The organism is Limnohabitans sp. DM1, assembly GCF_001269385.1.
GTDB lineage: Bacteria > Pseudomonadota > Gammaproteobacteria > Burkholderiales > Burkholderiaceae_C > Limnohabitans_A.
Window position 1 is genome coordinate 171,328 of the sequence record NZ_CXOO01000011.1, and the last position, 57,265, is coordinate 228,592.

Below are 57,265 nucleotides of genomic sequence, written 5' to 3' on the forward strand. Positions count from 1 at the left end.
ATCCAGGCCGCCCGTGACTTCTTTGCGGTAACGGGCGATGAAAGGGACGGTGGCGCCACCGTCCAGCAATTCCACGGCGGTTTTGACTTGGTCAGGGCGGATTCGGATTTCTGCGGCCAGTTGGGCCAGGATTTTTTGCATGCTTTGTGATCGTGTACAGGGCGAAACTGGCGAGTTTGCCACAAGGCTGAAAGGCATGACCTCTCAGGCATGGCCGATCTGCTCCAGGCTGTTTCTTAAATTTATTTTAAAAAATGATTCTATAAATTATAAATAATTCACTTGAAACCTTAATTTTTCTAAAAAGAGAAAATCTACAATATTGACAATGAATTTGAATTAACAAATAATGGCAACTGTTAGCGATTTTGGTGGAAATCGCAATAAGGGTCACTAAAAATGAAAATTCAAAGCAATGCGAAGACAAAATTTCTAAAGGCTATCCGGGGAGGTTCTCTTCTGCTGTCTGTTGTTGCACTGAGCGCTTGTCAAACCATGACCGTGGAACAAAGCGACCAAGCCAGTCATCCCACATTCACCCCGCTGTCCGTAGAGCAGCGGATCATGAACACCGTCTCGATCAAATGGGATGTCCGCGCAGACGCAGCAGAGTTCTGCGCCAAAAGCATGCGGATTCGCTCTTTGCAACCAGGCCGTGAACTAGCGTTCATCACACCGCCCATGGCTTGTGCCATTTGGTATGTGCCTGGCAAGGAATGCACGGTGATCACCAGCAACAAGGTGTCACATGCGGTGCTGGGTCATGAAGTACGCCACTGCTTTGAGGGGCACTTTCACCGCTGACTGAACGTTCAGGGCTTTCGCCCCTGCACTCAGGCGCTGGCTTGGCGCAAGGCCTTGCGCAGCCCCTCGCCCACTTCGGGGCGTGCCGCAAAGGGGTCGGGCGGATTGATGCCTTGAACAATCGCCACCATGCGGCTTTGCACGTTGCCCAGCGCCTGCGGGTGACTGTAGATGTAGAACTGGTCTTTGGCGACCGCATCAAACACCTTTTGCGCCACATCGGCAGCCGACACTTTGCCGCTTCCAACCGCTTTATCGCTTTGCGCTTGGCCGATCAACTGGCTGGCTGTCGGCTTGTCAGCGGCGAGGTCCGCAGGACGGTTGCGGTGGCTCTGGCTGATGCCCGTAGGGACAAAGTAAGGACACAAAACGCTGGCGCTGACCTGGTCAGACACCAGCTGCAAGTCTTGGTAGAGGGTTTCCGTCAAAGACACGACAGCGTGTTTGCTCACGTTGTAAATGCCCATGTTGGGGGGGGTGAGCAAACCGGCCATGCTGGCGGTGTTGACGATGTGGCCTTGGTAGGCCGGATCGGCCTTGGCGGCTTCGAGCATCATGGGGGTGAACAGGCGCACGCCGTGCACCACGCCCCAGAGGTTGACGCCCAGCACCCATTCCCAGTCGGCTACCGAGTTTTCCCAAACCAGGCCCCCTGCCCCCACGCCCGCGTTGTTGAACACGAAATGTGGTGCGCCAAAACGAGCCTTCACGTCGGCAGCCAACTGCTCCATGGCCGCCGCATTCGACACATCCACCTTGCGCGCCAGCACCTGAGCGCCTTGGGCGGTCATCTCGGCTTCGGCTTTGTCCAGTGCGTCTTGCTGCACGTCCACCAGCACCAGGTTCATGCCCAGCTTGGCGCCGATGCGGGCGCACTCCAGCCCGAAGCCCGAACCCGCTCCGGTCAGCACAGCGGTTTTGCCTTGGAAGTTCTCGATCATGGGGAAACCTTTTTGAGTGTGAACCCGACACGCGGGAAATGGACATGGACGGTGCCCGCACGGTCATCGGTGCGGCGCAGGGTGTAACGGGTGCGGGTGGCCGCGATCAGCTCGCCCTCGGTGGGCTCCAGGCCAAAGTTGTCGGCCGCGATCACCACCGCACTGCCCAGCGCGATGCCGTGATCGTCCTGAAACACCTCAGTGGGCACAGGCGCAGGCGTGGCGCTGCGGGCCACATGCAAAGCTTCCTCGGCGCTGCATTTGCCGGGCTTGCCGTGCCCGATAGCCTGCATGCGGGCCATCCAGGCTGGGATATCGGGCGTGGCGTCAAAAATGCTGGCCAATACTGGCGTGCGTTCTTGCGTGAACCACAGCGGGTGGTAGACCGCAAAATCGGCCACACAAGGCTGGTCGCCGAACAAAAAGTCTTGCCCGTGCAGCATGTTGGCGATGCGCCGCAGATAACTTTTGTACGTGCCAGTGGCGTCGGCAGACGCCATGCGGGCCGCGCCGCCGCGCATGGCGGTGCGGTCGGCCACAAAGGCCTGCACGCCCTCAGCAGGCGCACCTGCAAAGACTTGCGCCACGCCAGCAGGCTGAAAATTGTAGGCCATGGCGGCGGTGAACAAGGCGCTGTCGGCCCACTGCGCCACGATCCTGGCAGCACCCTTCACGGCGTCTGGATAGATCGTTGGCGTGGGGGCCAGCTGCTCCAGCACATCGCAAATGAGTGCCGTGTCGCAGTAAATGTCCGCACCGATCTGCAGCACCGGCGTTTTGCGGTAACCGCCCGTGAGCGCCGTCAGGTCGGGCTTGGGCATGATCATCGGGATGAACACGCTCTTCCAGGCCAGTTGCTTGAGGCCCAGAATCAGGCGGACCTTTTCTGCAAACGGCGACGTGGGGTAATGGTGCAGGATCAGATCGGACATGGGGCCTGGCCTCAGATCAGTTTGACCAGCTGCTTGCCAAAGTTCTTGCCTTTGAGCAGACCCAAGAAGGCCTCGGGCGCAGCGGCCAGGCCTTGCGCCACGGATTCGCGAGGGCGCAAGGTGCCCGTGCCGACCAGGGTGCCGAGTTCTTGCAGGGCTTCGGGCCAGACTTCCATGTGCTCGCTGACGATGAAGCCTTCGATCTTCATGCGGTTGACCAGAATGAGCGCCGGGTTGGCCATGGGCAGGGGCGCGCCATCGTAGCCGGCGATCATGCCGCACACCGCAATGCGGGCGAACGCGTTGGTGCGCAGCATCACCGCGTCAAGCACCATGCCACCCACGTTTTCAAAGTGACCGTCGATGCCGTTCGGGCAGGCTTCGCGCAGCGCCTTGGACAGGCTCAGGTAATCCTTGTGCTCCTTGTAGTCGATGCAGGCGTCAAAGCCCAGCTCCTTGACCACGTAGTCACACTTGTCTTTGCCGCCTGCAATGCCGACCACGCGGCAGCCGCGGGCCTTGGCCAATGCGCCATAAGCACTGCCCACCGCACCGCTGGCGGCGCTCACGGTCACGGTCTCGCCTGCTTTGGGGTTGATGATCTTGACCAGGCCGTACCAGGCGGTCACGCCGGGCATGCCCACAGCGCCCAGGTAGTGCGACAGCGGCACATGGGTGGTGTCGACCTTGCGCAGCGCGCCGATCACATTGGCATCCACCACGCTGTATTCCTGCCAGCCACCCATACCCACCACTTGGTCACCGGCTTTGAACTTGGGGTGCAGGCTTTCGACCACCTCACCGACAGTGCCGCCAATCATGACTTGACCCAGGGGCTGGGGCACAGCGTAGCTCTTGCTCTCGTTCATGCGGCCACGCATGTAGGGGTCCAGGCTCATGTAGTGGTGTTTGACCAGCACTTGACCTTCTTGCAAGGCAGGAATGGGAGCTTCGACCAGTTTGAAGTTGGCCACAGTGGCTTCGCCTTGAGGACGGTTGTCGAGCACGATTTGGTGATTGAGTGTCATCTGTTTTCCGTTCTTTGTGGGTTGGTCGTAAAAATGAACAAAAAGATTCAGTCTGTGTGAAGGGCATCGGTGCCCCGACGGGGCACATATTTGAACGTTCCGGTGGCATGTGCACACAAACGCCCCTCGGGGTCGTAAACACCACCTTCCGTGAAGGCGAGTTTGCGCGTGCGGTGCAACAAGCGGCCGCGACCAATCAGCCGGCCGCCTAAGGGGGCTGAAGCTGCTTGCATGAAACTGGTCTTCATTTCAATTGTGAAAACACCGTTGCTGGGCTCCACGCTGCGTGCGGCTGCCGCCAGCACGATGTCCAAAAAGGTCATGATCGCGCCCCCATGGACGACATCAAAAGAGTTGAATATTTCCGGACGCATCGGAAACCACAGTTCGGATTGGCCGTCTTCAAATTTTTCCAATGTGATGCCCAAGTGGTCCACAAACGGAATCGGAACGCCAAAAGGAATGCTCATTTCAAACCTTAGGGCTCAGCCGCCGATGATGGCGCTCACGCCGCCGTCCACCGCCAGCCATTGGCCCGTGATGTGTTTGCCTGCGTCGGACGCGAACAACACCGCCAAACCCTTGAGGTCTTCGTCGTCGCCCAAGCGGCGCAGCGGAGCGGCTTGTGCCATGTTGTCGGCCCCGATGGTGTCCAAAAGGCCTTGGCTCATCTTGCTGGGGAAAAACCCTGGGCAGATCGCATTGACGGTGATGCCATGCTCGCCCCACTCGCCAGCCAGGGCTCGGGTGAAATTGATGACCGCACCCTTGGAGGTGTTGTAAGCGATGGTTTCCATCGGGGAAGGGTTGCCCGCCAGACCCGCGATGGACGCCACGTTCAGAATGCGGCCTTTCCCGCGTGGGATAAAGCTCTGCTTGGCCACTTCTTGAGAGAGGATGAAATAACCGCGCACGTTCAGGTTCATGACCTTGTCCCAGGCCGAGACCGGGTGGTCTTCGGCGGGCGCCCCCCAGGTCGCGCCTGCGTTGTTGACCAGGATGTCGATGGGGCCCATGCGCTCCATGGTTTCCGTGGCCAGGCGTCGAATGTCTTCTTCCTTGCCGCAGTCGGCAGCGATCCAGCGGGCATCGATGCCCGCGGCCTGCAGCTCAGCAGCGGCTTCTTCCAGGTCGGCTGCTTTGCGCGAGCTGAGCATGATCTTGGCGCCGGCTTCGCCCAAGGCATGGGCCATTTGCAGGCCCAGGCCTCGCGAGCCACCCGTGACCAAGGCCACTTGCCCGGTCAGGTCAAAAAGTTGCTGAATGCTGCGTGCCATGTGGTGCTCCTGTTGTGTAGGTCTTATTCGACGATGAAATCCATGCAACGGCGCTCTTGGACGACCGCTTTCATGAAGGGTTTGATGGCCAGATGATCGGGGTGATTTTGGTAAGCCGCTAGCACCTGCGCGTCATCGATCAGCATGTGGAGGACCAAATCGTTGGTGCAGTCCATGCCGGGCGTGGCGGTGGCGACTTCGAAAGCGCGGATGCCGGGGACCACCTGGGCACATGAGAGCAATAGCGATTTCGCTTTTTCAAGGTTGCTCGCTTTGTCTGCCCCATCGGCGTGGTCTTTCAAATTCCACATGACGATGTGGCGGATCATCAGAAGGCCTCTTCGGGCAAGTCGGCGCAAGTCGCGTCGCGGCTGCGCACCACATTCAGCCAAGCCCCGATCTTGGGCAGCTCGTAGCGGAAGAAGTAGCGGCAAGCGGCGCGTCGGCCTTGGGCTGCTGGGCTGTTGTCGTTGCCGAGGCTGTTGGCCACGTCGAGCCAGATCCAGGCGATCACGGTGTGGCCAAAGGCCTGCAAATACGGCACGGCGTTGGCCAGGGCTTGCGCAGGCTCGGCACCCGCCCAGGCTTGTTGGGTGGCTTGGCTCACTTGCTGGAGGGCATCGCGCAAGGCTCCCGCTTCCGGGGCCCAATTCGATTCGGCTTTGGCGGCCGTGGCCAGCATGCGCTCGGCCAGCAGCTGCAGGCCCCGGCCGTTTTCCATCAAGACCTTGCGGCCCAACAGGTCCATGGCCTGGATGCCGTGCGTACCTTCATGGATCATGTTCAGACGGTTGTCGCGCCAGTACTGCTCCACCGGGAAATCACGGGTGTAGCCGTAGCCGCCGTGAATCTGGATGGCCAGGCTGTTGGCCTCCAGACACCATTCGCTGGGGAAGCTCTTGACGATGGGCGTCAGCACTTCCAGCAGCAGGCGCGCCACATCGGCGTCTTCTGCAGTGCCCGTGTGTTGCTCGTCCACCAGACGGGCGCTGTACAGGGCCAAAGCCAGAGCGCCTTCGCTGTAAGCCTTTTGCGCCAGCAACATGCGCTTGATGTCGGCGTGTTCGATGATGCGCACTTGGGGCTGGCTCGCGTCCTTGCCCCCTGCCCCGGTGGGTCGGCCTTGCGGGCGGTTTTTGGCGTAGTCGAGGCTGGCGTAATAACCGGCCATGCCGAGCATGGTGGCGGCCATGCCCACGCCGATGCGGGCCTCGTTCATCATGTGGAACATGCAGCGCAGGCCTTCGCCGGGCTTGCCGACGAGGTAGCCTACGGCTCCAGCATTGCCGCGCACGGGGTACTTGCCCTCGCCAAAGTTCAGCAGCGTGTTGGTCGTGCCGCGCCAGCCGCATTTGTGGTTCAAGCCCGCCAGGGCCACGTCGTTGCGCTCGCCGGTCAGCTGTCCATTCGTGTCCACCATCTTTTTGGGCACGATGAAGAGCGAAATGCCTTTGACACCCGGCACCAGCTGGCCGTTCGCGTCAGGGATCTTGGCCAGCACCAAATGGATGATGTTCTCGGAGAGTTCGTGCTCGCCCGAGGAAATCCACATCTTGTTGCCTTTGAGGCGGTAGCGTGCGCCCAAAGCGTCGTCTTCAAAACCTTCACCATCGGGCGTGGCGCGTGTGGTCACGTCGCTCAGCGACGAACCCGCTTGTGGCTCACTCAGACACATGGTGCCTGAGAAGCGCCCCGAAAATTCGTTGGCCGCAAACACATGCTTTTGCAGATCGGTGCCGTGCACCATGAGCAAATTGGCGTTGCCGCTGGTGAGCATGCCCGAGCCGATGCTGACGGAGGCCATGGCAAAAAAGGCGTTGGCTGCGGCTTCGACTGTGTAGGGCAGCTGCATGCCGCCGATCTCGTAGTCTTGCGCAGCGCTGAGCATGCCCGACTCGGCGTAGGCCTTGTACGCGTCGTGTGTGGCCTGGGGCAGGATGACTTTTTCGCCATCAAAGTGGGGTTCTTGTGTGTCCACCAGGCGGTTGAAAGGGGCGTATTTTTCCCGCGCAATGCGCTCGCAGGTGTCGAGCACCGCGTCAAAGGTTTCACGCGAGTGATCGGTAAATCGCTCGCGGCTTTGCAGGTTTTCGACCTTCAGCCAGTCGTGCAGCAAAAAATCAATGGTAGGACGAAGTGACATATTGGGTTGAACGTTGAGGTTAAGTTATCAATTTGAGCATTTGGCGTTGAGCGTTCAGCGTGAATGCTGTGCCTTGGGCACAAGGCAGACCATCAAACGCCCAACGCTTATCGCTCAACGCCTAACGCAACACGCTCAACGCTCAACGCCCCATCACATCACTTCAAAAATGCCGCATGCGCCCATGCCGCCGCCGATGCACATGGTCACCGCCACACGCTTGGCACCACGGCGTTTGCCTTCGATCAGGGCGTGGCCCGTCAGGCGCTGGCCCGACACACCGTAGGGGTGACCCACGGCAATCGCGCCACCGTTCACATTCAAACGGTCAGCCGGAATGCCCAGCTTGTCGCGGCAGTACAGCACCTGCACGGCAAAGGCTTCGTTCAGTTCCCACAGGTCAATGTCTTGCACGGTGAGGCCCAAACGCGCCAAGGCTTTGGGCACGGCATACACGGGGCCAATGCCCATTTCGTCAGGCTCGCAACCGGCCACAGCAAAACCGAGGAATCGGCCCAGGGGCTTCAAACCGCGTTGCTCAGCCAGCTTTTCGTCCATCAACACGCAAGCGCCTGCACCGTCCGAGAACTGGCTGGCATTGCCTGCCGTGACCAAGCCACCGGGCAAAGCTGAGCGCAAGCCACTGATGGCCTCGACAGTGGTGCCTTCGCGCAGACCTTCGTCCACGCTCACGGTCACTTGCTTGGTGGTCATGCCCATGACCTTGTCGATCACGCCTTGAGTGACGGTGATGGGGGCGATTTCGTCGTTGAACAAACCAGCGGCTTGGGCAGCGCAGGCTTTTTGCTGGCTGGCCGCACCATACGCGTCCATCACATCGCGACCGATTTTGTAGCGCTTGGCCACTTGCTCGGCGGTTTGCAGCATGTTCCAGTAGATCTCGGGCTTCATCTTGGCCAGCGCCAAGTCTTGCAACATGTGGGTGTTCATCTCTTGCTGCACACAAGAGATGCTTTCCACGCCACCGGCCACATAGACCTGGCCTTCGCCCGCGATGATGCGTTGTGCAGCCAAAGCGATGGTTTGCAGGCCGGACGAGCAAAAGCGGTTGACCGTCATGCCCGACACAGAAATCGGCAAACCGGCCTTGAGGGCAATCTGGCGAGCGATGTTGGCACCGGTGGCGCCCTCGGGTGTGGCGCAGCCCATGATCACGTCTTCGACTTCGGCGGCATCAATGCCTGCGCGGGCCACGGCGTGTTGCACCGCGTGGCCGCCCAAAGTGGCACCGTGGGTCATGTTGAAAGCGCCCTTCCAGCTCTTGGCCAGAGGGGTGCGTGCGGTAGATACGATAACGGCATTGGTCATTTTGAATCCTTGTATTGGCTCGTTGAGCGTTGAGCGTTAGGCGTTGAGCGAGCAGCTAACTGGTCTTTTGACGCTCAACGCTGAACGCTGAACTCTCAACCTGCAAACTGAACGCTCAACCCCAAGTCAGTTGAATGTCTTGCCTTCGGCCACCAAGCGCGCCAGCAGGGGCGCGGGTTGCCAGAATTGGGCGTCGTCGTGCGGGTTCTTGGCAAAGCGCTTCATGGCTTCGGCCACATTGAACAGGCCCACGGTGTCGGCGTAGTTCATGGGGCCACCGCGCCAGAACGGGAAGCCGTAGCCGGTGATGTAGACCATGTCGATATCGCTGGCCTTGCTGGCAATGCCTTCTTCCAGAATGTGCGCCGCCTCGTTGACCAAGGAGTACACCAGGCGCTGCACGATTTCTTCGTCCGAAATCTTGCGGGGCGTGATGCCCATGGCCGCGCGGTGCTTCTCGATCATCTCGACCACCACGGCGCTGGGGATCGCGTCGCGCTTGCCAGCTTGGTAGTCGTACCAGCCTGCGCCGGTTTTTTGGCCATAACGGCCCATCTCGCACAGCAGGTCAGCGGTTTTGCTGTACTTCATGCCCGGCTTTTCCTGGTAGCGGCGCTTGCGGATCGCCCAACCAATGTCGTTGCCAGCCAAGTCGCCCATGCGGAACGGGCCCATGGCGAAGCCGAACTTCTCGACAGCCTTGTCGACCTGCGCGGGAGTGCAGCCTTCTTCGATCAGGAAACCAGCCTGGCGGCTGTACTGCTCGATCATGCGGTTGCCGATGAAACCATCACACACGCCTGAGACCACCGAGGTCTTTTTGATCTTCTTGCCAATGGCCATCACGGTGGCCAGCACGTCTTTGCCGGTCTGGGCGCCACGCACCACTTCGAGCAGCTTCATCACGTTGGCCGGGCTGAAGAAGTGCATGCCGATCACGTCTTGTGGACGCTTGGTGAAGCTGGCGATCTTGTTCACATCCAGGGTGGAGGTGTTGGAGGCCAAAATTGCGCCGGGCTTCATCACTTCGTCGAGCTTCTTGAAGACGGCTTCTTTCACGCCCATTTCTTCGAACACGGCTTCGATCACCAGGTCGGCCTGGCCGATCTCGTCGTAGCTCAGCGTGGTGGACAACAGCGCCATGCGCTCGTCGTACTTCTCTTGTTTGAGCTTGCCTTTTTTGACCTGGGCTTCGTAGTTTTTGCGGATGGTGGCCACGCCACGGTCCAGGGCTTCTTGCTTCATCTCCAGCATCTTGACGGGGATGCCCGCGTTCAAGAAGTTCATGGAGATGCCGCCGCCCATAGTGCCCGCACCAATGACGGCCACGGACTTGATCTCGCGCTTGGGCGTGTCTTCGGGCACGTCGGCAATTTTGCTGGCGGCGCGGTCGGCCATGAAGATGTGGCGCAAAGCCCGGCTTTCGGGCGTGAGCATCAGGTTCATGAAGATGTCGCGCTCGATGACCATGCCCTCTTCAAACTTCTTCTTGGTGGCGGCTTCAACCGCGTCCACGCACTTGACGGGTGCGGGCAGGTTTTTCGCCATGCCCTTGACCATGTTGCGGGTAAATTGGAAGTAAGCATCACCTTGGGGGTGCTTGCAAGGCAAGTTGCGCACCATGGGCATGGGCGAACCGTCTGCGTGTGCTGCGGCCACTTTGCGGGCCATGGCCAGTGCTTCTTCAGGCAGGCTTTCGGCCGACTGGGCCATGGCATCAAACAGCTTTTGGCCGGGCAACATGGCCAGCATTTCGCTCTTGATGGCTTCGCCGCTGACAATCATGTTGAGCGCGGGCTCGACACCGATCACGCGGGGCAGGCGCTGCGTGCCGCCCGCGCCAGGAATCAGACCCAGCTTGACTTCGGGCAGGGCCACGCTGGTGCCGGGTGATGCGATGCGGTAGTGGCAGCCGAGCGCCAACTCCAGACCGCCGCCCATGACCACCGAGTGGATGGCTGCCACAACGGGCTTGGCCGAATTTTCGCAAGCGCGGATGACGCTGAGCAAATTGGGTTCCTGGATCGCCTTGGGCGAACCAAATTCACGGATGTCTGCACCGCCCGAGAAGGCTTTGCCCGCGCCCGTGATGACGATGGCTTTGACCGATGCGTCGTTGTTGGCCTTCTCCAGACCATCGGTGATGCCGATGCGGGTGGACAGGCCCAAACCGTTGACGGGCGGGTTCATCATCGTGATGACCGCGACATCACCGTGGACTTTGTATTCAGCTGTCATGCTGGACTTCCTTTGCGTGAAAAGTTAAAAAAGAACGACCGTTCGTTTTTGTGCATTGTAGACACAAAAACCGCCCGGAAGGCAAAAATCTTGTCGCAACAGGGACGGTGACATGGACGGTTGGTGAAGGGGCAAGTGGACAGGCCCCAAGTCCGAATCAGACCTCCAGCCATTCCTTGCGGATGTAGGCGTTGGCCCGCAATTCGTCGGGCGTGCCCTCGAAGACGATGGCCCCATGACCCATGACCAGCGCCCTGTCGGAGATGCTCATGGCAATGGTGAGTTTTTGCTCGATCAACAAAACCGAGACCCCTTTGGCTTTGAGGCTGTGCAGGAATTGGCCCACCAGCTCCACAATTTTAGGGGCCAGGCCCTCGGTGGGCTCGTCGATGATGATCAGATCAGGGTCGCCCATCAGGGTGCGGCACAGCGTGAGCATTTGCTGCTCTCCGCCAGACAACACGCCAGCTTCAGTGTGCTCGCGCTCTTTGAGGCGGGGGAACATGGCGAACATGTCCTCAAAGGACCAGCGGCCGTTTTGTCCGCTGCGTTTTTGACCCAGTTGCAAGTTTTGGCTCACCGTGAGCTTGGGGAAAATTTCGCGGTTTTCGGGCACATAGCCCAGCCCCAAGTGGGCGATTTCATAGGCCTTTTTGCCCTGGATAGGCTGGCCTTTCCAGTCGATGCGCCCCTCGCACTCCACCAAACCCATGATGGCCTTGGCGGTGGTGGAGCGGCCCGAGCCGTTGCGGCCGAGCAAGGCCACGATCTCGCCCTGCCCCACCTCAAAATTGACGCCATGCAGCACATGGCTTTTGCCGTAAAAGGCATGAAGGTTGTCGATTTGCAGCATCAGTGGCCTCCTGCTTGGCTGTCTGCGACCGGAGAGCCCAAATAAGCCTCCTGCACTTTGGCGTTGGCGCGCACGGCTTCGGGGGTGTCGAAGGCGATGACCTCGCCATACACCACCACCGCGATCTTGTCGGCCAGGCCAAACACCACGCCCATGTCGTGCTCCACCGTGAGCAGCGTTTTGCCCACGGTGACGTCTTTGATGAGCTGGATGAAACGCGAGGTTTCGCTCTTGCTCATGCCGGCCGTGGGTTCGTCCAGCAAGATCACGTCTGAGCCGCCCGCAATGGTCACGCCGATTTCCAGCGCACGCTGCTCGGCATAGGTCAGGTTGACCGCCAGCACGTCGCGTTTTTTGTCCAGATGGATCATGTCCAGCAGCTCGTCGGTGCGATCGTTGGCGTCTTTCAAGTTGGATAAAAACTTGAAGAAGCTGTACTTGTAGCCGAGGCTCCAGAGCACAGCGCAGCGCAGGTTCTCGAACACACTCAACTTGGGAAAGATGTTGGTGATCTGGAAGCTGCGCGACAGTCCCATGCGGTTGATCTCGTAAGGCGTCTTGTTCTGGATGGCCTGGCCACCCAGCAAAATCTCGCCGCTGGTGGGGCCAAAGCGGCCGCTGATCAGGTTGAACAAAGTGGACTTGCCTGCGCCGTTGGGGCCAATCACGGCCACGCGCTCACCGGCTTGCACGGCCAGGTTCACGCCGCGGATGATTTCGGTCTTGCCGAAGTTCTTGCGCACGTCCTGGAGTTCGAGGGCGTAACTCATAAGGCCGCTTCCCTTCGCTTGATTTCTTTTTCGATGTCGGTCTGGATTTCACCCCAATCGCGGGCAAACTGCCGGCGGGCCAGCTCAAACAAACCCAAGCCGGTGAGCATGACAAAAGCCGAGCCGAACCAGCTGTCCAGGCTCTTGGCGTTGAGCGTAGCGCCCATGAACTTGACGGTGTCACCCAAGGCCGAATTGAGCTGCAGGTGGTAGACCATCTCGATCATGGCCCCGGCCCCCGCGAGCATGACGATGCCCGTGAGGCCCAGTGCCAGGTAACTGGTCCAGATCTGGCGCAGTTTGCCGAACTTGGCCACCCGCAGGTTCATCATGATCAGGCTGGCAATACCGCCCGGCGCATACATGACCATGAACAGGAACACCAAGCCCAAGTAGAGCAGCCAGGCTTTGGTCAGCTCGGACAACATCACAAAGGCGATGATCATGAGAACCGCGCCGATGATGGGGCCAAAGAAGAAGGTCGCACCGCCCAAAAAGGTGAACAACAAGTAGGCACCCGAGCGGGCTGCCCCCACCACTTCGGCGGTCACGATCTCGAAGTTCAGAGATGCTAGCCCGCCCGCGATGCCCGCAAAAAAGCCCGAGATGATGAACGCCATGTAGCGCACACGCTGCGTGTTGTAGCCAATGAATTCGACGCGCTCAGGGTTGTCGCGCACGGCGTTCAAAATCCGGCCCAGCGGCGTTTGCGTGAAGGCGTACATGAGCGCCACACACACAAAGGTGTAGGCCGCGATCAGGTAATACACTTGGATTTGCGGGCCGTAGGTGATGCCAAAAAATGGCTGCCCCGCCACCCGGTTGCCCGAGACGCCCGCCTCACCCCCGAAGAACTCCGAAAACATGAGCGACATGGCGAACACCAACTCGGCCACGCCCAAGGTGATCATGGCGAACGTTGTGCCCGATTTGCGGGTGGTGACCCAGCCGAGCAGAACAGCAAAGCCCATGCCGGTCAAGCCACCGATGATGGGCAGCAAACTGACCGGTATGTTGAGCTTGCCCGCGCTCACTGCGTTGAGCGCGTGAATCGCCATGTAAGAGCCCAGCCCCGTGTAGACCGCGTGGCCAAAGCTGAGCATGCCGCCTTGTCCCAACAAAATGTTGTAGGACAGGCAAGCGATGATGGCGATGCCCATTTGCGCAAGCATCGTGGTCGACAAGTTGCTGGTGAACACCAAGGGTGAAGCCACCAGAACCAGCGCAAACAGGCTCCAGATGACCCAGCGGCCAACGTTGTAGGGTTTGAATTTGTAAACAGCAGCCATGATTTCAAGTCTCGCGTGTACCCAACAGACCCTTGGGCCGGAAGATCAGGATCAGCACCAAAAACAGGTAGGGCAAGATGGGCGCGACCTGCGACAGCGTGAGCTTGGCAAAGGAGTTTTCCTGGGTTGCTGCCGACAAGGCCCAGCCCATGTCCTTGGCCAGCGTCAGGAAGGAGTAGTCAATGGCCACGGCGAAGGTCTGGATCACGCCAATCAGGATAGACGCCAAAAACGCCCCCGACAGCGAGCCCATGCCGCCCACCACCACAACCACGAAGATGACCGAGCCCACGGTGGCGGCCATGGCAGGTTCTGTCACGAAGGTGCTGCCACCAATCACGCCCGCCAGGCCGGCCAGGCCCGTACCCGCACCAAACACCAGCATGAACACACGCGGCACGTTGTGGCCCAGCGACTCCACCATTTCGGGGTGGGTCAAAGCGGCCTGAATGACCAGACCGATGCGGGTGCGGGTGAGCAAAAGCCACAAAGACATCAGCATGAGCAGCGCCACCAGCATCATGAAGCCGCGTGTGGCCGGAAACGGCGAGCACACCACACGAATGGCGGCATCCGCTGCACTGCACATCTCGGCAGGCGCCGCGCCCCAGACCACACCCAGGCCGTTGACCGAGTGGTTGATCAGGGTAAAGGCTGAGCTGCGCAAAATTTCAGGCGGGGGAAACTCCACCGCTGTGCGGCCCCACACCAGTTGCACCAATTCCAGCACCACATAGGACAGGCCAAACGTGACCAGCAGTTCGGGCACATGGCCGAAGGGGTGGACTTTGCGCAAGGTGACACGTTCAAAAACGGCACCGCAAGCCCCGACGAGCAGGGGCGCCACGACCAGTGAAGGCCAAAAGCCGATCCACCCGGTGAGTGTGTAACCGAAATAGGCCCCGATCATGTAAAAACTGGCGTGCGCAAAGTTGAGCACACCCATCATGCTGAAAATCAGCGTCAGCCCGGAGCTGAGCATGAAGAGCAACAGTCCGTAACTGAGACCGTTGAGCATGGAGATGATGAAAAACTCCATAAAAACTTTCCAGACCCTCTGGGGTCTAACTGCGTTACCGAAAGTGGGTTTGAACACTCAAACCCCAACCACACCCAAGGCACAAGCCCATGAAAAAGCCCGATGAACATCGCGTTGATCGGGCCTGAACCCTCTCGACTTGTGCAGCACAGAACCACAGGCTCTGCGCTGCGCAAGACTGGCCGCCAAACCCTGAGCGCCCCAGACGGGACGCTCACAGGTCGGTAGCGGCAGGGGTGTCGCCTCAGCCTGGACGCTTCATCTGGCAGCTGGTGGGCGTGCTGGAGACGTAAGACGGGAATTCCTTGACCGGGGCCAAGGTCATGCCTGTGTTTTCGGGGCTGTATGGGAACTTCTTGTCGGCCTTTTGCCAGACTGTCATCCACAGCGGCTGCTGCAGCTGGTGGTCGGCTTTGCGGATTTCCACGTCACCGTGGTAGCTCTTGAACTTCAGGCCCGACAGGGCGGCGGCCACTTTGACCGGATCGGTCGACTTGGCCTTGGCCATGGCTTCACCCAAGGCGCTGTAGATCGAGATCACAGAGCCGGTGTAGAAGTCGTCGTTGAACTTTGTTTTGAACTCGGCCATCCACTTGCCCATGTCGCCCCCCATGTTGTAGTGGTTGTACGAAATCTGGAATACGCGGCCCGCCCCCCCCTGACCCAAGGCCGTGGGCGTGCCCGTGACGCCTGTGTAGTAGGTGTAGAACTTGCCGTTGTAGCCGCCTTCGTTGGCCGCCTTGACCAGCAGCGCCAAGTCAGACCCCCAGTTGCCGGTGATCACGGTGTCGGCACCCGAGGCCTTGATCTTGGCAATGTAGGGCGAGAAGTCGCGGACTTGGGCCAGTGGGTGCAGGTCTTCACCCACGATTTGCACACCCGGCATCTTGCGTGCGATGTTTTCCTTGGCGAACTTGACGACCTGGTGACCGTGTGAATAGTTCTGATTGAACAAGTACACCTTCTTGATGTCCTTGTCGTCCTTCATGAAGGTGGTCATGGCCTCGATCTTCATCGAGGTGTCGGCGTCAAAGCGGAAGTGCCAGAAACTGCACTTGCTGTTGGTGAAGTCCGGGTCCACCGCGGAGTGGTTCAGGAAAATGATTTCCTTGCCGGGGTTGCGCTCGTTGTGCTTGTTCACGGCCTCAATCAGGGCGCCAGCCACGGAGGAGCCGTTGCCTTGGGTGATGTAACGCACGCCTTGGTCCATGGCGGCTTTGAGGGCGTTCAGGCTTTCAGCGGGGCTCAATTTGTTGTCAATGCCAATCACCTCGAATTTGACGCCAGCGGGGTTGGTTTTGCTGAATTTTTCAGCGAAGAACTGAAAGCTCTTGAGCTGGTTGCTGCCCACAGGCGCCATCAGGCCGGACAGCGGATCGATCCAGGCGATTTTGACGGTCTCGCCCTTTTGCGCATAGGCGCCCAAGGAGCAAGCGGCCAAAGCGGCTGCGGCGATCAAACGGTGTGTGGTTTTCATTCAAGGTCTCCTGCGTTGTGAATCTGAACAAGGTCAGCGTAACCGCTGATGAAACAAATGCGCTCGGGGTTTGCACCTAAGGCATATCACCCGCGCGACTTGCGCGGACCACTCGTGGGGTGTGAGGGCATGACGCGCATCAAACGCCAGGCAGCACGTAGTCGGCCAATTGCTCGCGCAAACGGGTCTTGAGCATCTTGCCGGTGCCACCCAATGGAATGGCGTCGACAAAGACCACGTCGTCCGGAATCTGCCACTTCGCAGTCTTGCCTTCGTAAAAAGCGATCAGCTCTTCACGGCTGACTTCGGCGCCGGGTTTCTTGACCACGCACACAATCGGCCGCTCGTCCCACTTGGGGTGGCGCATGCCAATGCAAGCGGCCATGGCCACTGCCGGGTGGGCCATGGCGATGTTTTCCACGTCGATCGAGCTGATCCACTCGCCGCCGGACTTGATCACGTCCTTGCTGCGGTCGGTGATCTGCATGAAGCCATCGGCGTCGATCGTGGCCACATCGCCGGTGGGGAACCAGCCGTCCACCAAGGGGTTGCCGCCTTCTTGCTTGTAATAGGACGCGATGACCCACGGGCCTTTGACCAGCAGGTCACCCGCCGCCTTGCCGTCGTGCGGCAAGGTTTGGCCTTGCGGGTCCACGATCTTCATGTCGATGCCAAAAATGCAGCGGCCTTGCTTCATGCGCAGCTTCATTTGGGCATCGGCGGGCAAGCTCAGGTGCTTGTTTTTCAGGGTGCACACCGTGCCCAGGGGGCTGAGCTCGGTCATGCCCCAAGCGTGCAGCACGTCCACGTTGTAGTTTTGACGGAAGGCGTCGATCATGGCCGGTGGGCAGGCCGAGCCGCCAATGACGGTGCGGTTCAGCGTGCTGAACTTCAGGCCCGCTGGGGCCATGTGGCCCAGGAGCATTTGCCACACGGTAGGTACACCCGCCGCAAAAGTCACGCCTTCGGCTTCGATCAGTTCGTAAACCGATTTGCCGTCGAGCGCGGGGCCTGGAAAGACCAACTTGGCCCCGGCCATGGCCGCGCTGTAAGGGATGCCCCAGGCGTTGACGTGGAACATGGGCACCACGGGCAAGATCGAATCCCGTGCCGAGATGCACATCGAGTCGGGCAAGGCGGCAGCGTAGGCGTGCAGCACGGTGGAGCGGTGGCTGTACAAAGCGCCTTTGGGGTTGCCGGTGGTGCCGCTGGTGTAGCACAGGCTGCAGGCGGTGTTTTCATCGAGCTGCGGCCAAGCGTAGGTGCTGGGCTGCTGGCCCATCCACGCCTCGTAGCTCACCAGGTTCGGGATGCCGGTATCGGCGGGCAGTTTGTCCGCGTCGCACAAAGCCACATAGTGCGTGATGGTTTTGCAGTGTTTGTGGACGGCCTGCACCAGCGGCAAAAACGTCATGTCGAAGCACAGCACTTGGTCTTCGGCATGGTTGGCGATCCAGGCCAGCTGCTCGGGGTGCAGGCGCGGGTTCATGGTGTGCAGCACGCGGCCCGAGCCGCTCACACCAAAGTACAGCTCCAGGTGGCGGTACCCGTTCCAGGCCAGGGTCGCGATGCGTGCGCCTTGCGGTACCTGCTGGGCATCGAGTGCGTTGGCCACTTGGCGCGAGCGGCGGGCCACATCGGCCCAGGCGTAACGGTGGATGTCTCCCTCCACGCGGCGCGAGACGATCTCGCTGTCGCCGTGGTGTTTTTCAGCAAAGTCGATCAAAGAAGAAATCAGCAATGATTGCTGTTGCATCAATCCCAGCATGGGGTGGTCTCCTGTCAAGGGGGTTGTTCTCAAACGGATCATTGTGCACCCGCATACCGGCGGGTTCGGGCCTAAAACCCGCCAAACCCAGGGTGCTTGTCAAGGGCGTGACAATCAGCAACTATGTCATCTGCCCCTTTGGAAACCCACGCCAGCTCCCCCCACGACTTGCCCGTGCTGAACTGGACCCACCGCCTGACCCAACTGGGCCCCCGTTTTTTCACCCCCCTGCAGCCCTCGCCCGTGGCCGCGCCGCGTTGGGCCGCCCGCAACGACGCCTTGCGCAACGAACTGGGCTGGCCTGGCGAGCTGTTTGACGACAACCACCTGCAAGCCTTCGCGGGCAACGCACTCATGGTCGGCTCCCAGCCGCTGGCCACGGTCTACAGCGGCCACCAGTTTGGCCAATGGGCCGGGCAGCTGGGGGACGGGCGGGCCATTTGGCTGGGCGAAGCCCAATCAGCGCAAGGGCCGCAAGAGATTCAGCTCAAAGGCGCGGGCCGTACGCCCTACTCGCGCGGCGGCGATGGCCGGGCCGTGCTGCGCTCCAGCATCCGTGAGTATTTGTGCAGCGAAGCCATGCACGGCCTGGGCATCCCCACCACCCGGGCGCTGTGCCTGGTGGCATCGCCCGAACCGGTGCGGCGCGAAACCCTCGAAAGCGCCGCCGTGGTGGCGCGGGTGGCGCCCAGCTTTTTGCGCTTTGGGCACTTCGAGCATTTTTCTGCCCAGGGCGACACCGACAGCCTGAGAACGCTGGCCGACCACGCGATACGCCACCACCTGCCCGAATGCAAGGAGCGCGCCGCGCTGTGGCAAGGCAATGTGTACGCGGCCTTGCTGGACGAGGTTCAGGAGCGCACCGCCCGGCTGCTGGCGCAATGGCAAGCGGTGGGCTTTTGCCACGGCGTGATGAACACCGACAACATGAGCCTCTTGGGCCTGACGATCGACTACGGCCCCTTCCAGTTCATGGACGGCTTTGACCCCGGTCACATTTGCAACCACTCGGACCACCAAGGCCGCTACGCCTACGGACGCCAACCGAACGTGGCCTATTGGAATTTGTATTGCCTGGCGCAGGCGCTGACCCCCTTGATCGATGACCACGACATGACACTGCAGGTGCTGGAAGGCTACAAGAGCCAGTTTCCGCGCTTTCTGGGCGATGCGATGCGGGCCAAACTGGGCCTGGTCGGCGACTTGGCCCCCGAGTCCGAACGCGAAGCCGACTGGACTTTGGTCGAAGACGTGATGCAGCTCATGGCGACCGAAAAAGTGGACTTCACCTTGTTTTGGCGGCAACTGAGTCAGGCGGTGGTGCAGCAGTCGCAGGCCAGCACCTTGACCGATGCGGGCTGGAGCGCTGTGACCGACTTGGTTCTGGACCGCCCTCGCCTGCTGGCTTGGTTGACGCGGTACACGGCTCGGACGGGTCAGGCCCATTTTTCGGCCATGGGCGATCAGATGCTGCGCACCAACCCCAAGTTTGTGCTGCGCAACCACCTGGCCGAGATCGCCATCCGCCAGGCCCAAGCGGGCGACTTCTCGGAAGTCGAGACCCTCTACAACTTGTTAAAGTCCCCCTTCGACGAGCATCCGGGCATGCAAGCCTATGCCGACCTGCCGCCCGACTGGGCGGGTCAACTGGAAATCAGCTGTTCATCATGAGCCAAATCACCAAAACCGACCAAGAGTGGCGCGAGCTGCTGGCCGCCAAGGGCGCCGAGCCCGTGGCCTACGCTGTCACGCGCCAAGCCGCCACCGAGCGCCCGTTCACTGGAAAATACGAGGGCCACTGGGCCAACGGCATTTACCGCTGCATCTGCTGCGACGCCGAATTGTTCAAATCTGACACCAAATTCGACGCCGGCTGCGGCTGGCCCAGTTTCTCGCAGGCCTCGTCTGACGGGGCCATTGAAGAGCGCGTGGACACCAGCCACGGCATGCGCCGCGTAGAAACCGTGTGTGCCAAATGCGGCGCCCACCTGGGTCATGTGTTTGAAGACGGCCCCGCCCCCACGGGTCTGCGCTACTGCATGAACTCCGCTTCGTTAGACTTCGAAGCTTTGTGAACCCTTTCGCCTGTTGATTTAGGCGCTTGACACGTCCATTGCTCCCTTTTGCCAAAATCATGACCCCATGAAATTTCTGCTCGACTTTTTTCCCATTGCACTGTTCTTCGGGGCCTACAAACTCGCCGACATCTACACCGCCACGGCCGTGCTGATGGCGGCCACGGTGCTGCAAACGGCCATCATTTACAAGATGGACAGCAAGCTGCAAACCATGCACAAGATCACGCTGGTGCTGGTGCTCGGCTTTGGCGCGTTGACACTGGGACTGCACGACGAGCGCTTCATCAAATGGAAGCCCACCTTGCTCTACACCGGTCTGGCTGTGGCTTTGGCTGTGGCCCACTTGTTTTTGAAAAAGAATTTCCTGCTCATGCTGCTGGGCCAGCAGTTGCAGTTGCCACCCCGGGTCTGGCACCGCATGAACGTGTCGTGGATGCTGTATTGCCTTTTCATGGCTGCCATCAACGCTTACGTGGCCCATTACTTCAGCACCGAAGACTGGGTCAATTTCAAGCTGTGGGGTTACGTTTTCCCGCTGGTCTTCATCATCGGACAGGGCATTTACGTGGCCCGTCACTTGCCCAAGGACGATGCCTCATCATGACAAGTCCAAGCCCTGCCAGCGTGCGTGAACGCATCCACGCCAGATTGACCGAGCGGCTGCAACCCACCTCCTTGAATGTGATCGACGAAAGTGCCGCCCATGCGGGCCACGCGGGTGCCAGCACCAGTGGCGAAGGCAGCCATATCCGTGTGTGCATTGCTTCACCTTTGTTTACGTCCATCAGTCGCGTTCAGAGGCATCGGCTTGTGTATGATGCGCTGCAAGATTTCATCGACCAAGGCCTGCATGCCTTGGCCATCGAGCTGATCTGAAACCGGGCAGCCACCTGAAGTGGCCGCCCTTTTTTGTACCCTTGTTTCATACCTGACAACAGAGTCCTTGAGGAAAAGACAATGAAAAAGCAAATGCTCAGCGCCGCCGTTGTGGCCCTGATGGCTGTTCCCGCCCTGGCACAAAATATCGCTGTGGTGAACGGCAAGCCGGTGCCCTCTTCCCGCGTGGAAGTGCTCAAGCAGCAAGTGGAAGCCTCTGGCCGCCCCGTCACGCCTGAAGTGCTGGCACAGATCAAGGAAGAACTGATCGCCCGCGAAGTCTTCATGCAAGAAGCCAAAAAGCGCGGTCTGGACGGCTCGGAGGAATTCAAAAACCAGATCGAGCTGGCACGTCAAACCATTCTGATCCGCCAGTTGTTTGCCGATTTCCAGAAGAAAAACCCGGTCACTGACGCAGACGTCAAGGCTGAATACGACAAATTTGCCGCAGCCAACGGCGGCAAGGAATACCGTGCTCGCCACATCCTGGTGGAAAAAGAAGACGAAGCCAAAGCCCTGATTGCCGAGATCAAAAAAGGTGCCAAGTTTGAAGACCTGGCCAAAAAAGCCTCCAAAGACCCAGGCTCTGGTGCCAACGGTGGCGATCTGGACTGGGCAGCAGCAGGCAGCTACGTGCCCGAGTTTTCCGGCGCCATGACCAAGCTGGAAAAAGGCCAGATGACCGAATCGCCCGTGAAGAGCCAGTTTGGCTTTCACATCATCCGCGTGGACGATGTGCGCGAAGCCCAATTGCCCAAGTTGGAAGAAGTCAAGCCCCAGATTTCGCAGCAGCTGCAGCAGCAAAAATTGGCCAAGTTCCAGGAAGAATTGCGCAGCAAAGCCAAAATCCAGTGATCAGCGACTGGCGTCACTTTTGAAAGCCTCTTCGGAGGCTTTTTTTATTTATTTAACAGTTTTGGTCATGTAAAATTAATAAATATCACCAAAAGATCGCCATGAACTTCGCTTTCAAACCCACATTTCAAACTCTCGCACTGGGCGGTCTGCTCGTTTTGGGTGCAGGTGTGACGCTGGCGCAAACACCCGCGCCCAAGAATACCGAGACCCCCATGCATGTTTTCGGTGCATCCAAACCGATTCAAAACCGCTACATCGTGGTGTTCACCAGCGATGTGGCTGATCCTGCTCAGGAAGCACAAAGCATGGTCAGAGGCGGCAAAGGCACCTTGCACCATACGTTCAAGAACGCCATCAAAGGTTTTGCTGCGTCCATTCCGGCGGCTGCACTCCCGGGTTTACTGAACAACCCCCGCGTGGATTACATCGAGCAAGACCAGTCGGTGAGCCTGAACCAGGCCACGTCCCCTCAAAGCAGCGCCACCTGGGGTCTGGACCGCATTGACCAGGCCAGCTTGCCTCTGAACTCCCAATACAAGTTCAATGGCACAGGCGCCGCAACGACGGCCTTCATCATTGACTCAGGCCTTCGCGCAGACCATGTCGATTTCACAGGCCGTGTACTGCCCGGCTACAACGTGGTGGCCGACGCCAATGGCACCAACGACTGCAATGGCCACGGGACTCACGTCGCCGGCACAGTCGGAGGCAGCACCTGGGGTGTAGCCAAGTCGGTGAATCTGGTGCCTGTGCGTGTCCTTGACTGCGCAGGATCGGGCACTTTGAGCGGCGTGGTGGCCGGCATTGACTGGGTCGCAGGCTCAACTTTGCGCCCCGCTGTCGCCAACATGTCCTTGGGCAGCGCCAAGTCCAGCACCGTCAACGCGGCTGTGGCTGGCGCCTACAACAAGGGCGTCACCATGGTCGTTGCTGCAGGCAACAACAACGCAGACGCTTGCAGCTACTCCCCATCCAGTGAACCCATGGCCATCACCGTGGGCGCCACCACCAACACCGATGCCCGTGCGTCCTATTCCAACTACGGCACTTGCCTCGATGTTTTTGCTCCCGGCACCAACATCACATCCGCCTGGCACACCGGCAGCACGGCCAGCAACACCATCAGCGGCACCTCCATGGCCAGCCCACACGTCACAGGTGTGGCGGCGCTGGCCTTGCAAGCCAATCCCCTGGCGAGTCCGGCTCAGATAAGCAGCTTCATCACCAGCTATGCGACCCTGAACAAAGTCAGCACTGCAGGCACGGGTTCGCCAAATCGCCTGTTGTACTCACTGGCCAGCATCGTGCCCGCCCCTGCGCAAACCATCGCCATTCGTGGCTTGACGGGCAAGTCCAGCAAGTCTGGCACCAACTGGAAAGCGCAAGTCACGGCCACCGTGCGTGATGTCAACTCCAGCGTCAACGTGGCCAACGCCACCGTGACGGGCAACTTTGCGCCCGGCGGCACACTCAGCTGCGTGACCGCCAGCACAGGCAGCTGCACATTGACCAGCGGCAGCATCAGCAAACTCAGCGTCAGCACCACCTTCACGGTGAGCAATGTGAGCGGCACCAACATGGTTTATGACGCCTCGCAAAATACGGCGACACAACTCACCTTCAGCAAACCCTGATATTCAGCGGGCTGAGATCTTCGTGAACGCGGCTCCCGCTGCGTTTTTTTGGGGTAGGCGGTCGAAGACGCTGCCCACAAGACAAGGCCGTCAGGCAAGCCAAGGATAATCAAGGCATGCTGCCTCACCAACTTGAACTCTTAGCCCCCGCCCGCAACCTGGACATCGGCATCGAAGCCATCAACCACGGCGCCGATGCGGTCTACATTGGCGGCCCCTCGTTCGGGGCGCGGTCCACGGCCGACAACTCGGTGCAAGACATTGCCAAGCTGGTGCAATACGCGCACCGTTTTCACAGCCGCATCTTTGTCACGCTCAATACCATCTTGCGCGACGACGAGCTCGAAGGGGCACGCAAGCTGGCTTGGCAGCTGTACGACGCAGGGGTCGATGCGCTGATCATTCAGGACATGGGCCTTCTCGAAATCGACATGCCGCCGATCCAGCTGCACGCCAGCACCCAGACCGACATCCGCACGCCCGAGAAAGCCAAGTTCTTGCAGGACGCAGGCCTCAGCCAAATCGTGCTGGCTCGCGAGTTGACACTGCCGCAAATCGCCGCCATCCGGGACGCGGTGGACACCGAGCACACGGTGATCGAATTTTTTGTGCACGGCGCTTTGTGCGTGGCCTACAGCGGCCAGTGTTTCATCAGCCACGCCCACACCGGGCGCAGCGCCAACCGGGGCGACTGCTCACAAGCCTGCCGCTTGCCCTACGAAGTCAAGGACGCACAAGGCCGCATCGTGGCGCACGACAAGCATGTGCTGAGCATGAAGGACAACAACCAGAGCGAGAACTTGCGCGATTTGGTGGACGCGGGCATTCGCAGTTTCAAGATCGAAGGCCGCTACAAGGACATGGCCTACGTGAAAAACATCACGGCGCATTACCGCAAGCTGTTCGATGAGGTGTTAGCCGAGCGCCCCGAGCTTGCGGCTTCGTCACATGGCCGCACCACCTTCAGTTTTGAGCCCGACCCGAACCAGAACTTCAACCGCGAGTTCACCGATTACTTTGTGCAAGGCCGCAAGGAAGACATCGGTGCTTTCGACACCCCCAAAAACCCTGGTCAACCCATCGGCTGGGTCAGCAAGGTCACGGCTGAGCACGTCGAAATCACCACCGACGACCCCGCCACCGAGCTGCACAACGGCGACGGCCTGTGCTACTACGACCTGCAAAAAGAGCTGGTGGGCCTGCAGATCAACCGCGCCGAAGCGGCCAAAGCCAAAGGCGTCTGGCGCTTGTTCCCCAAAGACCCGATGGACGGGTTCAAGGACTTGCGCCAAGGCGTTCAGGTCAACCGCAACCGCGACATGAGCTGGGTGCGGACACTGGACAAAAAGTCCGCCGAGCGCCGCATGGGCGTGTGGATGCAGCTGGCCGAAAATAACGGTGGTCTGCAACTGACCCTGACCGACGAAGTGGGCCACAGCGCTACGGCCCACATGGCCATCGCCTGGCAAGCCCCCAAAGACGCCGCGTTGGCAGAGGACAAGCTCAAAAGCGCTTTAGGCAAATTGGGCGACACCCTGTTCGAGCCGCTGGACGTGCAGCTCGCCCTGCCCCGCCCCTGGTTTGTGCCGCCTTCCCAACTCAACGCCTTGCGCCGTGATGCCGTACAAGCCCTGGAAGCCGCCCGTGCCCAAGGCCTGCACCACCTACCGCGTGCCGTGCCCGTGGAGCCGCCAGCGCCCTACCCCGAAGACACGCTGACTTATCTGGCCAATGTGTTCAACCAAAAGGCCCGCGATTTTTACGCCAAGCACGGTGTGAAGGTGATCGCTGCTGCTTACGAGTCACAAGAAGAGTTGGGCGAAGTCAGTTTGATGATCACCAAGCACTGCGTGCGTTTTAGCCTCAGCCTGTGCCCCAAGCAGGCCAAAGGCGTGACGGGCGTGCAAGGCACGGTGAAGGCCGAACCCATGCAGCTGATCAATGGCAAGGAAAAACTCACCCTCCGTTTTGACTGCAAACCTTGCGAAATGCATGTGGTGGGCAAGATCAAGAAGTCGGTCTTGAATGCCGTGCCGGAGAGTCCGGTGCAGTTTTACAAGACACGGCCCGTGGTCGGCATGCACTGAAACACTACAGCACCATGGCAGCCTACAACGTCCAAAGCCTCTTCGTCTTCTATTCCATCGTCTCGATACTGGGTGGTTTGGTCGCCTGCTTTTACTTCAAGCGGCTGGACACTTCGGCCCGTTACTGGGCTGTGGCTGCGCTGATTGCCGGGGTGACCAACCTGGCCACGGTGTTTCGCGCCGAGTTACCCCTGCTGTGGTCTTACAGCATCCCGATCGGCTTGAACGGCATGGTTTTTGTACTGATGGGCCTGGGCATCGTGCGACTGCACAAACACAGTAATCCATGGCGCAGTTTGTTGAGTCTGGGCATCGGCACCGTATTTTTCATTGCGGTCATGGAGTGGTGCCGCATCCACTACGGCCTTCGGGTCACCGTTGTGCTGTCTGGTGGCCTGTTTGCCGTGACGTCTTTTTGGGGCAGCCATGCCGCCCATGTGTACTACAAGTTGTCGGGCAACCAGTTTGCGATGCACATGCGCTCAGCGATGATGGGCATTGGCGTGGTCAACGTCCTGCGCACACAAAGCGCCTTCACAGGCTGGGGCTTGCAGACTTTTGGCGAAGATGCATGGACACTGACCATTTGGTCCATCATGTTTTTATTGGGCATGATGCGCTATTTCAGCTATCTGGGCATGCGCGTCCAGCAGCAAGCTGACGAAAAGCTCAAGGTGGCGGCTGCACTGGCGAGAGAAGAGGAAGGTCGACGCCTAGGTGGACAACTGGCACGGCTGGAACGCCAACAAAGCCTGGGGGTCATGTCGGCGTCCTTTGCACACGAGTTGAACCAGCCGCTGACGGCCATCCTCAACTACGCCGAATTGCTGCAACACCAGTTGCGCTCGGGTCAACTCGTCGAGACGAAGGCCCAGCAGGTGCTGGCCGACATTGTGGCCAGCAGCGCCCGGGCGGGCGACATCATTCGGCGCATCCGGACTTTCATTCAAACCGATGTCCTGAACAAAGAACGGGTCGACATCCGAGCGACCATCGCAGAGGTCTGTGCTCTGGTTGAGCCCGAGGTCAGGCGACAAGAAATACGCATCCTCCAGGACCCCATGCCATCGCCCGTGTGGGTGATGGCAGATGCCGTTCAGCTGTCTCAAGTGCTGTTCAATGTCATGCGCAACAGCATGGAGTCGATGGTTGGAGCGCCTGTTCGCGACATCCACCTGACCGTCAATCAAGCAGGCCAGGAGATCCGCCTGTCGGTGTCTGACACCGGCCGGGGGCTGACCGACGAGCAGGCGCGCCAAGCTGGGGATCCCTTTTACACCACCAAGATTTCAGGGCTGGGCATGGGCTTGTCCATTTCTAAAACGATCCTCGCGCAGTTCAATGGCCATTTGAGCCTGAGAAACACAGGTCAGGGCGTTTGTGCACTGATCATCTTGCCGGTGGCAGATGCCGTCTGAGCGCCTGCGGCGATGGACATGGGGGGTCAAACCCGCGATGCTCTTGAAGCCCCCCCTGATGCCGTTACAAACTTTCACGTCCTGGCGCTGGATTGGTCATGGCAGCTGCTAGGATGCATTTTCCATTTTTGACCAGCCTACATCGTGAAGCCTAACCCTGTGCACATCACCTCACGGCATTTGATCACCGGCGCAGTCTTGCTTTCGGCCTTGCTGCTTGCAGGCTGTGCGAGCACTGGCGGCAAGCAGAGCGGCATGCCGGTGCTCTATCCGAACGCAGCCTACAAAGCCATGGGCGAACTGGCTGTAAAACAACATCTGAGCCAATGCATGTCAACAGCGCAGTCAAACGGCCTGAATCCCTACGATGACCACAACGCAGTGGCTTCTGGCGCCAAGACAGGTGCTGCCATAGCCGGGGTCACGGGGGCTGTCAGTGGTTTGGTGTTTGGCCGTGGCAATTTGAACGATGCCGTCAAATATGGCGCACAAAGCGCTGTGGTCGGTGCCGCAGCAGGGGGCACACGCGGCGCCTTGAGTCCGCAACGCCCCAACAACATTTACCGCCAGTTTGTTCACCGTTGCGCCAGCGAAAAAGGCCTCGACATCATCGGCTGGCAATGAAATCGCCTGCTTGAGACGGGATGGTTCAAGCGGAAAGAAGCCATCGCTTCAGCAGTGTCCCAAGCGGTTGCAGCGCCAAAGCAGGCACTGAAAATGCTCAAGCCCTGAGCCGGTTGACCCCTTGCATGACGCCTACCAGCACCGCACCGGCCACAAAACCGGTCACACCGCCTGCCAGGTTGCTCATCAGCGCACCCCCAAAGGTCAGTCCTTGAGCCCAATGCTCAACGGCATGGCCGAGCGCGGGCACGCCATGCAGCAAGATGCCACCGCCCACCAAAAACATGGCCGCCGTGCCCAGCACCGACAGAGCCTTCATGAGCCACGGGGCAAAAGCCAGCAGGCCACGGCCCAGCATCTGCTGAAACGCGCTTGTTTTTTGGGTGAGGTAAATACCGGCGTCGTCGAGTTTGACGATGCCGCCCACCAGGCCGTACACACCAATGGTCATGACAATCGAGATGCCCACCAGCACCCCCACTTGTTGCGCAAAACTGGCCGTGGCCACGGTGCCCAAGCTGATGACAATGATTTCAGCAGACAAAATGAAATCGGTACGCATCGCCCCCTTGATCTTGTCTTTTTCAAAGGCCAACAAATCCATATGCGGGTCGGCAACAGCCTGCACCAGTTCGGCATGGTGGGCATCGGTTTCTTCACGGCTGTGCAACCAGGCGTGCAGCAGTTTTTCGGCGCCTTCAAAGCACAAAAACAGCCCCCCCAGCATCAAGAGCGGCGTGATCATCCAGGGCGCAATCGCACTGATGAGCAGTGCAGCGGGCACCAGGATGGCTTTGTTGAGCAAAGACCCCTTGGCCACCGCCCAGACCACCGGCAATTCGCGGTCGGCTTTCACGCCTGTTACTTGCTGAGCGTTCAGTGCCAGGTCATCGCCCAGCACACCAGCAGTTTTTTTGGCGGCGATTTGCGTCATGGTGGCCACATCGTCCGCAGCGGCTGCGCTTTGCCGGGCTGCCACCTTGGTCATGGTGGCCACGTCGTCCAGCAAAGTGGCGATGTCGTCGATCAGGGTCAGCAAACTGGATGCGGCCATTCGGTGTCTTTCGAGAGTTAAGGATGAAGTCGGGCGTTAAGCTTAGCGCAACAAATTGTGCAGAGCCTGGCCTTTGACGTTGCGGTAAACATCGAAGTCTTTGTCGATGGACACCACATGGCGAATGTCCAGGCGTTCGGCGGCTTCCGCGATGGAGGCATCGGCCAAGTCCAGGGGCAAGCTGGCAAAACGCTGGCAGATGCTGAGCACACTGGTCAGGCTCCAGTCGGCGGGTGCGTCCAACGCCAGCGCGCCGCGCTGAACCCACTGCAGAAAATCGAGTGCCGCTTCGTTGTGGATGCGCCTGGCAAGCAAGGCGCAAACCTCGGTCAACACAGGCCAGGTGGTGTGCAGGGCGACCTCGGGGTGCGCTTTCAGCCACGCCAGCGTTGGCCGATGCCATTTATCGGCACTGTTGAATAAGGCCAGCAAAGGGCCGCTGTCCATCATGGCTTGCAGTACCGGTGGTTGGGCCCGCCAGCCTGGACTGGGCTCTTCGGCCATCAGCGCAGGGGTGCTCATGAACGACGCAGCTGTTTGGCTTGCACCGCATCCGCCCATTCGCTTTTGCGGTTTTCCGCCAGATCGGCCGGGCCTGCGAATCGGCCAAAAACGCCCTCGCCCAGCGCCCATGCGGATGCGGTGACAGGGGGCTGTGACAAATACGCGGTCAGGGCATCGCGCATGACTTCACTCAGGCTTCGGCCTTCCTGTGCGCAGCGCATGCGCAAGGCGTTTTCAAGCTTGTCGGGCAATTTGACGGTGGTGGTCATGGGGACTCCAGGTAATAAAATTATTATTACTCGGGGTGGATGACCTGTCAATCTGCATGCCCGATCAGCCCAGCGGCTTGAGCAATTCGTTCAAATCCGACTCGCCAAACAAAGGCTCTTTGCGCTGAACCGCGCCTTCGTACATGTCTTGGGCCAGTTGTGCCTTGCGCTCTTGCAGGGCCAGCATGCGTTCTTCAATGGTGCCTTGGGCCACCAGTTTGACCACCCAGACGCTTTGCTTTTGGCCAATGCGATGGGCACGGTCCGTGGCCTGGTTTTCCACGGCGGGGTTCCACCATGGGTCGTAGTGGATCACGGTGTCGGCTTGCGGCAGGTTCAGGCCCACACCGCCGGCCTTGAGGCTGATGAGAAACAGGGGCACCTGTCCGCTGGTGAACTTGTCGATGATCGTGTCACGGTTTTTGCTTTGACCGGTGAGCTTGACCCAGGGGATGCCCAGCGCAGGAAGGGATTTTTCGATCAACCCCAGCATTTCCGTGAACTGAGAGAACAGCAAAATCTTGCGCCCCTCGGCCACCATTTCAGGCAGCATGTCGAGCAATCGGGCCAATTTGGCCGACTGCTGGACCTGGCTGGCCGTGCTGAGCTTGAGCAGCCTGGGGTCGCAGCAGACCTGGCGCAGCTTGAGCAGTGCGTCCAGGATGGTGATCTGTGAACGGCCCAGGCCCTGGGTGTGCAAGGCTTCGCGCACGGTTTTTTCCATGCCCAGGCGGATGGTTTCGTACAAATCGGCTTGTTTGCCCTCCAGCGGCACCTGCATCAGGGTTTCGATCTTGGGCGGCAACTCGCTGGCCACCAGGTCCTTGGTCCGACGCAGCATGAACGGGGTGATGCGCGCACGCAGCTGGGCCATTTTTTCGGCGCTGCCCTGGCGTTCGATGGGGTTGCGAAACAGCTCGGTGAAGCGTTTTTGACTGCCCAAAAACCCGGGCATCAGGAAGTGGAACTGGCTCCACAACTCGCCCAGGTGGTTTTCGATGGGCGTGCCGGACAGGCACAGGCGGTGGATGACCGGAATTTCGGTGACCACTTGGGCGGCGTGGGTGTTGGCATTTTTGATGTTTTGCGCCTCGTCCAGCACCAGCAGGTGCCAAGGTGCGGCCAGCCACAAATCGCGATCGCGCGAGAGCAAGGAATAGGCGGTGATGACCACATCAAACCCGGCCAGATCGGCCACGGTTTCATGCCGTGACAGGCCGTGGTGCACATGGGTTTTGAGTTCAGGGCAAAAACGTGCGGCCTCGCGCTGCCAATTGCCCAGCAGGCTCACGGGTGCCACGATCAATGCGGGCTGGGTCAGACGTCCGGCCTGCTTTTCAATCAGGATGTGGGCCAGCGTTTGCAGCGTTTTGCCCAGGCCCATGTCGTCGGCCAGGATGCCGGCCAGGCGGTGCTCGCGCAAAAACTGCAGCCAATTGAGGCCTTGTTGCTGATAGGGCCGCAGCGTGGCTTGCAAACCGGCAGGCGGCGGCACCTCGGTCAGGGGGGCCTGGCCACGCATCTGGCGGACCATGTTTTGCAAGCTTTTGGCGCCTTGCCAGACGGCGCCCTCGCCCAAGGAAGCGGCGGTGCGCAGCGCATCCAGGCGCGACAGGCGCAGCGCGTCGCCATCCCAGTGGTGTCCACGTTCACCGTGCAGTTCCATCAAGGTGGTCAACCAGGGTTTGATCTTGGACGTGGGCAACTTCACAAAACCAGTGCCCTGTAAATCGGGCAAATACAGATGTGCGGGCAGTTCAGGCAGACCATCGTCCGTGTCTGAAGCCTGGCGGGCACTGCGGGCCAGCGCTTTCAAAATCTCGGGCACCCAAGGCAGGATGTTGACCCGCTGCCCGTCGATGTCCATGCCCAGCGACAGGTCAAACCACGGTGAGGTGTCATCTTCACCGCCTGCGCCTTCCAGGTTCACATGCACGTCTTCGGCCAGACGCAGCCAGTGGTTCAGATCGGTATCGGTGTGCACCACCAGCCCAGCATCTTGCAAAGGGGCAAAGTCAGATTCCACCCAGTCCAGCCAGAGGGCCGTGCCTTCGGCGCCCGGAATGCCCAGCACATTGTTTTGCCAAAGTTGAAAACCCAGATCGTCCAGAAGGGTCCAGACCGCCAATTCAGCGACCAAGTCCCGCACCAGCATGCGTGACTGCGCGCCCTGCCCCACGACCACGCGGGTTTGCTGATGCGCCCAGTGGCCCACATGTCCTTGGTAATCAAAATCGAGTTGGGCATGAAACAAGCCCTGTTGTTCACGCAAGTGCGGCGCTATAGCCGTCAGTTTGAGCACGCCCAGAGGCGCAACTCCCCGTATTTCAGGCATTTTCTCGATCACGGGAGGCAAAGGCAGCGTGCCCAGGCGATCCATCAACTGCTGCTGGAGCTTGACCGCCACCCGTTCGGGCACCACCGGCGACTGCGTCAGCAACACGACCTGGTCGGCACTCATGCCCTGGGTGTCCAGCGGACCGCACAGGCCCTGCGCCGGGTCCACATACAAAGGAGGGTCATTGAGCCCGTGCAACACGCCCGGGCGTGCTGCTTGCATGTGCAGCTTCCAGCCAGGGGGCTGGTTGTCCTGGGCGGCGACTTCCTGCCAAAGCCCGACAAAGGTGACGGGTTCATCACGCCATTGCAAGGGTCGAAGCGGTGCGCCTTCCCACATCAAACGCTCGGTTTGGCTGCACATTTGCAGCAACAACTTGGCGGCCAAACCCTGGAGTTTGACCGCGCCGTAAAAACCATAAATGCTGAAACTGTTCAAGGGGGGGCATGCTTTGAACAGATCGAAGATGCCTCTTTCAGAGGGCAAGCTGTTGCGCCAGATCGGGTCATGCGCCACCGGTTCACTGGTGACTTTTTTGGGCTTGCTCCACTGTCCGTCGCGCTTGCGCGTGGCGCGAGTGATGCTCAGGTGAAAGACCGGCCTTGGCCCCGTCGTGTTTTGTGACAGCACATACAAAAATTGCTCCTGGCTGCTGCCAGGCAGGCTGAAGGTTTGCGAGACGTTGGCGCTTTCAAGGCGACCCAGCCAGTCGCGCACTTGGTACTCGGCCTGTTGTAAGGCGCGTTCTGCGCGCTGTTGCGATTGCTGCTCGGCCGATTCGCCGTTGGCGGGGCCATCGCCGTGCCCGTGGAGCATCGAAAAGCCCTGCATCGAGGCATGGATGCCCAGCGCCGCGCCGTGTTTGCACATGCGCCCCACCGGGCAGGTGCAGGTGGAGCGCCAGGCTTGCAAATTTCCCCCTTCGGAGACGCGCAACTGAGCCGTCACGGTATAGGGCGATGTTTCGCGGCCTTGCACCTTGGCAATCAGACGCCATTCGCCACCGTCGGGCGTCATCTGGGCAGATACCACCTCGTTTTGCAAATACAGCGCCGTGCCTTTGGCCCACGAGTTGGAGTCAAAGTAAAACGCCAGCTGCGAGGGCGGAAACCACTTTTCAGAAACCACTGATTTCATGCATTCAGACGGTTTAGCCCACCCACTTGCGGGCGTTTTGCCACACGCGCAACCAAGGGCTGGTGGATGCGATGTCACCACTCGTCCAGCTCATTTGCACGTTGCGGAACACGCGCTCGGGGTGCGGCATCATGGCCGTGAAGCGCCCGTCTGCCGTGGTCACGGCCGTGAGGCCGCCCGCGCTGCCGTTGGGGTTGAAGGGGTACTCCTCCGTGGCCTGGCCGTGGTTGTCCACAAAGCGCATGGCGCCAATGGCTTGGGTTGGATTGCCCCTGTGCTTGAAGTTGGCAAAGCCTTCGCCGTGCGCCACGGCAATCGGCAAGTGGCTACCCGCCATGCCTTGCAGGAACAGGCTGGGCGATTCCAGCACTTCGACCATGGACAGGCGGGCTTCAAAGCGCTCGCTTTGGTTGGTCGTGAAGCGCGGCCAATCTTGTGCGCCGGGGATGATGTCAGCCAGTTCGGCAAACATCTGGCAGCCGTTGCACACGCCCAGCCCGAAGGTGTCGGTGCGGCCGAAAAAGCCCTTGAACTGCTCGGCCAAAGCCGGGTTGAAAGTGATGGAACGCGCCCAGCCGATGCCTGCGCCCAAAGTGTCGCCGTAGCTGAAACCGCCGCAAGCCACCAGGCCTTTGAAATCGGCCAGCTTGGCGCGGCCCGATTGCAGGTCGGTCATGTGCACGTCGTGCGACTCGAAACCGGCTTTGTGGAAGGCGTAGGCCATTTCCACATGCGAGTTGACGCCCTGCTCACGCAAGATCGCCACTTTGGGGCGAGACAGGTTAAGGAAGGGCGCGGCCACGTTCTCAGCCGGATCAAAGCTCAGCGCCACATGCATGCCAGGGTCGTCTGCGCGCCCAGCAGCGGCGTGCTCGGCATCGGCGCAAGCGGGGTTGTCGCGCTGCTGGCAAATCTTCCAGCTCACGCTATCCCAGACCTGGTGCAGGTCTTCCAGCTTGGCGGCAAACACCTCTTTGGTGTCGCGCCAGATGCTGAGTTCGCCCACGCCTTTTTGGATGGTCGATTGCACAGGACGGGTTTTGCCAATCACATGCGTGTGTTTGGACAGGCCATGCTCGCGCAGGGTTTGCAGCACCGCGTTGCGCTCGGCCGTTCGCACCTGCAGCACCACGCCCAGCTCTTCGTTGAACAAGGCTTTGAGGGTGAGTTCGTCGCGGCGGGCGCTGACCTGGCCCGCCCAGTTTTTGGCGTCGCCATGGTCGGCGCGGCTGTCGGTGATGCCGTCGCCTTCGGTGACCAGCATGTCCACATTGAGGGCCACACCCACATGGCCTGCAAAAGCCATTTCGGCCACAGCGGCCAGCAAGCCACCGTCGCTGCGGTCGTGGTAGGCCAGGATCTGGCCTTGGGCCCGCAAGGTGTTGATGGCCTTGACCAAATTGACCAGCGCTTGCGGGTCTTCCAGATCGGGCACGCTGTCACCAAACTGGCCCAGCACCTGACCCAGCACGCTGCCGCCCATGCGGTTGCGGCCTTGGCCCAGGTCAATCAAGAGCAGGCTGGTGTCATCGGTTTTTGCGTCCAGCTGCGGCGTGAACGTGCCGCGCACGTCGGGCAAACTGGCAAAGGCGGTGACGATCAGGCTGACGGGCGAGGTGACTTTGTGGGTCTGACCGTTGTCGGTCCACTGCGTGCGCATCGACAAGCTGTCTTTGCCCACGGGGATCGAGATGTCGAGCGCTGGGCACAGTTCCATGCCCACGGCTTTGACGGTTTCGTACAAAGCGGCGTCCTCGCCCGGCTCGCCGCAAGCGGCCATCCAGTTGGCGGACATCTTGACGCGGGGCAGCTCGATGGGCGCGGCCAGCAAATTGGTGATGGCCTCGGCCACGGCCATGCGGCCAGACGCTGCGGCGTTGAGCGAGGCCAGCGGCGTGCGCTCGCCCATGCTCATGGCTTCGCCGGCAAAGCCTTGGTAGTCGGCCAAGGTCACGGCCACATCGGCCACAGGCACTTGCCAAGGGCCGACCATCTGGTCGCGGTGCGTGAGGCCGCCCACGGCGCGGTCGCCGATGGTGATGAGGAAACGCTTGGACGCCACGGTGGGGTGGCTCAACACGTCAATGACGGCTTTTTGCAGCGAGACACCCGTCAGGTCCATGGCCGGCGACTGGCGCGCCACGGTGGTCACATCGCGGTGCATCTTGGGCGGCTTGCCCAGCAGCACGTCCATGGGCATGTCTACTGCTCGTTGAGCGTTGAGCGTTGAGCGTTGAGCGTTGGACGTTGAGCTTTGCGCGTCTTGGTCTTCACGCTCAACACTGAACGCTGAACGCTGTACGCCGTCTCCACGCTCAACACTGAACGCTGAACGCTGTACGCCGTCTTCCAGCACCAGCTGGCGCTCGTCGGTCGCCACGCCAATGACTGCAAACGGGCAGCGCTCGCGTTCGCAAAAAGCGGTGAACTGCGCCAAAGACTCGGGCGCAATGGCCAGCACATAGCGTTCCTGGCTTTCGTTGGACCAGATTTCTTTGGGCGACAGGCCAGACTCTTCGAGCTTGACGGCGCGCAAATCAAAGCGTGCGCCACGGCCCGCGTCGTTGGTCAGCTCGGGGAAAGCGTTGGACAAACCGCCCGCACCCACGTCGTGGATGGCGAGGATCGGGTTTTGGCGGCCTTGTGCCCAGCAGTGGTTGATGACCTCTTGCGCCCGGCGCTCGATCTCGGGGTTGCCGCGCTGCACCGAGTCAAAGTCGAGGTTGGCGGCGTTGGTGCCGGTGGCCATGGAGCTGGCCGCACTGCCGCCCATACCGATGCGCATGCCGGGGCCGCCCAGCTGGATCAGCAAGCTGCCTGCGGGAAATTCGATTTTTTTGGTTTGCTCGGCGTCGATCTGACCCAAACCGCCCGCGATCATGATGGGCTTGTGGTAACCGCGCACCACGCCGTCCACGGTCTGCTCGTATTCGCGGAAATAGCCCAGCAAATTGGGGCGGCCAAACTCATTGTTGAAGGCCGCGCCACCCAAAGGGCCTTCGGTCATGATCTGCAAGGGGCTGGCGATGTGCTCGGGTTTGCCGCCCGCTTGGTCAGACATGCCGCCCCAGAGTTTGGACACCGTGAAGCCACTCAAACCCGCCTTGGGCTTGGAGCCGCGACCCGTCGCGCCCTCGTCGCGGATCTCGCCGCCCGCGCCTGTGGATGCGCCGGGGAACGGTGAAATCGCGGTCGGGTGGTTGTGGGTTTCCACCTTCATGAGCACATGGTGCAAGGCTTGTTCGGCTTGGTAAGCCGCGCCCTGCCCTGACGTTCTGGCCACAAAACGCTCCACCGTGTGGCCTTCCATCACCGAAGCGTTGTCCGAATAAGCCACCACGGTGTGCTGGGGGCTCAGCTGGTGCGTGTTGCGGATCATGCCGAACAGGCTCTTGGGCTGGGCCACACCGTCGATGGTGAACTCGGCGTTGAAAATCTTGTGGCGGCAGTGCTCGCTGTTGGCCTGCGCAAACATCATCAACTCCACATCGGTGGGGTTGCGGTTCAGACCCGTGAAGGCGGTGACCAGGTAATCGATTTCGTCCTCGGCCAGGGCCAGGCCCCAAACCTTATTGGCATCGACCAAAGCCGCGCGACCGCCACCCAACACGTCCACATGGTCCATGGGTGCGGGGTCAAGGGCTGTGAACAAGGCCGCAGCATCATCCCGGCTGGGCATGGCCGACTCGGTCATGCGGTCGTGCAGCACAGCGGCCACTTGGCCCAGTTGTTCTGCCGACAGTTTTGCGGTGCTGAGCAGGCCCGATTTCATGGTCAAACGGTATTCGGTCAAGCGCTCGACGCGGCGCAGGTCAAAACCGCAGTTGTGCGCGATGTCGGTGGCTTTGGAAGCCCAGGGGGAGACCGTACCGATACGGGGGCTGACCACAATCAGGGGGCCATCGACCGAGCCCGTGTAAGGCTCGCCGTAGGTCAACAGTGCAGCGAGGGTCTGCTTTTGGCCGTCTTGCAGGGGCTCAGTGCTGGCCACCAGGTGCACAAAACGGGCTGAAATGCCCAAAATTTGCGGCGAAATGGCTGCCAAACGTGGCAAAAGCTGGGCAATACGAAAGTCGCTGAGGGCGCTGGCGCCTTCAAAAGTCGTGATGTGCGGGGACACGGGGTGGCCTTGTAAAGAGACAGAAAACCGTCATTCCGGGGCCGCTGACTGGGGCTGGCCGGCAAAGGAGGTATTTTAACGGGGGAAACCCGTATCTGGCGGCGAGATGGACAGACAGAGGACTGTCTTTTTCAAGAAGCAAAAAAGCCGTGCCGCACAAGCGGCTCGGCTCTTTGATCAGAACGTGCAGGACCGATCAACCCAGCACCGAAGTCGCCTCCATTTCGCGCCGGATTTGGTAGGCATGGGTGCTGGTGTCCATGGCCACGTCGTCCCAAGTCAGGCTTTGGCCTTTGGCCACGGGGCGAATGACTTTCACGCCGTGCGCCAGGCCCAGCGGCACGCCGCCCATGCGCTTGGAGGTGGCCGCTGGCAGCAGCTTGCCCCAGACGGTGTAGCCGCCCTCGCCGTCCAGCATGTCGCCGGGCTTCAAATCTCGTTTGGCGGTGGCCACCACGTCGGCGTTCCAGCCGATGGCCACGCCCGTGGGCTCGTTGCGCAGTGCGACGCTCGCCACACTCACGCCCACTTCGAGGCCAATCAAGTGCCAGCGCTTGTAGAGCGTGAAGTAACGGCCCGACGGATCGGTGTGGGCGTTGTACTCTTCAAAGCAGTTCTTGATGTAGTCGGTTTCGGCCTCCACCGTGACCCACACGCCCATGCGGATGTCGTAGGGGATTTTTCGGCCATCGGTTTCCAGGCTCGAGATCACCTCGACCATGCCCTTGCGCTCGAGCACACCGCCTTCCGAGATCGGGCGGGTGACGTAGGGAATGTCTTCCACGCTGGCGGGGGGGTACAGCAAACCGTTGCTGGGCACGCCCAAACCGGTGGCATTGGACACGGCAGTGCTCTCGATCGAGGGCTTGGAGCCGTCCAAGAAGCTGTTGAACATTTTGGGGTTCAGGCCGCCGCGCTCGGCCTGCTCGGGCGTGAGGCCGTAATAGCCCCACACGGTCTCGGGCGTGGATTCACTGAAGTGCGGCAACCACTTGTGGCCCCGGCCTGCGGCCACGACCGGAAATCCGCAGGTGCGTGCCCAATCGACCAAATCACAAATGAGCGCGGGCTGGTCGCCAAAAGCCAATGAGTACACCACGCCCGCCGTTTGCGCACGAGTCGCAAGCAAAGGGCCGCAAAAGGCGTCGGCCTCTACCGTGACGTTGACCACATGTTTGCGGTGGGCAAAGGCTTCCAGAATGTGGTCCACCGCGTGAAGGGGGGAGCCTGTGCATTCCACGATCACGTCCACCGCCGGGTGGCGCACCAGGCTTTGCCAATCGTCGCCAACGTAAGTGGTACTGTTTTTGACCGCATCGTCCAAGCTGGTGGCCGTGAGGCGCTCAGCTTCCCAGCCCACGCGGGCCAGGTTGGCGCGGGCACCGTCGGGCGACAGGTCGGCAATGCCCACCAAGTGCACGCCGGGGGTGCGCGGAATTTGCGCCAAGTACATGGAGCCGAATTTGCCCGCACCGATCAGGCCGATGCGGATGGGGCGGTTTTCGGCCGCACGTTGCAGGAGTTTGGCGTGCAGGTTCATGCGGCTTCTTTCAAGACATCGAGCGAAGTTTTCAGGGCGCTTTCGGGCATGCCGCCCTTCCAGGGCAAGTCCACCGGGTAGCTGTTGACCAGGCAGTCGTCGGGCAAGCAGCTGATGGGCGTGAAGTCGCGGTGGGCGATGTATTCGGGGCGCTTGTGGCGGCGGATGTGGTTGGACACGGCGCACAGGCTCAGGTACACACTCACCCGGTTCCAGGGCGAGAGGTTGCTGGCCGAGGCGTGCACCAAGCAGCTATGGAACAAGATCATGGAGCCGGCTGGGCCCGTGGGGCTGACGATGCCGCCTTCTTTGCCGCCAGCGCGCTCGACCAACTGGGCAATCAGGTCATTGTCCACCGTCCACAAGGGGTAACTGGTGGTGGACAGGTCGTGTTTGGCCTCGACCACGCCCTTTTTGTGGCTGCCGGGGATGAACATCAGCGGGCCATTGAAGGGGTTCACGTCGTCCAAGAAAATCGCCACGTTCATGGCCCGCTCGGTGGGCATCATGTCGTCGTTGAGCCAGGTGCCGTAGTCTTGGTGCCACTGCCACACATCGCCTTCAAAAGCCATCTTGCCGTTGATCTTGAACTGGTGCATGTAGAGCTCTTCGCCAAACAGGTCTTGCACCGGCCCGATCATGCGGGGGTGGCGCGCCAACTTGGCAAAAGGCTCGCTGTACATGTGGGCGGCAAAGTTGGTGCGCACGGCGTCGCTGCCTTTTTCGCGCACGTTGTAGGCCTCGCGGCGGCTGTACAACTCGGGCACGGCATCGGTCAGCGCTTTGGTTTCTTCAGGGGTGAACAAACCAGGGAAAAACAAATAACCATCGCGGTCAAATTGCGCCAATTGCTCAGGGGTCAATCTCATGCTTGCGCTCCTTTTTGAGGGGGGTGGGAAAGTTGTTCGATCAAGCGGGCTGTGAGTTGCACGCTGGCCTCTTGTGCGTGTTCTTGCACCAGGCGAACGGCCAGATCGACATCTGACGCGGCAATGGCCTGTGCAATCGCTTCGTGTTCGTCCCACACCGTTTGACGTTGTTGCGAGGATTGCAGCACCGCACCCATGACGCGCTTGAGGTGGTGCCAGTGCAGGTCAATGCTTTGCGCGATCAGCGGGTTGCCTGACGCTTCGTAGATGGCCCGATGAAAGGCCAAGTCGGCCTGGATCATGGCTTGCACGTCTCGCCCACTTTCGGCACGGCGGCCCTGGCGCAAGATGCCCGGTGCCAAGCGGGCACCGCGTTCGGCCGCCAGCCGCACAGCCAAGGCGTCCAGACTGCCGCGCACCTGGTAAACCTGTGCAATCCAGCCCACATCCAGCTGCGTGACCCGCACACCTCGGCCAGGCGCATCCTCCACAAAACCGTCTTTTTTGAGCAGGCGCAGGGCCTGCAGCACAGGTTGACGTGACACCGCAAAGCGCTGCGCCAGATCGTCTTGTGTCAGCCGTTCGCCCGGCGCCAAGCTGCCTTCGCTGATCGCGTCGAGCAAGCGGGCGTAAATTTGCTCGACGAGATCGGGGGCAGTGGTCAATTGAAGGGCTGGATGGCTCATTTCTGTATACAGAATACAAATTTTCGTGCATACCTCCAACCCGTGTTTACCCGGTGCTCAGCACACTGCTGGGTTGAGCCGCTTGAATACCCTCGTGGGGTTGTTGGAAGGCCCGGCAACCAGCCCCAGGGGGTCAATGGGATAATCTGCCCTATGACGATCACCCTCAAAACCGCCCAAGACATCGAAGGCATGCGCCTGGCTTGCCGCCTGGCCTCCGAAGTCCTCGACTACATCGAACCCTTCATCAAACCTGGCATCACCACCAACGAAATCGACAAGCTGTGCCACGACTACATGGTCGATGTGCAAGGCTGCATTCCCGCCCCGCTGAACTACGCGCCAGGTGGCTACAAGCCCTATCCCAAGTCGATCTGCACCTCGATCAACCACCAGGTCTGCCACGGCATTCCCAACGACAAGCCGCTCAAAAAAGGCGACTCACTCAACATCGACATCACCACCATCAAGGACGGCTGGCACGGCGACACCAGCCGCATGTTCCATGTGGGCGAAGCCTCAATCGCAGCCAAACGCCTGGCCAAGGTCACCTATGAAGCCATGTGGAAAGGCATTGAGCAGGTCAAGCCCGGCGCCTATTTGGGTGACATTGGCCATGCCATTCAAAAATTTGCCGAAGGTCACGGCTTTTCAGTGGTGCGCGAGTTTTGCGGGCACGGCATTGGCCGAGGCTTTCACGAAGAGCCGCAAGTGTTGCATTACGGCAAGCCCGGCACCCTGGTCGAGTTGGTGCCCGGCATGGTGTTCACCATCGAGCCCATGATCAACGCAGGCAAGCGCGACATCAAGGAAATGGGCGACGGCTGGACCATCGTGACCAAAGACCATTCGCTGTCGGCCCAATGGGAGCACACGGTGGTGGTGACGGAAACCGGCTACGAGGTCTTGACCTTGTCTGCAGGCAGCCCCGCCATCCCGGCATTCATCCAGCCCGTCATCCCCGACAAAGCCACCGCCTGAGATGAGCGCTCAGGCCACCTCCACAGATCAGACTGGCCCCGCAGGTCTCTCCCCTTTGACCGACTTGGCCCAGCTGCGCGAGACCTACAAGCACGACAAAGCCGCCGTTTTGCACAGCCTGGCGCACAGCGGTGCCGTGGCGCGTGGACTCAAGCAAACGCTTCGGCAACTGTCCATCCTGGCCGATGGGCTGTTGATTGAACTGTGGCAAAACGCGGGATTTGCGCCCGATGTGTGCCTGGTGGCCGTGGGTGGTTTTGGGCGGGCCGAGCTGTTTCCCTATTCGGATGTGGATGTCTTGGTGCTCTTGCCCGACGGCCAATCGCCAGAGGCTTCGCCCGAATTGCAGGGGCAGCTCGAACGCTTCATTGGCAGCTGCTGGGACACTGGCCTGGAGATTGGCTCCAGCGTGCGCACCCTGAGCGAGTGCCTGGCCGAGTCGGGCAAAGACATCACGGTGCAGACCTCGCTGCTGGAGTCGCGCCGTGTGACCGGCAACACCCGCTTGTTCACCGAGTTTCAAAAGCAGTTCCAGGCAGCCATGGACCCGCAGGCTTTTTGGGTGGCCAAAACCCTGGAAATGCGCCAGCGACATACCAAGTTCGAAGACACGCCCTACGCCCTGGAGCCCAACTGCAAGGAATCGCCTGGCGGGCTGCGTGATTTGCAGGTCATTTTGTGGGTGGCCCGCGCTGCCGGTTTGGGCCACAGCTGGGACGAACTGGCCCGCAAAGGCCTGGCCACACCACTGGAGGCACGGCAGATCAAGCGCAACGAAGCCCTGCTGGGCCTGATCCGCGCCCGCTTGCATTTGCAGGCCCGGCGGCGCGAAGACCGGCTGGTGTTTGACCTGCAGACCAATGTAGCCGAGTCCTTTGGCTACAGCTCTGACGTGACACCTGAAGGCCGTTTGGCTTTGCGCGCCAGCGAAAAGCTGATGCGCCAATACTATTGGGCCGCCAAGGCGGTGACCCAGCTCAACCAGATTTTGCTCCTCAACATCGAAGACAGGCTCCATGCAGAAAGGGGCGAGTCGACTTCAGATCGCATCGCCTTGAACGAGCGGTTTTTTGAAAAAGCCGGCCTGATCGAGGTGGCCAGCGACGACCTGTACCAAAAGCACCCCCACGCCATCTTGGAGACTTTTTTGCTCTACCAAGCCACGCCGGGTGTGAAAGGCTTGTCGGCCCGCACGCTGCGGGCACTGTACAACGTGCGGGCCATCATGAACGGGCGCTTTCGCGCCGACCCGGTCAACCGGCAGATGTTTTTACAGATCTTGCAGCAGCCCCAGGGCATCACACACGCCATGCGTTTGATGAACGAAACCTCGGTGCTGGGGCGCTATTTGTGGGTGTTTCGGCGCATCGTCGGCCAGATGCAGCACGACCTGTTTCATGCCTACACGGTGGACCAGCACATCCTGATGGTGCTGCGCAATGTGCGGCGCTTTTTCATGGCCGAGCACGCCCACGAATACCCGTTTTGCTCGCAACTGGCCGGAGGCTGGGACAAGCCCTGGATTTTATACACCGCCGCCTTGTTTCACGACATTGCCAAAGGCCGGGGCGGCGACCACTCCAAGCTGGGCATTGCCGAGGTGCGCACCTTCTGCCGCCAGCACGGGGTCGACAAAACCGACGCCCAGTTGCTCGAATTTTTGGTGGGCGAGCACCTGACCATGAGCCATGTGGCCCAAAAGGAAGACCTGAGCGACCCGGAAGTCATCGGCCGGTTTGCCCAGCGTGTGGGCAACGAGCGTCGCCTGACCGCGCTGTATTTGCTCACCGTGGCCGACATTCGCGGCACCAGCCCCAAAGTGTGGAACGCCTGGAAAGGCAAGCTGCTGGAAGACCTGTACAAATCCACCCTGCGTGTGCTGGGCGGCCGCGCACCGGACGCCAACGCCGAAGTCGAGGCCCGCAAGCGAGACGCCCTGATCGAGCTGGCCCGCCACAGCCAGCCGCACGAAGGCCAAAAAGCCCTGTGGGACACGCTGGATGTGGGCTATTTCATGCGCCACGATGCATCTGACATCGCCTGGCACGCCCGCCAGTTGTCGCGCCATGTGGCCAAACCCGCCGAAAGCCCGGACAAACCCATTGTGCGCGCACGCATATCCCCGGTAGGAGAAGGCCTGCAGGTGCTCGTCTTCACGCCCGACCAACCCGACTTGTTTGCCCGCATTTGCGGTCATTTTGACCAATCGGGCTTCAGCATTCTGGACGCCAAGATCCACACCACACGCACCGGCTGGGCGCTGGACACGTTCCAGATCGTCACGCCCATGCTGCCCGAGCATTACCGCGAACTGATGACCATGGTCGAGTCCGGCCTGACGCAAACACTGGAAAAACAAGGCCCCCTGCCCCCGCCCACCCGCGGTCGCGTGTCGCGGCGGGTCAAGAGCTTCCCGGTCACGCCACGCGTCACCCTCAAGCCCGACGACAAGGCCCAAAACTGGCTGCTCAGCATCTCGGCCAGTGACCGCATCGGCTTGCTCTACAGCATCGCCACGGTGCTGGCCAAACACGGCATTGACCTGCAGCTGGCCAAAATCAGCACCCTCGGCGAACGCGTGGAAGACACGTTCCTGATCAGCGGCGCCGAGTTGCAGCAAAACAAGGCGCAGATCGAGATCGAAACGGAGTTGCTGGCGGCACTGCAGGCGGGGTGAGGCCAAGCTGCTCAGCCCCGCTGTACATCATTGGCTCATGCGCGAGCTGTAGCGGCACACCGCCGGATCAAACCAGGTTTTCGAAAACTCGGCCAACTGGTTGGTCGCCGTCCACGAAAGGCGTTCGATATAACCGCTGCAGTCACCGGGCGAGAGGCCCAGCGGCAAAGCGGCCCAGTCGGGCGCAGCTGCGGCGCTGATCTGGTCTTCCACCCGGGCAATCCAGACCCCCAGGCGCTGCTGGTAGAACAAATACATGGAATCGCCCAACTCCTGCAGACTCAGGTCGGGGCAAGCGCCGGCCGGAAACCAGATTTCTTCGAGCGCCACAGGCTGACCACTCAAAAACCGCATGCGGCGCACCCGCCAGCAAGCGGCGCCCGGCGCCACCAGCGCCGGCCATTGGGCGGGCAAGTACTGCTGGCTCAAGTCCAGAATGTGCGCGGTTGGCAAGCCCGGGCCATCGGTCAACTCCAGGCGAAACAGCTCGTAAATTTGCGCCGTCCCCCGGGTTTGGCGCACGTAAGTGCCCGAACCCTGGATGCGTTCAAGTACCTCTTGCGCCTCCAGCAAAGCCAGCGATTTTCGCAAGGTGCCCACCGCCACCGACAGGCGTTGGGCCAGCTCGGCCTCCGTGGGCAAACGCTCACCGCTGTGCCAATAACCGGCCTTGATTTGTCGGGCCAGCAATTCCGCAATCTGCAGGTAAACAGGCAATGGTTTGGCAGCAGTGGCCACTTTCATAAGGCTAAAACCTCAAAACTCGGGGAAACCCGAATGCCAAGGTGAGTCAATTCATATATCATTCATTCACTTTCATGAGGAGTTCGACATGAGCATTGTTCCCGTCAAAGGAGAAGACGTCCAGGGTGCCGAAGTGGCCTGGTTCGCCCCTTTGTGTTCCGATGATTTTCGCCACCTGGGCGTGCCCGAAGGTGATTTGCGCAGCAACTGGGCCAACACCAGCCGCATTGTCGAGCGCGCAGATCAATTGGGCTACCGCAACATCCTGTGCCCATCATCCTACCAAGTCGGCCAGGACACCTTGACCTTTGCCGCCGCTGTGGCCCACAAAACCAAGCGCATGAACCTGCTGGCAGCCATCCGCTGCGGCGAAACCCACCCGGCCATGCTGGCACGCACCGTGGCCACACTGGACCACATTCTGGAGGGACGCCTCACGCTCAACGTCATCTCGTCCGACTTTCCGGGTCAACAAGAAGACAGCGCGTACCGCTACCGCCGCTCATGGGAAGTGGTCGAAATCCTCAAGCAAGCCTGGACCCAGGACGAAATCAATTACGACGGCGAGATCTACAAACTCAAGGGCCTGTCTACCGACCCGGTACGCCCCTACCAGACCAACGGTGGACCCTTGCTGTATTTCGGTGGTTACAGCCCCGATGCCCTGGCCCTGTGCGGTGCGCATTGCGACACCTATTTGATGTGGCCCGAGCCCAAAGATGTGTTGGCCCAGCGCATGCGCGATGTGCACGCCCAAGCCGAAAAGCATGGCCGCTTGCTCGACTACGGCCTGCGGGTGCACATGATCGTGCGTGACACACAAGCCGAGGCGCGGGAATACGCGGCCGAACTGGTGTCGCAGCTGGACGACGAAAAGGGCCGCGAAATCCGCCGCCGGGCCCTGGACGCCACCAGCTTGGGCGTGTCGCTGCAAAGCGCCAACCGCGACCGCGCAGACGACGAAGGCTACATCGAGCCCCACCTGTGGACCGGCGTGGGCCGTGCCCGAAGCGGCTGCGGCGCAGCCTTGGTGGGCAGCGTGGACCAGGTGCTCAGCGAAATCGAGGCTTACCAGAAGATGGGCATTCGGGCCTTCATTTTTTCCGGTTACCCCCACCTGCAGGAATGCGAAATCTTCGGCACCAAAGTGTTGCCGCAGCTCAAAACCGTGTCCCTTGCCCAAGAATATGGCCGTGTTCCGGCCCAAACACCGCCCACACCCCTGGGCACAGGAGTTCGCAAATGAGTTCAAACCACATCGGCCGCATCACGCTGCCCAACGGCCGCAGCCTCAGCCGCATGGCCTATGGCGTGTGGCGCCTGTCCGAAGCCGCAGATCATTCGGTCAACGCCAACCTGGCGCGCATTGACGCCTGTCTGGCGCAAGGCATCACCACCTTTGACCATGCCGACATCTACGGCAATTACAGCTGCGAAGCATTATTTGGTCAGGCCATCAAAGCCCGCCCCAGCCTGAAAGACCAGATTGAGATCGTCACCAAGACCGACATCATGCTGTTGTCGGACAAATGGCCGAACACCCGCGTCAAGCATTACGACACCAGCGCTGCCCACGTCACCGCCAGCGTCGAGCGCTCGCTCAGCCGCATCGGCGTGGACGTGATCGACCTGCTTTTGATCCACCGCCCCGACCCCCTGATGGACGCACAAGCCCTGGGCGCGTGTCTGGACGGCCTGATCGACAGCGGCAAGCTGCGCGGCGTAGGCGTGTCCAACTTCATGCCCTGGGACGTGGATTTGCTGCAGTCGTGCATGAAGCACAAGCTGCAAACCAACCAGATTGAGCTGGGCTTGCTGAACCCTGCCCCCTTCATCAACGGCCAACTGGCCCATGCCCAGCAGCACCGCATGCCGGTGATGGCCTGGTCCCCTCTGGGCGGCGGTCGACTGCATTCGCAAGCGGGCACGCCTGGCACCGCGGCAGCACGCCTGGCCCCCAAGCTGGCCGAGCTGGCCCAAGCTGCAGGCACCGACACCACCGCCGTGGCCATGGCTTGGTTGATGCACCACCCGGTGCAGGTCTTGCCTGTCATGGGCACCAACCAGATCGAGCGCATCGCCCGCTTTGGCGACACCGCCCGCGTGCCCATGGACCGCCAGACCTGGTACGAACTGTACGAATTGGCCAACGGCCACGAAGTGCCCTGATGGGCCAAGGCCTGCCCGCCCCCCTGTTGGGGGGCGCAGCACAAGCTCCTTTTTCCCCAAAATTTGACCCCGACTGTTTGAAAGTACCCATGCGCCACATGCCCGATGCCATGCCTGCCGCCGCTCAAGCCCCCTCGTCCGACCCGGCCGAATACCGCAAAGCCTTGTCCTGTTTTGCCACCGGGGTGACGGTGGTCACCTCCCACTGGCAAGGCAGCGACTGGGGCATGACCTGCAACTCGTTTTCGTCAGTCTCGTTGGAGCCCCGGCTGGTGCTGTGGAGCATCCGCAAAGCAGCCAGCAGCCTGGACGCCTTCACCCGCTCGGGAGGCTTCACGGTCAATGTCTTGTCCAGTGAGCAAGAAGCGCTGGCCAAACAGTTCGCCACGGGGGACATGGCCGCACGCTTTGCCGGAGTGCCCACCACACGCCAAGACAGCCAGCGCCAACGTTTGAATGCGGCCGTGGCCTGGTTTGACTGCCAACTCCACCAACTGGTGGATGCGGGCGACCACCACATCGTGATCGGCCAGGTGCAAAACTTTGGCTGGCAAGACGACGCGAGCGCCCTGACTTTCTGGCGCAGCCGCTTTGGCCAATTCGAGGCCCTGCCTGCATGATCCCGCTTTGGTTGTTGTTTGTGCTGGTGGGCGCAGCTGGCGGCTTCACCGCAGGTTTGTTTGGTGTGGGCGGTGGCCTGGTCATCGTGCCCACGCTCTACTTTCTTTGGCACACCGACCCGGTGCTGGGCCCCGAAGTCATGCACTTTGCAGTGGCCACCTCGCTGGCCTGCATTGTCGTCACCTCATTGACCAGTTCCTGGACCCATTGGCGCGCCAAACGCCTGCAATTTGATCGCCTGCATTGGCTGGCCTTGGCCGTGAGCCTGGGCTCGATCACGGCGGTCTGGCTGGCCAACTGGCTGCCATCGCAATGGCTCAAACTGGGTTTTGGCCTGTTTGCACTGAGCACCTGCCTGAGCTTGCTGCGCCCCAAAAAAGAATCTCTCGTCAAACCCATCCCCCAGCGCAACGAACTTTTGGGTGCAGGCGCTTTCATTGGCCACCTGTCGACTTTGTTGGGCGTCAGCGGCGGCGCCATGACCGTGCCTTACCTGGTGCTGCGCGGTGTGGACATGCGCCAGGCCGTGGTGGTCAGCTCGGCCGTGGCCATCCCCATCTCGCTGATCGGCGCGGTGGGTCTGGCCCTGACCGGTCCCCATGGAGCGCAAACCTGGGGTTATGTGCACTGGCCCGCCTTTGTGGGCATCAGCTTGGTCAGCATCATGTTTGCCAACTGGGGTGCACGCCTGTCCCAGCGCATGGACAAGCGCAAATTGCAAATGGCCTTCGCCGGATTTTTGGCCCTGGTGGCGGCCCACATGCTGCTGTATTGAAGGCTCAACTCAAGGGTTTGTCGCCTTTATGCATGCCCGGGACTGCGCGGGCAAAACTGGGCTGATCACCATCCGGGAACGCTTGACTCGCCCGTTTTTCACGGGCGAACAACTGAGCCACACAGCCCCGCACATGCTGGTTCAGGCCTTGTCATAAAAGTTTCGACACCATGTTCCTGCTTGGTCAGCACGGTGCATTCCTTGCTGTTTGCCACTGACGATGGCACCAGTGCCGGTCTTTTGTCGACTTTAATCAGGCCGTTTGAAGTCTGAAACGAAGATCAGACGCTTGGCATATATTGGCAGCACTTTTGCTCCTGCCGCCTTTGCGATGGGTGTTGGTCTGCGAGAGTTGATGTCGGCGGGGCGCCGCTTCTGAAGGTGAAGGGCCTTGCCAACTTCATGGGGCCGGAACATACCCCGGATATTTGACCGTAGTCCGTAAACACGAGGACGGCTTTGCCCGTGAATTGCCCGAACATTGAGTTATAAATTCGGCCCGCTGAAGTCTGAGCCGTGTGTTGCCCGTTGGGAGTATTTTGTGGGAGCTTGCCAGCCAAGCGAAAAGCCTGTGCTCCACAAGCGTCTGATCGCCAGCAGGGCTAGCTCCAACAAGGTGCAAGATTGAAGTCACCCTGCAAACTTCACAGGGCCGGATCAATAGCGAATCCTGATGTGAGGACGGGCAATGCCGAAAGCTAACAGCACACCTCAAAAAGCACTTGATGTGGGCACGATCGATTTCGGGCTGTTGCGTTGTCGCAAGATGGCGGCGGTGGTCAAGCGCCACACGCGGTGTATTGGCCTGTACCTGGTCTTGAATTGGCCCAATGCAGCAATCTTTGCGCACGCCGTGTATCGGCTGCGCTCACGCTCTATGCCAGTGCAGCGCTTGGACTGCGCGATGACACAAAAACGGTCTGCAAGCCAAGACGGGATGGGGTTGCCGTATTCAGGTGGATTGGCAGAGCGTCTGCTCCGCCTCTGGCTGTTGGCAAGGGTTTCGACAGAGCAGTCACCAAGACACAATCCGTGCTTTGCGACGCCGTTCACCCATCGGGTGGGTGTTCCCCAAGCACAAACACCCACGCCAGAGCTGACCATCCGGGCAGTTACATGAAAGAAACTGCCGGATCCAGAGTCAGCCCTTGAGGCCACCCTGGGTCAAACCGCCAACGACCCGCTCCTGAAAAATCGCAATCAGGATGGCCACCGGCACAATGGCCACGATGAGCGCCGCAGAAATGATCGGCCAGGGGAAGGTGAACTCGCCTTGGTACAAGGTGATGCCCACTGGCAAAGTGCGTGCGCCCGGGCTGGAGTTGAGCGACAAGGCCAGCAAAAACTCGTCCCATGAATTGACAAAGGCCAGGATGCCTGCGGTAAAGACGCCGGGCGCGGCCAGCGGCACCACCACATGCCACAAAGCGCCCAAGCGGGTGCAGCCGTCGATCATGGCGGCGTTCTCCAGGTCTCGCGGAATGCTCTGGAAAAAGCTCACCAGCACCAAGGTGCACACCGGCAAATTCAGCACCACGTACGGCAAGATCAGCGCCATGTAGGTGTTGAGCCAGCCCAAAGCCCGCATGGTCTCAAATATCGGCACCAGCAAAGTCACCAGCGGGAACATGCTGGAGGCCACGATGCAGGTCAGGATCAGCTCACGCCGCTTGAGGTTCAGGCGGGCGATGGCGTAGGCCGCAAACGCCGCCACCAGCAAAGACAACACGGTGGCGCCCGTGGCCACGATGACGCTGTTTTTCATGTAGTGCAGCAAGGGCTGGTCGGTGAAGGCGCGCACGTAGTTGCCCAGCATCGGGTTCTCGGGCCACCAGGTGATGGGTTTTTGCACCAACTCGGTCTCGGTCTTGAGCGATGTGAACAAAATCCAGACGGCTGGGAAAAAGCCGTTGAACACCACGATGGCCGCCGCTGCCCAGCGCAGCATGGGGGCGGACCAAAAAGACTGTTCTCTCATGACGCGTTCTTTCCAATATGGCGCAAGTAAAAGCCGGTGACAAACATAGAGATGACAAACATGAACACCGCCAAGGTGGAGCCAAAGCTGATGCTGGAGTAATCGATGGTGTATTTGTGGATCAGCATGGCCAGGGTTTCGGTGGCTTCGCCCGGGCCGCCCTTGGTCATGGTGTAGGGGATGTCAAAGGTCTGCAGCGCCGTGATGGTCCTGAAAATCAGCGCCACGATGATGCTGGGCATGAGCATGGGGATGGTGATTTCCCAAAACTGTTGCCAGCGGCTGGCGCCGTCCACCTCGGCCGCTTCGTACAGGGATTTGGGGATCATTTGCAGGCCAGCCAACAAAATCAGGGCCATGAAGGACGAGGTCTTCCAGATGATGGTCAGGCAAATGGCGGCGAAGGCCCAGTTGGGCTTCAAGAGCCAGCTGGTGGGCTCGGTTTGCAGGCCCAGGCGAGAAAGCACATCGTTCACCACCCCATATTCGGTGTGAAAAAACCAGGCAAAGATCAGGCCGGCAAAGGACAGGGGCAAGGCCCAGGGCAAGAGCAAAGACAGGCGCACGGGCCACTTGCGCTTGAACGGCAGATTGGCCAGCATGGCCAGGCCCAGGCCCACGATCAAGGCCCCGGGCACGGTGATCAGGGTGATCAGCAAGGTGTTCTTGGTGGCGTTCCAGAACAAGGGGTCTTGCACCACGTCCACGTAGTTGGTCAGCCCCAGAAACAGGCCGGTCTTGTCCACATCGAACAAGCTGTTGTAGACCAGTTTGCCGATGGGGTAGACGACGATCAAAAGCAGCAGCAAAAAAGCAGGTGCCAGCAGCATCAAGGCCAGCGTTTTTTCGGTCGGATCGCGGAGTTTGGACAGCATGGTCAAGTTCACAAGGCTCACAGAAAACCCCGGGCCCACCTGGGGCCCGGGGTCAGACAGGGTCAAGATGGCATCAGCACATCAGTGCATCAGCGCATCAAACGGCCCACACGGGCAGCGATCTCGTCCACACCGGCTTCAGGCGTCTTGGTGCGGGCCAGGACGGCGCTGGTGGTGGTGCGGATGATGTCCGACACCTGGCCGTAGTCCTCCACCATGGGGCGGCTTTGCGCGCCCAGCACCACAGGCAAGGCGTCCTTGAACCACGGCACGGCCTTGTTCACTGCGGGGTCTGAATAGACGCTCTGGAACACGGGCAGGATCGAGCCTTCGCGGGCGATGAAGGCGCTGGCCTCTTTGGAGGACAGGAACTTGATCAAATTGCCTGCGGCGTCCTTGTTCTTGCCGTAAGCGTTCATGGCCCACTGCCAGCCGCCCATGCAGGTGGCCGACTTGCCGCCGGTCATGGCGGGCAGGGGCATCACGCCGACGTTGCCCTTGACTTTGGAGTCGGCGTCGTCCTTGAAGCGGTCAAAAGCAAAGCCCCAGTTGATCGCAAACACGGCCTGACCGGCTTTGAATTCGTTCACGGTGACGGGCGTGGTGACCTCGGCCACGTTCTTCTTGATCACGCCCTGGTCAACCATGCCCAGCCAGCTTTGCAGGCCCTTGACGGCAGCGGCCTTGTCCAGCGTCAGCTTGCCAGCCGCATCGTTGAACTGCTTGCCCTGGCCCCAATAAGGCAGCAAGAAGGTGCAGACCGCGCCTTCAATCGGTGCGCCCTGGATGGACAGGCCTTGCAGGTTGGGGGTGTTTTCTGCCGCCATGATTTTCTTGGCAGCGGCTGCCAGCTCGTCCCAGGTCTTGGGCTCGGCCACGCCGTGCTTGGTCAGCAGGTCCTTGCGGTAGTACATGAACATGGCGTCGCCCTGGCTGGGCATGGCGTAGACCTTGCCGCCGATCACATTGGCGTTTTGGTACACGGGCAAATAGTCGTTGCGCAGTGCGGCCGGGCCACCCACGTATTTGTCGAGTGGCTCGATCCAGCCCTTGGAGGCGTACTGGGCCGGGTTGACGATGTCGATCAGGAACAAGTCGATGGCCGAGTCCTTGGCATTGAGCACGGTGGACAGGTACTGGCGCTGCAGTTCGGAGGTGGCGCCGCCGGTTTCGATCTCGACCTTCACGCCGGGGTTGGCTTTGTTGTACTGCTCAAACAACTTGGCTTGCAGGTCGGGGCGCTGGTTGGGGCCGACAAACACACGCAAAGTGGTTTGCTGCGCCCACACGGCGCCCGCCGCCATCGTGCTGGCCAGGGCCACTACGGCCAGTTTCAATGCATAACGCTTCTTCATGGATGTCTCCTTGGGGTTGAAATCAAATGGACTGACAAGAAAAATGGTTCAGATCGCCTGGCCACTGTCCTGGCTGAACAGGTGCATGGCGGCCGGGTCGAGGTAAAGGTTTTGGGGTGTGCCCGCAGGGGCCCGGAAGCTGGCAGAGCAGCGTGCAATCAGCTCGACATTCCCGACCTGGAAGGTGACCAGGGTCTCGGCGCCCAAAGGCTCGCTGATGACCACGCGGGCCTGCACCGCCACCTCGCCAGGCACATGGCGCGGGGCCAGGGACAGGTTTTCTGGGCGGATGCCAAACACATGGCCGGGCGCAGCCGCTGCGCGCTCGCGCAGGTCGGCGGGCAAAGCGATCAGCGCGCCACCCCCCAGGTCTGCCCCACCTGCTTGCACCTGGCAGCTCACCAGGTTCATGGGCGGGCTGCCGGTGAAGCCCGCGACAAACTGCGCGGCCGGGCGGTTGTAGATCTCATCGGGGCTGGCGTACTGCATCTTGTGGCCGCCACTCATGACGGCGATGCGGTCGGCCAGCGTCATGGCCTCGACCTGGTCGTGCGTGACGTAAATGATGGTCGCGCCCAGGCGCTGGTGCAGTTTTTTGATCTCGCTGCGCATCTCGTTGCGCAGCTGCGCGTCCAGGTTGGACAAGGGCTCGTCGAACAAAAACACCTTGGGCTGGCGCACGATGGCCCGGCCAATGGCCACGCGCTGGCGCTGGCCGCCCGAAAGCGCTGCAGGTTTGCGGTCCAACATGTGGTCGATGCGCAGCAAACGCGCGGCGTCCATCACGCGGCGCTTGATCTCGTCTTCGGGGGTTTTGCGCAGGCGCAAGCCAAAGGCCATGTTGTCGTACAGGCTCTTGTGGGGGTAGAGCGCGTAATCCTGGAACACCATGGCGATGTCGCGGTTGCGCGGCGGCTCGTCGTTGACGCGCTTGCCGTCGATGAGCACATCACCGCCGGTGATGCTCTCCAGACCCGCGATCATGCGCAGCAAGGTGGATTTGCCACAGCCGGAGGGCCCGACAAAGACCACGAACTCGCCGTGTTGAATTTCGAGATCGATGCCGTGGATGACCTGATTTTTGCCGTCGTAACTCTTTCGGACTTGCTGCAATTGCACGGATGCCATGGGAATGTGTCTTTAAATGGAATAACAAAGAACGCCCTTTGCAAGACGTGAATGAATCATAGATGATTTGGATCAACAAAGATGTTGGGGTTATCGCCAATCCGACACAAAAAAAACGCCTCACAAGACCATGAATTTCCCCTAAATGAGAAAAAATCAAAATCAAGCAGCGCCGGAATTCAACAAAACCGACAAATTGTAGTCGCCTCGTGTGAGGTCGATGGCCTGACCGGTTCGGGCCGACTCTTGGGCCGCCAAGCCCATGACCACCGCCGCCAAACCGTCGCGCAAACCCACCTCGACCGCGCCCTGCCCTCGCACCACGGCATTGAACTTCTGGTGCTGGTACAAGGTGGAGCCGTTGTGGTCACCGGCTGCCAGCGCCACCGGGTCCACGGGCACATCCAGCTCGCGCGGGCCTTTGGGATCACGCGGGCTGATGACCAGTTTGGGCACGGGCGCATCGCCCAAATGCGCGGGCCAAAAACGTCCTGGGCCGGGCACAAAGCATTCAGCCTTGCCCAAAGGCCCCACCACTGAAATTTCTTCTTGATAGCGAGCGCCTTCGGCAAACATGCACAGCTCGAGCAGTGCCCGTTGCCCGGATGCGAAATCCACGATCACATAGGCGTTGTCGAGAATATCGGGCCTGCCATCGGGATAGGTTTCATCCAGGTGGTTATGGTCCACCCCGGCGGAGGCAAACACACGCACCGGCTCGCTTTGGGTCAGGTGGCGCATCAGGTCAAAAAAGTGGCAGCACTTTTCGACCAAGGTGCCCCCGGTGTAGCGGTTAAAGCGGTTCCAGTCTCCCACCTTGACCAAAAACGGAAAGCGGTGCTCGCGGATACTCAGCATCTTGACCGGGCCGGTGTGCTGCTGGCCATGCACCTCTTGCGCCAGCATGGTCACGGGCGGCATGTAGCGGTACTCCATGGCCACCCATATCGGGGCCGGGTAACTGGCCTGCAAAGCAGCCAGGCTGCGCACATCGTCCAAATGGGTACAGGCAGGTTTTTCCAGCAAAACGGGCAGCGGCCGCAGGCGGGCAATCTCGCGCAGCTGGTCCGCATGGCAAAAGTTGGGGCTGGCGATCAGCAGGCAATCCACATCGGGCGAGGTGACCACCTCGGCCAGGCTGGCGGCGCTTTGCGCACCCGGCACCAAGGCCAGGCTGCTGGTCAGCATGTCTGCATCGGGCTCAAAAATGCGCGTGACCTGCGCACCGGGCAGCAAGGCGATGTTGCGCAAATGCTCCTGCCCCATCATGCCGCAGCCGATGATGCCGTAACGAGTGGTCGCAATGGGGGTGGACGTGGGGATAGTCAAGACAGCCTCTTCAAAGGTTGGGGGTTGAAACAAAAATCAATCGGCCAGGGTGTAATGCTGGCAGAGTTCTAAAAACGCATCGAGCCGGGGGTCAAGCCCGGTTTCTTCTCGCAGCAAAGCGGCCACGGCCGGGGCCATGCGGGCCGCTTGCCGGGCATCGAGGAACAGCGCACGCCAACGCCTGGCCAGCATGTCTTCCACCGTCAATGCCCATTCATGGCGGGCCGCAAAGCGCACCATGGCCTCGCTCAGGCCCATGCCCAGATCATGCCCGGCTCCGGGCAGGCGCAGCACCTCTTCGGCCTCGGTGCCCCACAAATGCAAACCGGGGGCGTCGCCGATACGGGAGCATGCAACCGAGGCTGAAGGCTTGGGTTGCCCAACTGGCGGCGCACCCACCAAGCGGTGCAACGCTGTGTTCACGGGGCTTGGGGCCACGCCCGGCCCTGTGGCCAAGTCGCCGTGCTCGGCCAGGGCCTGCATCACCTGCTCGGCCATGCTGCGGTAAGTGGTCCACTTGCCACCCGTCACCGTCACAAAACCCGGGGCTTCGCGGCGAATCAGGTGCTCGCGCGACATTTGACTGGTCGACCCGCCTGCCGCATCCGCTGCGCCCTGCACCACCAAGGGCCGCAAACCGACCCAGACGCTCAGCACATCGGCCCGGCCCAAGCTCACGCCCAGCGACTGGCGGGCTTCGCGAAACAGAAAATCCAGTTCCTCGGCCATGGGCACGGGCTCTTGCGGCGCGTCGGCGCGGGGGGTGTCGGTGGTGCCGATCACGGTGGCCCCCAGCCAAGGCACGGCAAACAAGACACGGCCATCGGCGGTGCTCGGAATCAGCACCGCCTCGCGAATGGGCAAACGCTCGCGGGCCACCACCAGGTGCACGCCCTGGCTGGCCGTGACCAGCGGCTTGACTTGGGGGCCTTCGCTGATGCTGCTGCTGGTCGACAAGGCCATCTGGCGCAAACCATCGACCCAGACCCCGGTCGCATTGACCACGCAACGGGCCAGGCCCTCGCGGGTTTGGCCGCTGCGCTCGTCCAGCCACTGCACGCGCCAGCCCTGCGCCTCGCGCTGCAAGCCCGTGACCCGGGCGTGGTTGTGCAAACTGGCCCCGGCGCGGCGGGCCGTCTTGGCCAGCGCCAAGGCCAGGCGCGCGTCTTCAAACTGTGCATCCCAGTAGCGCATGCCCGCCACCCAAGTGCTTTGCGGCGCAGCACTGCCCGCAGCAGGTGCAATGCCACCCGCCACGCCACCGGCCACATCACCCGGGCAACGCGCCAGCAACTGGCGGCGCGACAAGGCCACCGTGCGCCCCAAGCTCCAGCGCCCGGACAGCCATTGGTAGAGTTTCAGGCCCATGCCCGTCCAGACCCAAGACAGCCAACTGGCCCCGGGCACCACAAAAGACAAAGGCTGGGCCAAATGCGGGGCCAAGGCCAACACCGTGGCGCGTTCGCGCAAGGCCTCGCGCACCAGCCGCCAATGCCCCTGCGCCAGGTAGCGCACGCCGCCGTGCAGCAACTTGGTCGAGCGCGACGAGGTGCCGCAGGCCCAATCGCCCGCCTCCAGCAAGGCCACGCGCTGGCCTTGCAGCGCCGCCTGCACCGCCACCCCCAGGCCCGTGGCACCACCACCGACCACCAACACATCCCATGGGGCATCGGGTTCAGTGGGCGCACCGGAGGCATTCACTCGGGGGGCATCAGAAGACAAAGCGCTTGAATTTTCCACAAATTTTCCTGAAATGATCGAAAAATGTTGTTCTTAATTGAGTGTTTTTGATTGTATCGGTGAAACGCTCGGTTTTTGCGCTATTCTGAAGAACTGAGTACTGACCCTGACCCCCCAGCGACTGCCATGGCCCTCAATCCTCGACAACTGTCCCTTTTGCAAGCCGTGCGCGAACACGGCAGCGTCAAAACAGAAACCCTGGCCGAACAGCTGGGAATCCCCCTGCAAACCGTGCGGCGCGACCTGCAACGCCTGACCGAGGCGGCCATGCTGGAGCGCTTTCATGGCGGCGTGCGGGTGGCCGACTCGTCCACACGCAACACCACCTACACCGAGCGCCAACGCACCCAGGCGCAGGCCAAACAAGACATCGCCCGGCAAGTGGCCCAGGCCATCCCCGACGGTGCCAGCCTGTTCATGAACATTGGCACCACCGTCGAGGCCGTGGCCCGCGAACTGCTGCAGCACAAAGGCCTGCGCGTGGTGACCAACAACCTGCATGTGGCCCACATCCTCGCGGCCAACCACCAGTGCGAAGTGCTGGTGGCGGGCGGCACCGTGCGCCACGAAGACCTGGGCGTGGTGGGCGAAGCGGCGCTGGCCTTCATCCGCCAGTTCAAGGTCGACATTGGCCTGATCGGCATCAGCGGCATCGACGCCGACGGCACCCTGCGCGACTACGACCTGCGCGAAGTCATGGTGGCCCGCGCCATCGTGGCCCAGTCACGCCAGGTCTGGCTGGTGGCCGACCACAGCAAATTCGGCCGCCCGGCCATGATCGAAATGGCCCCTTTGAGCGCCCTGCACACGCTCTTCACCGACCAGCCCCCTGCCCCTGCACTGGCCGAGCGCATGGGCGAATGGGGGGTGAAGTGCGTGGTGGCGGGGGGGCAGGGGTGAACGAGCGGGCCTG

The 57,265-nt window shown here is 60.7% G+C and carries 49 protein-coding genes (1 of these 49 cut by a window edge); 18 read left to right on the forward strand and 31 right to left on the reverse strand.

Going from position 1 to position 57,265, the window contains the following annotated elements:
* Positions 1–141, reverse strand: the beginning of a protein-coding gene (locus tag AMM33_RS04035; protein ID WP_090139060.1) for a Tex family protein. 2,223 nt of this gene lie to the left of the window's left edge; only the first 141 of its 2,364 coding nucleotides appear in the window; it begins with the start codon at positions 139–141; its stop codon lies beyond the left edge, outside the window.
* Positions 142–399: 258 nt separating this feature from the next.
* Here AMM33_RS04035 and AMM33_RS04040 point away from each other — a divergent pair, with 258 nt between their 5' ends.
* Positions 400–804, forward strand: a complete 405-nt coding sequence (locus tag AMM33_RS04040; protein ID WP_194945228.1) for a hypothetical protein — start codon at positions 400–402, stop codon at positions 802–804.
* A gap of 29 nt (positions 805–833) precedes the next feature.
* Here AMM33_RS04040 and AMM33_RS04045 read toward each other — a convergent pair whose 3' ends face one another.
* The 15 genes from AMM33_RS04045 to AMM33_RS04115 form a co-directional block, all read right to left on the reverse strand.
* Positions 834–1,745 carry an SDR family oxidoreductase gene (locus tag AMM33_RS04045; RefSeq protein ID WP_090139064.1) on the reverse strand — a complete coding sequence of 304 codons (912 nt, stop codon included), beginning with the start codon at positions 1,743–1,745 and terminating at the stop codon, positions 834–836.
* Positions 1,742–2,677: a glutathione S-transferase family protein gene (locus tag AMM33_RS04050; RefSeq protein WP_090139066.1), complete on the reverse strand. Its 936-nt coding sequence runs from the start codon at positions 2,675–2,677 to the stop codon at positions 1,742–1,744. Before AMM33_RS04050 ends, AMM33_RS04045 begins: the two co-directional genes overlap by 4 nt.
* Positions 2,678–2,688: 11 nt before the next feature.
* Positions 2,689–3,705, reverse strand: coding sequence for an NADP-dependent oxidoreductase (locus tag AMM33_RS04055; RefSeq protein WP_090139068.1), 1,017 nt, complete (start codon positions 3,703–3,705; stop codon positions 2,689–2,691).
* Positions 3,706–3,752: 47 nt separating this feature from the next.
* Positions 3,753–4,175, reverse strand: coding sequence for a PaaI family thioesterase (locus AMM33_RS04060; protein WP_090139070.1), 423 nt, complete (start codon positions 4,173–4,175; stop codon positions 3,753–3,755).
* A 15-nt stretch (positions 4,176–4,190) separates the two neighbouring features.
* Complete coding sequence (locus tag AMM33_RS04065; protein WP_090139072.1) at positions 4,191–4,982, reverse strand: SDR family oxidoreductase; 792 nt, start codon at positions 4,980–4,982, stop codon at positions 4,191–4,193.
* 23 nt (positions 4,983–5,005) lie between these two features.
* Positions 5,006–5,311 carry a Dabb family protein gene (locus AMM33_RS04070; protein ID WP_090139074.1) on the reverse strand — a complete coding sequence of 102 codons (306 nt, stop codon included), beginning with the start codon at positions 5,309–5,311 and terminating at the stop codon, positions 5,006–5,008.
* Positions 5,311–7,125 (reverse strand): acyl-CoA dehydrogenase, encoded by a 1,815-nt coding sequence (locus AMM33_RS04075; RefSeq protein WP_090139076.1) that lies wholly within the window; start codon positions 7,123–7,125, stop codon positions 5,311–5,313. The genes AMM33_RS04070 and AMM33_RS04075 overlap by 1 nt, the downstream gene beginning before the upstream one ends.
* A 153-nt stretch (positions 7,126–7,278) precedes the next feature.
* Positions 7,279–8,454, reverse strand: a complete 1,176-nt coding sequence (locus AMM33_RS04080; RefSeq protein ID WP_090139078.1) for an acetyl-CoA C-acyltransferase — start codon at positions 8,452–8,454, stop codon at positions 7,279–7,281.
* 126 nt (positions 8,455–8,580) lie between these two features.
* The gene (locus tag AMM33_RS04085) at positions 8,581–10,692 is read right to left on the reverse strand and encodes a 3-hydroxyacyl-CoA dehydrogenase NAD-binding domain-containing protein (RefSeq protein ID WP_090139080.1); all 2,112 of its coding nucleotides are present in this window, start codon (positions 10,690–10,692) and stop codon (positions 8,581–8,583) included.
* 157 nt (positions 10,693–10,849) lie between these two features.
* Entirely contained in the window at positions 10,850–11,545 is a 696-nt protein-coding gene (locus tag AMM33_RS04090; RefSeq protein ID WP_090139082.1) for an ABC transporter ATP-binding protein, read from the reverse strand.
* The gene (locus AMM33_RS04095; RefSeq protein WP_090139084.1) at positions 11,545–12,315 is read right to left on the reverse strand and encodes an ABC transporter ATP-binding protein; all 771 of its coding nucleotides are present in this window, start codon (positions 12,313–12,315) and stop codon (positions 11,545–11,547) included. The genes AMM33_RS04090 and AMM33_RS04095 overlap by 1 nt, the downstream gene beginning before the upstream one ends.
* Positions 12,312–13,604, reverse strand: a complete 1,293-nt coding sequence (locus tag AMM33_RS04100) for a branched-chain amino acid ABC transporter permease (RefSeq protein ID WP_090139086.1) — start codon at positions 13,602–13,604, stop codon at positions 12,312–12,314. The genes AMM33_RS04095 and AMM33_RS04100 overlap by 4 nt, the downstream gene beginning before the upstream one ends.
* Positions 13,605–13,608: 4 nt before the next feature.
* A complete protein-coding gene (locus AMM33_RS04105; RefSeq protein WP_090139087.1) occupies positions 13,609–14,643 on the reverse strand; it encodes a branched-chain amino acid ABC transporter permease in 1,035 nt (344 codons plus the stop codon).
* A gap of 244 nt (positions 14,644–14,887) precedes the next feature.
* The gene (locus tag AMM33_RS04110) at positions 14,888–16,120 is read right to left on the reverse strand and encodes a branched-chain amino acid ABC transporter substrate-binding protein (protein WP_090139089.1); all 1,233 of its coding nucleotides are present in this window, start codon (positions 16,118–16,120) and stop codon (positions 14,888–14,890) included.
* Between the two features lie 139 nt (positions 16,121–16,259).
* Complete coding sequence (locus AMM33_RS04115) at positions 16,260–17,888, reverse strand: 3-(methylthio)propionyl-CoA ligase (protein ID WP_090139091.1); 1,629 nt, start codon at positions 17,886–17,888, stop codon at positions 16,260–16,262.
* Between the two features lie 123 nt (positions 17,889–18,011).
* Here AMM33_RS04115 and AMM33_RS04120 point away from each other — a divergent pair, with 123 nt between their 5' ends.
* The 9 genes from AMM33_RS04120 (at position 18,012) to AMM33_RS04160 (ending at position 27,463) form a co-directional block, all read left to right on the forward strand.
* On the forward strand, positions 18,012–19,559 hold the full coding sequence (locus tag AMM33_RS04120; protein WP_090139093.1) for a protein adenylyltransferase SelO: 1,548 nt from the start codon (positions 18,012–18,014) through the stop codon (positions 19,557–19,559).
* On the forward strand, positions 19,556–19,963 hold the full coding sequence (gene msrB, locus AMM33_RS04125; RefSeq protein WP_369802402.1) for a peptide-methionine (R)-S-oxide reductase MsrB: 408 nt from the start codon (positions 19,556–19,558) through the stop codon (positions 19,961–19,963). Before AMM33_RS04120 ends, msrB begins: the two co-directional genes overlap by 4 nt.
* 67 nt (positions 19,964–20,030) lie before the next feature.
* Positions 20,031–20,570, forward strand: a complete 540-nt coding sequence (locus AMM33_RS04130) for a septation protein A (RefSeq protein ID WP_090139095.1) — start codon at positions 20,031–20,033, stop codon at positions 20,568–20,570.
* Complete coding sequence (locus AMM33_RS04135) at positions 20,567–20,842, forward strand: BolA family protein (protein ID WP_090139098.1); 276 nt, start codon at positions 20,567–20,569, stop codon at positions 20,840–20,842. The genes AMM33_RS04130 and AMM33_RS04135 overlap by 4 nt, the downstream gene beginning before the upstream one ends.
* An 81-nt stretch (positions 20,843–20,923) precedes the next feature.
* Positions 20,924–21,697, forward strand: coding sequence for a peptidylprolyl isomerase (locus AMM33_RS04140; protein ID WP_090139100.1), 774 nt, complete (start codon positions 20,924–20,926; stop codon positions 21,695–21,697).
* 101 nt (positions 21,698–21,798) lie between these two features.
* Positions 21,799–23,334 (forward strand): S8 family peptidase, encoded by a 1,536-nt coding sequence (locus AMM33_RS04145; protein ID WP_228767949.1) that lies wholly within the window; start codon positions 21,799–21,801, stop codon positions 23,332–23,334.
* Between the two features lie 116 nt (positions 23,335–23,450).
* The gene (locus AMM33_RS04150) at positions 23,451–25,421 is read left to right on the forward strand and encodes a peptidase U32 family protein (protein ID WP_090139101.1); all 1,971 of its coding nucleotides are present in this window, start codon (positions 23,451–23,453) and stop codon (positions 25,419–25,421) included.
* A 14-nt stretch (positions 25,422–25,435) separates the two neighbouring features.
* A complete protein-coding gene (locus AMM33_RS04155) occupies positions 25,436–26,839 on the forward strand; it encodes a sensor histidine kinase (protein ID WP_090139103.1) in 1,404 nt (467 codons plus the stop codon).
* Between the two features lie 144 nt (positions 26,840–26,983).
* On the forward strand, positions 26,984–27,463 hold the full coding sequence (locus AMM33_RS04160) for a glycine zipper family protein (protein WP_194945229.1): 480 nt from the start codon (positions 26,984–26,986) through the stop codon (positions 27,461–27,463).
* Positions 27,464–27,560: 97 nt separating this feature from the next.
* Here AMM33_RS04160 and AMM33_RS04165 read toward each other — a convergent pair whose 3' ends face one another.
* From AMM33_RS04165 to AMM33_RS04200, 8 genes are all read right to left on the reverse strand, one after another.
* The gene (locus tag AMM33_RS04165; RefSeq protein ID WP_090139109.1) at positions 27,561–28,517 is read right to left on the reverse strand and encodes a DUF808 domain-containing protein; all 957 of its coding nucleotides are present in this window, start codon (positions 28,515–28,517) and stop codon (positions 27,561–27,563) included.
* Between the two features lie 42 nt (positions 28,518–28,559).
* The gene (locus AMM33_RS04170) at positions 28,560–29,039 is read right to left on the reverse strand and encodes a type II toxin-antitoxin system VapC family toxin (protein WP_090139110.1); all 480 of its coding nucleotides are present in this window, start codon (positions 29,037–29,039) and stop codon (positions 28,560–28,562) included.
* Positions 29,036–29,290, reverse strand: a complete 255-nt coding sequence (locus AMM33_RS04175) for a ribbon-helix-helix domain-containing protein (RefSeq protein ID WP_090139111.1) — start codon at positions 29,288–29,290, stop codon at positions 29,036–29,038. The genes AMM33_RS04170 and AMM33_RS04175 overlap by 4 nt, the downstream gene beginning before the upstream one ends.
* A gap of 64 nt (positions 29,291–29,354) precedes the next feature.
* Complete coding sequence (locus AMM33_RS04180) at positions 29,355–32,765, reverse strand: DEAD/DEAH box helicase (RefSeq protein WP_090139113.1); 3,411 nt, start codon at positions 32,763–32,765, stop codon at positions 29,355–29,357.
* Positions 32,766–32,778: 13 nt separating this feature from the next.
* A complete protein-coding gene (gene purL / locus AMM33_RS04185) occupies positions 32,779–36,885 on the reverse strand; it encodes a phosphoribosylformylglycinamidine synthase (RefSeq protein WP_090139115.1) in 4,107 nt (1,368 codons plus the stop codon).
* Positions 36,886–37,081: 196 nt separating this feature from the next.
* Positions 37,082–38,425 carry an NAD(P)H-dependent oxidoreductase gene (locus AMM33_RS04190; protein ID WP_090139117.1) on the reverse strand — a complete coding sequence of 448 codons (1,344 nt, stop codon included), beginning with the start codon at positions 38,423–38,425 and terminating at the stop codon, positions 37,082–37,084.
* On the reverse strand, positions 38,422–39,294 hold the full coding sequence (locus AMM33_RS04195; RefSeq protein ID WP_090139119.1) for a phytanoyl-CoA dioxygenase family protein: 873 nt from the start codon (positions 39,292–39,294) through the stop codon (positions 38,422–38,424). Before AMM33_RS04195 ends, AMM33_RS04190 begins: the two co-directional genes overlap by 4 nt.
* Positions 39,291–39,980, reverse strand: coding sequence for a GntR family transcriptional regulator (locus tag AMM33_RS04200; RefSeq protein WP_090139121.1), 690 nt, complete (start codon positions 39,978–39,980; stop codon positions 39,291–39,293). Before AMM33_RS04200 ends, AMM33_RS04195 begins: the two co-directional genes overlap by 4 nt.
* A 153-nt stretch (positions 39,981–40,133) precedes the next feature.
* Here AMM33_RS04200 and map point away from each other — a divergent pair, with 153 nt between their 5' ends.
* Together map and AMM33_RS04210 are read left to right on the forward strand one after the other, a co-directional pair.
* Positions 40,134–40,961, forward strand: a complete 828-nt coding sequence (gene map / locus AMM33_RS04205; protein WP_090139123.1) for a type I methionyl aminopeptidase — start codon at positions 40,134–40,136, stop codon at positions 40,959–40,961.
* A 1-nt stretch (position 40,962) separates the two neighbouring features.
* Complete coding sequence (locus AMM33_RS04210; protein WP_090139125.1) at positions 40,963–43,638, forward strand: [protein-PII] uridylyltransferase; 2,676 nt, start codon at positions 40,963–40,965, stop codon at positions 43,636–43,638.
* Positions 43,639–43,665: 27 nt separating this feature from the next.
* Here the strand turns inward: AMM33_RS04210 and AMM33_RS04215 are convergent, their stop codons facing one another.
* Positions 43,666–44,382 carry a GntR family transcriptional regulator gene (locus AMM33_RS04215; protein ID WP_090139126.1) on the reverse strand — a complete coding sequence of 239 codons (717 nt, stop codon included), beginning with the start codon at positions 44,380–44,382 and terminating at the stop codon, positions 43,666–43,668.
* Between the two features lie 88 nt (positions 44,383–44,470).
* On the opposite strand from AMM33_RS04215, the gene AMM33_RS04220 reads away from it, so the two are divergent.
* From AMM33_RS04220 to AMM33_RS22700, 5 genes are all read left to right on the forward strand, one after another.
* Positions 44,471–45,628 (forward strand): LLM class flavin-dependent oxidoreductase, encoded by a 1,158-nt coding sequence (locus AMM33_RS04220; protein WP_090139127.1) that lies wholly within the window; start codon positions 44,471–44,473, stop codon positions 45,626–45,628.
* Positions 45,625–46,551: an aldo/keto reductase gene (locus AMM33_RS04225; protein ID WP_090139128.1), complete on the forward strand. Its 927-nt coding sequence runs from the start codon at positions 45,625–45,627 to the stop codon at positions 46,549–46,551. Before AMM33_RS04220 ends, AMM33_RS04225 begins: the two co-directional genes overlap by 4 nt.
* 89 nt (positions 46,552–46,640) lie before the next feature.
* Entirely contained in the window at positions 46,641–47,171 is a 531-nt protein-coding gene (locus AMM33_RS04230; RefSeq protein WP_228767950.1) for a flavin reductase family protein, read from the forward strand.
* Positions 47,168–47,947 (forward strand): sulfite exporter TauE/SafE family protein, encoded by a 780-nt coding sequence (locus AMM33_RS04235; RefSeq protein WP_090139129.1) that lies wholly within the window; start codon positions 47,168–47,170, stop codon positions 47,945–47,947. Before AMM33_RS04230 ends, AMM33_RS04235 begins: the two co-directional genes overlap by 4 nt.
* A 688-nt stretch (positions 47,948–48,635) precedes the next feature.
* Complete coding sequence (locus AMM33_RS22700; protein ID WP_194945230.1) at positions 48,636–49,067, forward strand: hypothetical protein; 432 nt, start codon at positions 48,636–48,638, stop codon at positions 49,065–49,067.
* A gap of 21 nt (positions 49,068–49,088) precedes the next feature.
* Here AMM33_RS22700 and AMM33_RS04240 read toward each other — a convergent pair whose 3' ends face one another.
* From AMM33_RS04240 to AMM33_RS04265, 6 genes are all read right to left on the reverse strand, one after another.
* On the reverse strand, positions 49,089–49,895 hold the full coding sequence (locus AMM33_RS04240; protein WP_228767951.1) for a carbohydrate ABC transporter permease: 807 nt from the start codon (positions 49,893–49,895) through the stop codon (positions 49,089–49,091).
* Positions 49,896–49,921: 26 nt separating this feature from the next.
* Positions 49,922–50,800, reverse strand: coding sequence for a carbohydrate ABC transporter permease (locus AMM33_RS04245; RefSeq protein WP_090139209.1), 879 nt, complete (start codon positions 50,798–50,800; stop codon positions 49,922–49,924).
* An 89-nt stretch (positions 50,801–50,889) separates the two neighbouring features.
* On the reverse strand, positions 50,890–52,155 hold the full coding sequence (locus AMM33_RS04250; RefSeq protein ID WP_090139131.1) for an ABC transporter substrate-binding protein: 1,266 nt from the start codon (positions 52,153–52,155) through the stop codon (positions 50,890–50,892).
* A 48-nt stretch (positions 52,156–52,203) separates the two neighbouring features.
* The gene (locus AMM33_RS04255) at positions 52,204–53,283 is read right to left on the reverse strand and encodes an ABC transporter ATP-binding protein (RefSeq protein WP_090139132.1); all 1,080 of its coding nucleotides are present in this window, start codon (positions 53,281–53,283) and stop codon (positions 52,204–52,206) included.
* Positions 53,284–53,445: 162 nt separating this feature from the next.
* Complete coding sequence (locus AMM33_RS04260; protein ID WP_228767952.1) at positions 53,446–54,612, reverse strand: Gfo/Idh/MocA family protein; 1,167 nt, start codon at positions 54,610–54,612, stop codon at positions 53,446–53,448.
* Between the two features lie 36 nt (positions 54,613–54,648).
* Complete coding sequence (locus tag AMM33_RS04265) at positions 54,649–56,352, reverse strand: glycerol-3-phosphate dehydrogenase/oxidase (RefSeq protein WP_228767953.1); 1,704 nt, start codon at positions 56,350–56,352, stop codon at positions 54,649–54,651.
* 126 nt (positions 56,353–56,478) lie between these two features.
* Here AMM33_RS04265 and AMM33_RS04270 point away from each other — a divergent pair, with 126 nt between their 5' ends.
* Positions 56,479–57,252, forward strand: a complete 774-nt coding sequence (locus AMM33_RS04270) for a DeoR/GlpR family DNA-binding transcription regulator (RefSeq protein ID WP_090139134.1) — start codon at positions 56,479–56,481, stop codon at positions 57,250–57,252.
* Positions 57,253–57,265: the final 13 nt, after the last annotated feature.

Excerpts from the sequence above, each read along its gene's own strand:
- AMM33_RS04175 (WP_090139111.1), bottom strand. The coding sequence starts at position 29,290 with ATGACCACCACCGTCAAATTGCCCGACAAGCTTGAAAACGCCTTGCGC.
- AMM33_RS04220 (WP_090139127.1), top strand. The coding sequence starts at position 44,471 with ATGAGCATTGTTCCCGTCAAAGGAGAAGACGTCCAGGGTGCCGAAGTG.
- AMM33_RS04150 (WP_090139101.1), top strand. The coding sequence starts at position 23,451 with ATGCTGCCTCACCAACTTGAACTCTTAGCCCCCGCCCGCAACCTGGAC.
- AMM33_RS04215 (WP_090139126.1), bottom strand. The coding sequence starts at position 44,382 with ATGAAAGTGGCCACTGCTGCCAAACCATTGCCTGTTTACCTGCAGATT.
- AMM33_RS04070 (WP_090139074.1), bottom strand. The coding sequence starts at position 5,311 with ATGATCCGCCACATCGTCATGTGGAATTTGAAAGACCACGCCGATGGG.
- AMM33_RS04230 (WP_228767950.1), top strand. The coding sequence starts at position 46,641 with ATGCGCCACATGCCCGATGCCATGCCTGCCGCCGCTCAAGCCCCCTCG.
- AMM33_RS04245 (WP_090139209.1), bottom strand. The coding sequence starts at position 50,800 with ATGCTGTCCAAACTCCGCGATCCGACCGAAAAAACGCTGGCCTTGATG.
- AMM33_RS04120 (WP_090139093.1), top strand. The coding sequence starts at position 18,012 with ATGTCATCTGCCCCTTTGGAAACCCACGCCAGCTCCCCCCACGACTTG.
- AMM33_RS04080 (WP_090139078.1), bottom strand. The coding sequence starts at position 8,454 with ATGACCAATGCCGTTATCGTATCTACCGCACGCACCCCTCTGGCCAAG.
- AMM33_RS04255 (WP_090139132.1), bottom strand. The coding sequence starts at position 53,283 with ATGGCATCCGTGCAATTGCAGCAAGTCCGAAAGAGTTACGACGGCAAA.
- map (WP_090139123.1), top strand. The coding sequence starts at position 40,134 with ATGACGATCACCCTCAAAACCGCCCAAGACATCGAAGGCATGCGCCTG.
- AMM33_RS04045 (WP_090139064.1), bottom strand. The coding sequence starts at position 1,745 with ATGATCGAGAACTTCCAAGGCAAAACCGCTGTGCTGACCGGAGCGGGT.
- AMM33_RS04170 (WP_090139110.1), bottom strand. The coding sequence starts at position 29,039 with ATGAGCACCCCTGCGCTGATGGCCGAAGAGCCCAGTCCAGGCTGGCGG.
- AMM33_RS04105 (WP_090139087.1), bottom strand. The coding sequence starts at position 14,643 with ATGGAGTTTTTCATCATCTCCATGCTCAACGGTCTCAGTTACGGACTG.
- AMM33_RS04225 (WP_090139128.1), top strand. The coding sequence starts at position 45,625 with ATGAGTTCAAACCACATCGGCCGCATCACGCTGCCCAACGGCCGCAGC.
- AMM33_RS04190 (WP_090139117.1), bottom strand. The coding sequence starts at position 38,425 with ATGAACCTGCACGCCAAACTCCTGCAACGTGCGGCCGAAAACCGCCCC.
- AMM33_RS04195 (WP_090139119.1), bottom strand. The coding sequence starts at position 39,294 with ATGAGATTGACCCCTGAGCAATTGGCGCAATTTGACCGCGATGGTTAT.
- AMM33_RS04075 (WP_090139076.1), bottom strand. The coding sequence starts at position 7,125 with ATGTCACTTCGTCCTACCATTGATTTTTTGCTGCACGACTGGCTGAAG.
- AMM33_RS04165 (WP_090139109.1), bottom strand. The coding sequence starts at position 28,517 with ATGGCCGCATCCAGTTTGCTGACCCTGATCGACGACATCGCCACTTTG.
- AMM33_RS04240 (WP_228767951.1), bottom strand. The coding sequence starts at position 49,895 with ATGCTGCGCTGGGCAGCGGCGGCCATCGTGGTGTTCAACGGCTTTTTC.
- AMM33_RS04155 (WP_090139103.1), top strand. The coding sequence starts at position 25,436 with ATGGCAGCCTACAACGTCCAAAGCCTCTTCGTCTTCTATTCCATCGTC.
- AMM33_RS04095 (WP_090139084.1), bottom strand. The coding sequence starts at position 12,315 with ATGAGTTACGCCCTCGAACTCCAGGACGTGCGCAAGAACTTCGGCAAG.
- AMM33_RS04100 (WP_090139086.1), bottom strand. The coding sequence starts at position 13,604 with ATGGCTGCTGTTTACAAATTCAAACCCTACAACGTTGGCCGCTGGGTC.
- AMM33_RS04210 (WP_090139125.1), top strand. The coding sequence starts at position 40,963 with ATGAGCGCTCAGGCCACCTCCACAGATCAGACTGGCCCCGCAGGTCTC.
- AMM33_RS04090 (WP_090139082.1), bottom strand. The coding sequence starts at position 11,545 with ATGCTGCAAATCGACAACCTTCATGCCTTTTACGGCAAAAGCCATGTG.
- msrB (WP_369802402.1), top strand. The coding sequence starts at position 19,556 with ATGAGCCAAATCACCAAAACCGACCAAGAGTGGCGCGAGCTGCTGGCC.
- AMM33_RS04085 (WP_090139080.1), bottom strand. The coding sequence starts at position 10,692 with ATGACAGCTGAATACAAAGTCCACGGTGATGTCGCGGTCATCACGATG.
- AMM33_RS04065 (WP_090139072.1), bottom strand. The coding sequence starts at position 4,982 with ATGGCACGCAGCATTCAGCAACTTTTTGACCTGACCGGGCAAGTGGCC.
- AMM33_RS04135 (WP_090139098.1), top strand. The coding sequence starts at position 20,567 with ATGACAAGTCCAAGCCCTGCCAGCGTGCGTGAACGCATCCACGCCAGA.
- AMM33_RS04145 (WP_228767949.1), top strand. The coding sequence starts at position 21,799 with ATGAACTTCGCTTTCAAACCCACATTTCAAACTCTCGCACTGGGCGGT.
- AMM33_RS04140 (WP_090139100.1), top strand. The coding sequence starts at position 20,924 with ATGAAAAAGCAAATGCTCAGCGCCGCCGTTGTGGCCCTGATGGCTGTT.
- AMM33_RS04235 (WP_090139129.1), top strand. The coding sequence starts at position 47,168 with ATGATCCCGCTTTGGTTGTTGTTTGTGCTGGTGGGCGCAGCTGGCGGC.
- AMM33_RS04270 (WP_090139134.1), top strand. The coding sequence starts at position 56,479 with ATGGCCCTCAATCCTCGACAACTGTCCCTTTTGCAAGCCGTGCGCGAA.
- AMM33_RS04250 (WP_090139131.1), bottom strand. The coding sequence starts at position 52,155 with ATGAAGAAGCGTTATGCATTGAAACTGGCCGTAGTGGCCCTGGCCAGC.
- AMM33_RS04115 (WP_090139091.1), bottom strand. The coding sequence starts at position 17,888 with ATGCTGGGATTGATGCAACAGCAATCATTGCTGATTTCTTCTTTGATC.
- AMM33_RS04050 (WP_090139066.1), bottom strand. The coding sequence starts at position 2,677 with ATGTCCGATCTGATCCTGCACCATTACCCCACGTCGCCGTTTGCAGAA.
- AMM33_RS04180 (WP_090139113.1), bottom strand. The coding sequence starts at position 32,765 with ATGAAATCAGTGGTTTCTGAAAAGTGGTTTCCGCCCTCGCAGCTGGCG.
- AMM33_RS04055 (WP_090139068.1), bottom strand. The coding sequence starts at position 3,705 with ATGACACTCAATCACCAAATCGTGCTCGACAACCGTCCTCAAGGCGAA.
- AMM33_RS04130 (WP_090139095.1), top strand. The coding sequence starts at position 20,031 with ATGAAATTTCTGCTCGACTTTTTTCCCATTGCACTGTTCTTCGGGGCC.
- AMM33_RS04110 (WP_090139089.1), bottom strand. The coding sequence starts at position 16,120 with ATGAAAACCACACACCGTTTGATCGCCGCAGCCGCTTTGGCCGCTTGC.
- AMM33_RS22700 (WP_194945230.1), top strand. The coding sequence starts at position 48,636 with ATGCCGAAAGCTAACAGCACACCTCAAAAAGCACTTGATGTGGGCACG.
- AMM33_RS04040 (WP_194945228.1), top strand. The coding sequence starts at position 400 with ATGAAAATTCAAAGCAATGCGAAGACAAAATTTCTAAAGGCTATCCGG.
- AMM33_RS04200 (WP_090139121.1), bottom strand. The coding sequence starts at position 39,980 with ATGAGCCATCCAGCCCTTCAATTGACCACTGCCCCCGATCTCGTCGAG.
- AMM33_RS04060 (WP_090139070.1), bottom strand. The coding sequence starts at position 4,175 with ATGAGCATTCCTTTTGGCGTTCCGATTCCGTTTGTGGACCACTTGGGC.